At 70.2% G+C, this 49,104-nt stretch carries 43 protein-coding genes; 22 read left to right on the top strand and 21 right to left on the bottom strand.

Annotation, left to right across the window (positions count from 1 at the left end):
* Positions 1-250 precede the first annotated feature (250 nt).
* From IEY70_RS16555 to IEY70_RS16540, 4 genes are all read right to left on the bottom strand, one after another.
* Positions 251-1,234, bottom strand: coding sequence for an aldo/keto reductase (locus tag IEY70_RS16555; protein ID WP_189066138.1), 984 nt, complete (start codon positions 1,232-1,234; stop codon positions 251-253).
* Positions 1,231-2,037, bottom strand: a complete 807-nt coding sequence (locus tag IEY70_RS16550) for a hypothetical protein (RefSeq protein ID WP_189066137.1) — start codon at positions 2,035-2,037, stop codon at positions 1,231-1,233. Before IEY70_RS16550 ends, IEY70_RS16555 begins: the two co-directional genes overlap by 4 nt.
* Positions 2,038-2,065: 28 nt before the next feature.
* On the bottom strand, positions 2,066-2,449 hold the full coding sequence (locus tag IEY70_RS16545; RefSeq protein ID WP_189066136.1) for a RidA family protein: 384 nt from the start codon (positions 2,447-2,449) through the stop codon (positions 2,066-2,068).
* A 276-nt stretch (positions 2,450-2,725) separates the two neighbouring features.
* Positions 2,726-4,279: a hypothetical protein gene (locus tag IEY70_RS16540; protein WP_189066135.1), complete on the bottom strand. Its 1,554-nt coding sequence runs from the start codon at positions 4,277-4,279 to the stop codon at positions 2,726-2,728.
* A gap of 295 nt (positions 4,280-4,574) precedes the next feature.
* Between IEY70_RS16540 and paaA the strand changes: the two genes are divergently transcribed.
* The 5 genes from paaA (at position 4,575) to IEY70_RS16515 (ending at position 8,311) form a co-directional block, all read left to right on the top strand.
* Positions 4,575-5,564: a 1,2-phenylacetyl-CoA epoxidase subunit PaaA gene (paaA, locus tag IEY70_RS16535; protein ID WP_229777996.1), complete on the top strand. Its 990-nt coding sequence runs from the start codon at positions 4,575-4,577 to the stop codon at positions 5,562-5,564.
* 129 nt (positions 5,565-5,693) lie between these two features.
* Positions 5,694-6,284 (top strand): phenylacetic acid degradation protein, encoded by a 591-nt coding sequence (locus IEY70_RS16530; RefSeq protein ID WP_189066134.1) that lies wholly within the window; start codon positions 5,694-5,696, stop codon positions 6,282-6,284.
* Entirely contained in the window at positions 6,281-7,060 is a 780-nt protein-coding gene (gene paaC / locus IEY70_RS16525; protein WP_189066133.1) for a 1,2-phenylacetyl-CoA epoxidase subunit PaaC, read from the top strand. The genes IEY70_RS16530 and paaC overlap by 4 nt, the downstream gene beginning before the upstream one ends.
* Before the next feature lie 8 nt (positions 7,061-7,068).
* Positions 7,069-7,605 carry a 1,2-phenylacetyl-CoA epoxidase subunit PaaD gene (paaD, locus tag IEY70_RS16520; RefSeq protein ID WP_189066132.1) on the top strand — a complete coding sequence of 179 codons (537 nt, stop codon included), beginning with the start codon at positions 7,069-7,071 and terminating at the stop codon, positions 7,603-7,605.
* Between the two features lie 16 nt (positions 7,606-7,621).
* A complete protein-coding gene (locus tag IEY70_RS16515; protein WP_189066131.1) occupies positions 7,622-8,311 on the top strand; it encodes an alpha/beta fold hydrolase in 690 nt (229 codons plus the stop codon).
* A gap of 8 nt (positions 8,312-8,319) precedes the next feature.
* On the opposite strand, the gene map is transcribed toward IEY70_RS16515, so the two are convergent.
* Positions 8,320-9,063, bottom strand: a complete 744-nt coding sequence (gene map / locus IEY70_RS16510; protein ID WP_189066130.1) for a type I methionyl aminopeptidase — start codon at positions 9,061-9,063, stop codon at positions 8,320-8,322.
* A 172-nt stretch (positions 9,064-9,235) separates the two neighbouring features.
* Between map and paaZ the strand changes: the two genes are divergently transcribed.
* Together paaZ and IEY70_RS16500 are read left to right on the top strand one after the other, a co-directional pair.
* A complete protein-coding gene (paaZ, locus tag IEY70_RS16505; RefSeq protein ID WP_189066129.1) occupies positions 9,236-11,323 on the top strand; it encodes a phenylacetic acid degradation bifunctional protein PaaZ in 2,088 nt (695 codons plus the stop codon).
* A gap of 101 nt (positions 11,324-11,424) precedes the next feature.
* Entirely contained in the window at positions 11,425-12,369 is a 945-nt protein-coding gene (locus tag IEY70_RS16500) for an aldo/keto reductase family protein (RefSeq protein WP_189066128.1), read from the top strand.
* Positions 12,370-12,463: 94 nt separating this feature from the next.
* Here IEY70_RS16500 and IEY70_RS16495 read toward each other — a convergent pair whose 3' ends face one another.
* Positions 12,464-14,158, bottom strand: coding sequence for a GGDEF domain-containing protein (locus tag IEY70_RS16495; RefSeq protein WP_189066127.1), 1,695 nt, complete (start codon positions 14,156-14,158; stop codon positions 12,464-12,466).
* 302 nt (positions 14,159-14,460) lie between these two features.
* On the opposite strand from IEY70_RS16495, the gene IEY70_RS16490 reads away from it, so the two are divergent.
* Complete coding sequence (locus tag IEY70_RS16490) at positions 14,461-15,441, top strand: ABC transporter ATP-binding protein (protein ID WP_189066126.1); 981 nt, start codon at positions 14,461-14,463, stop codon at positions 15,439-15,441.
* Complete coding sequence (locus IEY70_RS16485; protein WP_189066125.1) at positions 15,434-16,306, top strand: ABC transporter permease subunit; 873 nt, start codon at positions 15,434-15,436, stop codon at positions 16,304-16,306. The genes IEY70_RS16490 and IEY70_RS16485 overlap by 8 nt, the downstream gene beginning before the upstream one ends.
* A gap of 217 nt (positions 16,307-16,523) precedes the next feature.
* Here IEY70_RS16485 and IEY70_RS16480 read toward each other — a convergent pair whose 3' ends face one another.
* The 3 genes from IEY70_RS16480 to IEY70_RS16470 all read right to left on the bottom strand — a co-directional run bounded on the left by IEY70_RS16480 (position 16,524) and on the right by IEY70_RS16470 (position 20,120).
* Positions 16,524-17,897 carry a Vgb family protein gene (locus tag IEY70_RS16480; RefSeq protein ID WP_189066124.1) on the bottom strand — a complete coding sequence of 458 codons (1,374 nt, stop codon included), beginning with the start codon at positions 17,895-17,897 and terminating at the stop codon, positions 16,524-16,526.
* Positions 17,898-17,961: 64 nt separating this feature from the next.
* Entirely contained in the window at positions 17,962-19,224 is a 1,263-nt protein-coding gene (locus IEY70_RS16475; protein WP_229777995.1) for a VWA domain-containing protein, read from the bottom strand.
* A complete protein-coding gene (locus IEY70_RS16470) occupies positions 19,221-20,120 on the bottom strand; it encodes an AAA family ATPase (protein WP_229777994.1) in 900 nt (299 codons plus the stop codon). Before IEY70_RS16470 ends, IEY70_RS16475 begins: the two co-directional genes overlap by 4 nt.
* Before the next feature lie 311 nt (positions 20,121-20,431).
* Here IEY70_RS16470 and IEY70_RS16465 point away from each other — a divergent pair, with 311 nt between their 5' ends.
* Both IEY70_RS16465 and IEY70_RS16460 read left to right on the top strand, forming a co-directional pair.
* Positions 20,432-20,767 (top strand): hypothetical protein, encoded by a 336-nt coding sequence (locus IEY70_RS16465; protein WP_189066122.1) that lies wholly within the window; start codon positions 20,432-20,434, stop codon positions 20,765-20,767.
* A gap of 228 nt (positions 20,768-20,995) precedes the next feature.
* On the top strand, positions 20,996-21,649 hold the full coding sequence (locus IEY70_RS16460) for a hypothetical protein (protein WP_189066121.1): 654 nt from the start codon (positions 20,996-20,998) through the stop codon (positions 21,647-21,649).
* A gap of 101 nt (positions 21,650-21,750) precedes the next feature.
* Here IEY70_RS16460 and IEY70_RS16455 read toward each other — a convergent pair whose 3' ends face one another.
* Positions 21,751-22,215 (bottom strand): SRPBCC family protein, encoded by a 465-nt coding sequence (locus tag IEY70_RS16455; RefSeq protein WP_189066120.1) that lies wholly within the window; start codon positions 22,213-22,215, stop codon positions 21,751-21,753.
* A 193-nt stretch (positions 22,216-22,408) separates the two neighbouring features.
* Here IEY70_RS16455 and IEY70_RS16450 point away from each other — a divergent pair, with 193 nt between their 5' ends.
* The gene (locus IEY70_RS16450) at positions 22,409-23,059 is read left to right on the top strand and encodes a nucleotidyltransferase family protein (protein ID WP_189066119.1); all 651 of its coding nucleotides are present in this window, start codon (positions 22,409-22,411) and stop codon (positions 23,057-23,059) included.
* Positions 23,060-23,093: 34 nt separating this feature from the next.
* On the top strand, positions 23,094-24,284 hold the full coding sequence (locus IEY70_RS16445) for a M24 family metallopeptidase (protein ID WP_189066118.1): 1,191 nt from the start codon (positions 23,094-23,096) through the stop codon (positions 24,282-24,284).
* A 25-nt stretch (positions 24,285-24,309) separates the two neighbouring features.
* Here the strand turns inward: IEY70_RS16445 and IEY70_RS16440 are convergent, their stop codons facing one another.
* Together IEY70_RS16440 and IEY70_RS16435 are read right to left on the bottom strand one after the other, a co-directional pair.
* Positions 24,310-25,119, bottom strand: coding sequence for a metallophosphoesterase (locus IEY70_RS16440; RefSeq protein WP_189066117.1), 810 nt, complete (start codon positions 25,117-25,119; stop codon positions 24,310-24,312).
* Complete coding sequence (locus IEY70_RS16435) at positions 25,116-25,445, bottom strand: hypothetical protein (protein ID WP_189066116.1); 330 nt, start codon at positions 25,443-25,445, stop codon at positions 25,116-25,118. Before IEY70_RS16435 ends, IEY70_RS16440 begins: the two co-directional genes overlap by 4 nt.
* 110 nt (positions 25,446-25,555) lie before the next feature.
* On the opposite strand from IEY70_RS16435, the gene IEY70_RS16430 reads away from it, so the two are divergent.
* The 3 genes from IEY70_RS16430 (at position 25,556) to IEY70_RS16420 (ending at position 33,183) form a co-directional block, all read left to right on the top strand.
* Positions 25,556-26,428: a metallophosphoesterase gene (locus IEY70_RS16430; RefSeq protein ID WP_189066115.1), complete on the top strand. Its 873-nt coding sequence runs from the start codon at positions 25,556-25,558 to the stop codon at positions 26,426-26,428.
* A gap of 374 nt (positions 26,429-26,802) precedes the next feature.
* Complete coding sequence (locus IEY70_RS16425) at positions 26,803-31,662, top strand: glutamate synthase-related protein (RefSeq protein ID WP_189066114.1); 4,860 nt, start codon at positions 26,803-26,805, stop codon at positions 31,660-31,662.
* Between the two features lie 57 nt (positions 31,663-31,719).
* A complete protein-coding gene (locus IEY70_RS16420; RefSeq protein WP_189066113.1) occupies positions 31,720-33,183 on the top strand; it encodes a glutamate synthase subunit beta in 1,464 nt (487 codons plus the stop codon).
* Between the two features lie 66 nt (positions 33,184-33,249).
* Here the strand turns inward: IEY70_RS16420 and IEY70_RS16415 are convergent, their stop codons facing one another.
* The 4 genes from IEY70_RS16415 to IEY70_RS16400 form a co-directional block, all read right to left on the bottom strand.
* A complete protein-coding gene (locus IEY70_RS16415) occupies positions 33,250-33,762 on the bottom strand; it encodes a hypothetical protein (protein WP_189066112.1) in 513 nt (170 codons plus the stop codon).
* A 22-nt stretch (positions 33,763-33,784) separates the two neighbouring features.
* Entirely contained in the window at positions 33,785-34,219 is a 435-nt protein-coding gene (locus IEY70_RS16410; RefSeq protein WP_189066111.1) for a YybH family protein, read from the bottom strand.
* A gap of 126 nt (positions 34,220-34,345) precedes the next feature.
* Positions 34,346-35,572: a serine hydroxymethyltransferase gene (gene glyA / locus IEY70_RS16405; protein WP_189066110.1), complete on the bottom strand. Its 1,227-nt coding sequence runs from the start codon at positions 35,570-35,572 to the stop codon at positions 34,346-34,348.
* A gap of 53 nt (positions 35,573-35,625) precedes the next feature.
* Positions 35,626-37,101, bottom strand: a complete 1,476-nt coding sequence (locus tag IEY70_RS16400; RefSeq protein WP_189066109.1) for a potassium/proton antiporter — start codon at positions 37,099-37,101, stop codon at positions 35,626-35,628.
* A gap of 360 nt (positions 37,102-37,461) precedes the next feature.
* Between IEY70_RS16400 and pheS the strand changes: the two genes are divergently transcribed.
* Together pheS and IEY70_RS16390 are read left to right on the top strand one after the other, a co-directional pair.
* The gene (gene pheS, locus IEY70_RS16395) at positions 37,462-38,481 is read left to right on the top strand and encodes a phenylalanine--tRNA ligase subunit alpha (protein WP_189066108.1); all 1,020 of its coding nucleotides are present in this window, start codon (positions 37,462-37,464) and stop codon (positions 38,479-38,481) included.
* Positions 38,478-38,879, top strand: a complete 402-nt coding sequence (locus IEY70_RS16390) for an NUDIX hydrolase (RefSeq protein ID WP_189066107.1) — start codon at positions 38,478-38,480, stop codon at positions 38,877-38,879. Before pheS ends, IEY70_RS16390 begins: the two co-directional genes overlap by 4 nt.
* Positions 38,880-39,061: 182 nt before the next feature.
* On the opposite strand, the gene IEY70_RS16385 is transcribed toward IEY70_RS16390, so the two are convergent.
* Complete coding sequence (locus tag IEY70_RS16385) at positions 39,062-39,418, bottom strand: endonuclease domain-containing protein (protein ID WP_268243925.1); 357 nt, start codon at positions 39,416-39,418, stop codon at positions 39,062-39,064.
* 82 nt (positions 39,419-39,500) lie between these two features.
* On the opposite strand from IEY70_RS16385, the gene IEY70_RS16380 reads away from it, so the two are divergent.
* Positions 39,501-41,957, top strand: coding sequence for a phenylalanine--tRNA ligase subunit beta (locus tag IEY70_RS16380; protein WP_189066106.1), 2,457 nt, complete (start codon positions 39,501-39,503; stop codon positions 41,955-41,957).
* A gap of 146 nt (positions 41,958-42,103) precedes the next feature.
* On the top strand, positions 42,104-42,766 hold the full coding sequence (locus IEY70_RS16375; RefSeq protein ID WP_189066105.1) for a hypothetical protein: 663 nt from the start codon (positions 42,104-42,106) through the stop codon (positions 42,764-42,766).
* 21 nt (positions 42,767-42,787) lie between these two features.
* Here the strand turns inward: IEY70_RS16375 and IEY70_RS16370 are convergent, their stop codons facing one another.
* A complete protein-coding gene (locus IEY70_RS16370; protein ID WP_189066104.1) occupies positions 42,788-43,762 on the bottom strand; it encodes an NUDIX domain-containing protein in 975 nt (324 codons plus the stop codon).
* Between the two features lie 64 nt (positions 43,763-43,826).
* Between IEY70_RS16370 and IEY70_RS16365 the strand changes: the two genes are divergently transcribed.
* Entirely contained in the window at positions 43,827-45,038 is a 1,212-nt protein-coding gene (locus IEY70_RS16365; protein ID WP_189066103.1) for a lipid-A-disaccharide synthase-related protein, read from the top strand.
* A gap of 26 nt (positions 45,039-45,064) precedes the next feature.
* On the opposite strand, the gene IEY70_RS16360 is transcribed toward IEY70_RS16365, so the two are convergent.
* From IEY70_RS16360 to IEY70_RS16350, 3 genes are all read right to left on the bottom strand, one after another.
* Positions 45,065-45,772: a creatininase family protein gene (locus IEY70_RS16360; protein ID WP_189066102.1), complete on the bottom strand. Its 708-nt coding sequence runs from the start codon at positions 45,770-45,772 to the stop codon at positions 45,065-45,067.
* A gap of 105 nt (positions 45,773-45,877) precedes the next feature.
* On the bottom strand, positions 45,878-47,131 hold the full coding sequence (locus tag IEY70_RS16355; RefSeq protein ID WP_189066101.1) for a hypothetical protein: 1,254 nt from the start codon (positions 47,129-47,131) through the stop codon (positions 45,878-45,880).
* Between the two features lie 87 nt (positions 47,132-47,218).
* A complete protein-coding gene (locus tag IEY70_RS16350) occupies positions 47,219-47,713 on the bottom strand; it encodes an NUDIX domain-containing protein (protein WP_189066100.1) in 495 nt (164 codons plus the stop codon).
* A 40-nt stretch (positions 47,714-47,753) separates the two neighbouring features.
* Between IEY70_RS16350 and IEY70_RS16345 the strand changes: the two genes are divergently transcribed.
* Complete coding sequence (locus tag IEY70_RS16345; RefSeq protein ID WP_189066099.1) at positions 47,754-49,016, top strand: aminotransferase class V-fold PLP-dependent enzyme; 1,263 nt, start codon at positions 47,754-47,756, stop codon at positions 49,014-49,016.
* Positions 49,017-49,104 lie beyond the last annotated feature (88 nt).

The raw sequence follows: 49,104 nt of genomic DNA, 5'->3' as shown, positions 1-49,104 counted from the left end.
AGGGGCGGTCAGAGGGATCTGTTTGATGCCGCAATTATAATCTATTTAATCGGAGTCCGTATCATACGGATTCCGTTTATTTCGTTGACAACCCGGAAGGGCGCCGGGTTGCCAACTCCACGTCCGGAACCCGCTTCGACTCCTACTCGCTCCGCTCGGATTGAACGGCTTTATAAGCCATTCAATCGGAGTCCGTATCGCATCCACCCGGACTGAACAGTTTCTGCCCACCATCCAGTCGGAGTCCGGATCAGTTCCAGGGCAGCGCGGCCCGCTCCTGCCAGTACGTGCGGGCGTCCACGGTCAGTTCCGGCAGGGCGTCCGCCGGGACCTGCACGCGCAGCGCCGCCAGATTCTGCGCCAGCTGATCGGTGTTGCCCGCGCCACTCAGGACCATGTCCGCCCACGGTTGCGCCAGCACAGCCGCCAGGGCCGCCGCGTCCGGTGTGACGCCCAGTTCCGCTGCCAGGGCCGCCAGCGGGGCGGGCACGTCCCCACGTCCGCTCAGGCCCCGCGCGCTCAGACGGCCGTTCGCCACGCCCTCCTTCACCACGGTCGCCCACCCGGCCGCGTGCGCGTCGGCCAGCGCCGCGCCCGCCGAGCGGTCCAGCAGGTTCCAGGTGGCCTGCACGGCACTCAGGGGATTCACGCCGTCCACCCGCACCTCCAGCGCCCGCCGGATCGTGTCCGCCTGCGCCGGGCCGCTGGTACTCAGGCCCACCCGCACGCCCCCCGCCGCCAGTTCCGCCAGTCGCGCCAGCACCGCCGGGTTGTCCAGCACGCCCGACTCCAGCGTCGCCGAGTGAATCAGGTACAGCGCCGGGGAGCCGCCCAGCGCCGCGAGCGTCTGCGGCCACTGCCGGTCCAGCGTGGCCCGGTCGTGCGTCTTGACCTCATGCACGGGCGCGTCCGGCTGCCAGTCCGCCACGTAGGTGTACCCCCACTTGCTGCCCAGCACGGCGTCCCGGTGCCCGCGCGCCTGCACCCACCCGCCCAGGAACTCCTCGGCCCGCCCGTAACTGCGCGCCGCGTCGAAATACCGCACGCCCGCCGCGTACGCCCCGTCCAGCACCGCCCACGCCTGCGCCTGCATGCCCCCCACCGACCGGTCCGGGAGGTCGCGCGCGTGCCCCAGGTTGATGTACCCGGGGCGGCCCAGCGCGGCCAGCCCCACCCCAAGGCGGGGTGACGCCGGATCGAACGGACGGACGGAACCAGACAGGGAAGAGGTCATGCCTGCATTGTCGCTGCCCGCAGCCCGGCCGCCAACGCTTCAGGGCAATGCAACGACTGCCCCGCCGCGAGGTCCAGCGTCCAGGCCACGGCGTTCGCGTACGCCACCTCCAGGCCGTCCAGGCTGGCCGTGACCCCTGCGTAACGAGCCAGGGTCGCGGCGTCCAGTTCCTGCTCGGCGCGGCGCGAGGCGTTCGCCCAGTGCGCGGTGCGGCCCGCGTGCAGCCGCGCCAGTCGCAGCAGGCCGCCCTGCACCCAGCCCAGCAGCTCGTGCGCCCGGATGCGCTCGCCGCGCGCCAACACGTTCAGCCCGAAGGCCAGCCAGTTCAGTAGCCGGTCCAGGGTGTCCTGCGCCTCGCCCGCCGGGTCCGTCCGGCGCGCCGCCAGGACCGCCAGGTGCCGTGCCAGTCGCCCGTCCGGGTCCTTGACCAGCATCCGTTCCGGGCGCACGTGCTGCGGCGTCCAGTCCTCCACTTCCGGCAGGCGTTCCTGCGCGGCCACATGCAGCTCCACGCGCCGCAGCCCCGGCAGGAGTACGGTGGGCGTCCCGAACTCGTTCACCACGAAGTGCTGCACGTCCAGCCGCGCCGACAGCCACGCCCGCACGTCGAACGCCGCGCCAGATGCCGGGTCGAGAAACGCCCAGTACTCCAGATCGCTGAACGCATCGGCGCTGCCCTGCGGCACGCTCCCATACGCCACGACATGCGAGAACCGCGCCTCCGCGACCAGCGCCGAGCGCAACCGCTCATCCAGGGCCAGCAGGTCGGCCAGTACAGGGGGAGAGGAGTGGGGGGCCGTCATGCCCCCCAGTCTGCCCCACGGGCGGGGATCACCCGCCGATGACGGCTTCGGCCTCGATCTCCACGAGGTGCAGCGGGTCGATCAGCGCGGCGACCTGCACCAGGGTCGTGGCGGGGCGGATGTCGCGGAACACCTCGCCGTGCGCGCGGGCGACCTCTTCCCAGCGACTGATGTCGGTCACGTAGATGCGGGTGCGGACCACGTCCGACAGTTTCGCCCCCGCTGTTTCCAGCGCGGTGCGGATGATGCCCAGCGCCGCGCGGGTCTGCTCGGCCGGGTCGCCCTCGCCGACGACCTCGCCGTTCACGGTGGCGGTCGTGCCGCTGACCTGCACGGTGTTCCCGACTTTCACGGCGCGCGAGTACCCGATCTGCGCTTCCCATGGGCTGCCACTGCTGATGTTCTGACGCATGCCCCAGCGTAGGGGGCCGGGTCGGGGGCGCGTGCCGTGGTCGTCTGATCCGGCGTGTGCCGCGCCGCGTGACAGGTGCCGTGACAGGTTCCGTGACAGGCGGCGGGGCGCTCCGGCAACCGGCGCCGCCCTGCCGCTGTTCATATGGATTGCCGTCTGTTTTGCCTTCCGCCCACGTGCCGGATTACCAGCTCCTCGTCCGGAGGGGCGCCTTCCTCCCACTCGCATCCGCTCGGATTGAATGGTCTTTGCACCCCATTCAAGTCGGAGTCCGTATCAGTCCTCGTACAGGTCGCCGGGGCGGGGGGTCAGGGTCCAGTCCGTGACCTGCCAGCCCTGCGGGCCGCGCGTCAGGTGAATGGTGGCGGTCTGGCGGGTGCCGCTGACGTACTCGCTGTCCTGGTCGGCGGCGACCATGCCGAACGTGACGGGCGCGGTGACGGTGGCGCGGTCCGGCGTGTCCTGGGGCATGTCGATGGCGCTGACCGTGAAGTTCCCCAGCGCGTACAGGCTGAAGTCGGCGGTCGTGGCGGCCACCCAGGGTTGCGCGCGGGTAACGGCGGCCTCGATGCGGCGCGTGAGTTCCTGCATCTGCGCGGGCGTGCGCGGCTGCTGCGGCTGCGCGTACTGCGAGGCGACCTGCCGGGCCACGTTGCTCAGGTCGCCCAGCAGGGTCGCGGCGACGCCCAGCGCGCCGGTCTGTTCGGTCAGGGCGGCGGGGGTCACGCGGTACGCGCGGTAGTGCACGCTGCCGCTGAGGGCGTCGAAGATCACGGCGTCGTCCTGCCCGCTGGCGCGGCGGACCGGGAACGCCGGGTACCACGCGGTGTCCACGTACCCGTCCAGGGCGCCAGCGGCGGAGGTCTTCACGGGCACCTGTTTCAGGGTGGGTCCGGCCTGAATGCCGCCACTGACGGGCCGGTACAGGCGCGTCTGGCCCTGCGTGCCGCGTGCCAGGAGCGCCAGGTACTCGGTGCGGCCGGGACCGCTGAACGACCCGCCGATCCCGATGGGCGTCGCGGCGGGGTCCGCTCCGGCGCGGGCGGGCCAGTCGCTCAGGCCGTAATCGCTCAGAGCGGCGCGCAGGTCCGGGTCGTAACTGCCCAGCCACGCGCGGAACGGTTGCGGCAGGGTGTTCAGGTACGGGCGGGCGGTGCCGGGCGCGGCGATCAGGCGGGCGGCGTACCCGGCGAGCAGGCCGCCGCTGTAGTCGGGTTGCTCCTGCGCGCGGACGCTGCCCAGGATGAACGGCCCGTACGCCCGCGAGTTGTTCACGTAGCGGGGCGGCCCGCCGGGCACGGGCAGGTACGAGTACACGACCGGCAGGGCCGGGCTTTCCGCGAAGCTCATGCCGTACGCGTACGCGAACCGCCAGTCCGCGCCGACGAGTTCCAGGGGGCCTTTGCCGTCCAGTTGCCGGACGTCCAGGCTGGCGCTGTGCGCGCTGAACACCCGCAGCAGTTGCCGGGGCGGGCTGCTCAGCGAGTACAGCGTGTGCGTGAAACAGCAGTGCGCGCCGCCGGAGAAGCCTGCCAGCATGACTTCCGGGATGCCGTCGCCGGTCACGTCCCGGCAGAAGTCCACGGCGACCATGGTGTCCTGGACCGTGGCGTGCGTCACGCCGCCGCGCGAGATGGTCACGCGGTCCAGGGGATCCCCGAAGCCGTTCTCGCGCAGGGTCAGGGTGTACGCCCCGCAGGTCTGCGAGGAGACCTTCACGGGCGTGGGCGAGGTCTGCGCGGCGGCGGGCGCGGCCAGCAGGCCCAGCAGCAGGCTCAGCAGCAGGATCGGGGCGGAGGCCAGCAGGAGCGGCGTGCGGGGTCGGGTCATGGGGAACCTCCGGGGGAAAGGGCGTGGATGTGCGTTCGCCTCATACGGACTCCGATTGAATGGCTTATAAAGCCGTTCAATTCGAGCGGAGCGAGTGGGAGCGAAACGGGTTCCGGACGTGGAGTTGGCAACCCGGTGCCGTCCCGGGTTGTTAACGAAACAAACGGAATCCGTATCACAGCATGCCCCATGTGGGCGTCCGGGTGAACGGGCCGCGCGGGTGCAACCCACCCCACACCCGACCTAACGCTCGTTAGGTACACTGGGGGCAAGTTCCAATCAGGAGGTTGCCCCCATGACCCACCCCACCCCCGCCCAGACCGGCCCGAACCCATCAGGAATGGGCCCCGGAGAAACGCCCGAGCAGCACGCGCACTTCGAGGCCCGCATCGCCCGCGGCGAGAAGATCGAGGCCGGCGACTGGATGCCCGCCGAGTACCGCCGCCAGCTCATCCGCATGATCAGCCAGCACGCCCACAGCGAGGTCGTCGGCATGCTCCCCGAAGGCGAATGGATCACCCGCGCCCCCAGCCTGAAACGCAAGACCATCCTCATGGCCAAGGTGCAGGACGAGGCCGGGCACGGCCAGTACCTCTACCACGCCGCCGAAACCCTCGGCGCCACCCGCGAGGACATGCTCCAGGCCCTCCTGAGCGGCAAGGCCAAATACAGCAGCATCTTCAACTACCCCACCTACACCTGGGCGGACGTCGGCATGATCGGCTGGCTCGTGGACGGCGCCGCCATCAAGAACCAGACCATGCTCGCCGGCTGCTCCTACGGCCCGTACAGCCGCGCCATGGTCCGCATCTGCTCCGAGGAAACCTTCCACCACAAACAGGGCAAGGAAATGATCGTCGCCTACGCCCAGGGAACCCCCGAACAGCGCGCCATGGCGCAGGAATCCCTGAACCGCTGGTGGTGGCCCGCCATGATGATGCTCGGCCCGCACGACGCCGACAGCCCCAACAGCGGCGTCCTCACGAAATGGGGCATCAAGCTCAAGAGCAACGACGAGGTCCGCCAGGAATTCATCAACGAACACGTCCCCGAACTCCTCGAAGCGGGCCTCACCATCCCCGACCCCGACCTCCACCAGGACGAACACGGCAACTGGCGCCACGGCCCCATCCACTGGGACGAATTCTGGGCCGTCATCCGCGGCGAACAGGGCCTCAACAGGGAACGCCTCGGCGCCCGCCAGCACGCCCACGACGACGGCGCCTGGGTCCGCGACGCCCTCCAGGCCTACACCGACCGGCAACGCGCGGTCGCGGCGGACTGAAGAACCCCTCAGTCAGCTTCGCTGACAGCTCCCCTCAAGGGGAGCCTTTAAGTCCCCTGCCTCCCCTCTAAGGGGAGGTGCCCCCGCAGGGGGCGGAGGGGTCGCCCCCCAGCTGCGAAAGGAAACCCAATGACTCAACCTCAATCCTCTTCTCCCGATACGCAGTGGCCGCGCTGGGAGGTGTTCAAGCAGGACGCCCCCGGCCGCCCGCATCAGGCGGTGGGGAGCGTGCACGCGGGTGATCCGCCGCATGCGCTGGTGACGGCGCGGAACGTGTTTGTGCGCCGCCCGGCCGCCGTGAGCCTGTGGTGCGTGCGCGAGGACGACATCCTGACCGCCACGCCCGAGGAACTGACCACCCACCCCGCGCTGCTGGACTCGCCCGGCGAGACCGGGACGTATCACGTGGGCGTGAAACGCACGAACAAACGCTCCATGACGTTCGTGGACCTCAGCGGGACCGTGCAGGCCAGCGGGAGCGGCGACGCGCTGCGGAAGGCGCAGATCATGCACCCCGACGTGCTCGCCTGGATGGTCTTCCCGGAGTCGGCGGTCGTCCGCACCGACGAGGACCCCGGCACCGTCGAGAGCTGGTTTGCCCCGGCGAAAGAGAAGACGTACAAGCAGCAGCAGTACTACGGCGTGATCGGCCGTCACGTCGGCGAACTGAAACGCGCCGGGCTGATGCCGGGCCGCGCCCCCAGCGAGGAAGGCGCATGACCACCACCCCCACCACCCTGACCGACCCGCAGGCGCAGGCGCTCCTGCTGAAACTCACGGTCCTCGCCGACGACGAGATCATCCTCGCCCACCGCGACGGCGAGTGGACCGGGCACGCCCCCATCCTCGAAGAGGACATCGCACTGGCGAACATCGCGCAGGACGAACTCGGGCACGCCGGACTGTACCTGAGCCTCGCGCAGACCCTCGGCGGCAGCGACCCCGATCAGGTGGCGTTCTGGCGCGGCCCGGACGACTACCGGAACACCCGCCTCGTGGAACTCCCGAAGGGCGACTGGGCCTTCACGATGGTCCGGCAGTTCCTGTACGACACCTCCGAGGCGCTGTGGCTGGAGGCCGCCACCCGCAGCACCTACGCCTCCCTCGCAGAGATCGCCGCGAAGGCCGTGCGCGAGGAGAAATTCCACGTGCAGCACACTGCCCTGTGGGTGGAACGCCTCGCCCTCGGCACGCCCGAGAGCGAACGCCGCACCCAGGCCGCCCTGACGGAACTGTGGCCGCACGCCGCGCAACTCTTCCAGCCAGTCGAGGGTGAAGCGGAACTGACCGCATCCGGCATCCTTCCCGACCTGAACGCCGTGCACGCCCGCTGGACCGACCTCATCACCTGGCACCTCGTGGACAAATGCGGCCTCACCCTCCCCGACGCCCCCACCACCCAACCCGGCCGCGACACGCACACCGAGCACCTCGCCCCCCTGCTGGAAGAAATGCAGAGCGTCGCCCGGCAACACCCCGACGCCGAGGTCTGGTGAACGGGCGGATGGCAGAAGGCGGAAGGCAGAAGGCAGAACGCCCTGCGCCATCGGCCATCAGCATTCAGCCATCTGCCGTCTGGGACGCGCTGGCCAGCGTCCCAGACCCCGAGATTCCCGTCGTGAGCATCACGGACATGGGCATGGTGCGGGACGTGACCGTGGGCGACGCGGGGGGCGTGACGGTGACGTTCACGCCCACGTTCAGCGGCTGTCCCGCACTGCACGTCATCCGGGACAGCATTGAGCAGGCGGTGCGCGACCTGGGCGTGACGGACGTCGAGGTGAAAAGCACCCTCACGCCCCCGTGGACGACCGACTGGATAGGTGACGACGCGCGGGAGCGGCTGCGGCAGTACGGCATCGCGCCCCCTGCCCCCACCGGGGAAGGGCAGCTGATTCAGCTGGACGTGGAACCCACCCGCTGCCCCCGCTGCGGCAGCCTGAACGTGAGGATGACCGCCTCGTTTGGCCCGACCCTCTGCAAACGCATGTACGTCTGCGACTCATGCCGGGAACCGTTTGAAGGCTTCAAGAGCGTATAGGCAGAGCATAGTGACGATGCAACGCACGCTGAGACTGCCCGCAGGGGAATTCCTGTACCGCGACACAGGCACGCCCGACAGGCCTACCGTGCTGGCCCTGCATGGCATGGGTCGGGACGGTTCGGACTGGGACGTGACCGCTCAGGCACTCGCCCCGCAGTTTCGTCTCGTGGCACTTGATCTGCGGGGGCACGGGCAGAGTGTCCGGACAGAGCAGTACAGCCTGGAGGCCATGCGGGACGACGTGGCGGCGTTCGTGGACGCCCTTCAGCTGAACGACTTCGTGCTGCTGGGCTTCTCGCTGGGGGGTGTGGTCGCCTACCTGTACGCGCAGGCGCACCCCGCGCGTGTCCGGCAGTTGGTCACGGTGGATACGCCGCTGCCGACCACCTGGGAGCAGCCCGCGCCGCCTGCCGAGGCTCCGGAGGGTGTCCGGCACGACTGGAACGCCACCATGCAGCTGTTCCCGGAGCTGCACGCCACGAACGCCCGTTGGTGGAATGACCTCGCGCAGATCGGGTGCCCGGCACTTCTCCTGCGAGGCGGGGAGACCAGCTGGATGCCCCAGGAACGCATCGAGGACACCGCCCGCCAGCTGCCCGACGCCCGCGTGGTCGAGATTCCAGGCGGCGGCCACCCCCTGCACCGCACCCAGTTTGCGGCGTTTACCAGCCACCTCACCCGCTTTCTTCGGGGGGAGGAGTGACCCTCACGTCACGCCGTCAATATCACCGGTTTCCCTTTCATGATCATGATGGTGTGTTCTACGTGGGCAGCGAGGCCGCCGTCGGTGGTGGCGAGGGTCCAGCCGTCGCGGCGGGTGCGGACGCGGGGGCTTCTGCCGGTGCTGATCATGGGTTCCACGGCGATCACGAGGCCCTCGTGCAGGGGTTTACGCAGCGCGGGGCGGTAGTAGTTGGGGACGTCGGGTTTCTCGTGGATGGCGCGGCCCACGCCGTGCCCCTGGAGTTCCGGCAGGAGCGTGAAGCCCCGGCGCTGCACCTCGGTCTGAATGGCGCGCCCGATGCCGTTCAGGGGTTGTCCGGCGCGGGCGGCGTTCAGGCCGCGCGCCAGGGCGGCCTCGGCGGCCTTGATGAGGCGGGCGGCGGTGGGGGAGACGGGCGGCACGGCGACCGTGATGGCGGCGTCCGCGACGAACCCGCCGACGTTCGGCGTGACGTCGATGCACACCACGTCCCCCGCCTGAAGCGGGCGGTTCGTGGGGAGTCCGTGGACGATGTCGTCGTTCACGCTGATGAACACGTTCACGGGCGCGCCGTACTCGGCACGTGGGGCAGAGAACGCGCCGAACCCCGCGAACACCTGCCCGGCCAGGGCGTCCAGTTCGGCGGGCGTCACGCCCGGTTCGACAGCGGCGCGCAGGGCGTCCAGGGTGCGGGCGACGACCTTCCCGGCGAGGGTCATGCCGTCCAGTTCATGCTGCGTGGTGATCGTCATGCGGCAGTGTAAGCGCCCGGTCGGGAACGGGAGTGTGACCCTCTCCTTTTCCCCTCCCCCTTGAGGGGGGCGGCCGGGAGGGGGTGCGCGCAGCGCCTGTTTCCCCGACTTCTATCTCAATTTCAGATCGAATCGTCTTTCTCTTCCAAGGAGCGTTTCTGTGACTCAATCAATGACTTCTGATCTTCTTCGTCCGGCGTCTTATGTGTCTGGTTCGTGGCATGCGAATGCGGATGGGCAGGTGCTGCTGGACGCGGTGTATGGGCGTCCGGTGGCGGTGATCTCGTCGGACGGCGTGGATTTCGGTGGGGCGCTGGCGTACGGGCGGAAAGCGGGCGCGGCGTTGCGGCGCATGACGTTCCATGAGCGGGCGCGTGCCTTGAAGGCGCTGGGGGCGTTCCTGATGGAGCGGAAGGAGGCGTATTACGCGCTGAGCACCCTGACGGGGGCGACGCGGCGGGATTCGTGGGTGGATATCGAAGGTGGGATCGGCACGCTGTTCAGTTACGCGAGTGCGGCGCGGCGGGAACTGCCGGACGAGCGCTTCTGGCCGGACGGGCGCGTGGAGCGGTTGGGGCGCGAGGGGACGTTCGTGGGTCGTCACCTGCTGGTGCCGCGTGAGGGCATAGCGGTGCAGATCAATGCGTTCAACTTCCCGGTGTGGGGGATGCTGGAGAAGTTCGCACCCGCGTTCATCGGGGGGATGCCGAGTCTGGTGAAGCCTGCGCCGCAGACGGCGTACCTGACGGAGCGGGTGGTGCGGGACATCGTGGCGTCGGGCCTGATTCCGGAGGGGTCGCTGCAACTGGTGACGGGGGAGCCGGGGTCGCTGCTGGATCACGTGGAGGAGCAGGATGTGGTGGCGTTCACGGGGTCGGCGGCGACGGCGGCGCGGTTGCGGGTGCATCCGGCGATCGTGGGGCGGTCGGTGCCGTTCAATGCGGAGGCGGACAGCCTGAACGCATCGGTGCTGGGCCTGTCGGTGAAGCCGGAGGACCCTGAATTTGCGCTGTTCGTGCGCGAGGTGGCGCGCGAGATGACCGGGAAGGCCGGGCAGAAGTGCACCGCGATCCGCCGGGCGCTGGTGCCCTCGCATCTGGTGGAGGCGGTGACGGAGGGTCTGCGCCGCGAGCTGGCGAAGGTGACGCTGGGTGACCCGGCGCGGGACGACGTGCGGATGGGCGCGCTGGTGAGCGTGGAGCAGCGCGAGCGGGTGCGTGAGACGCTGGAGAAGTTGCAGCAGGAGGCGCGCGTGGTGATCAGCGGCGAGGCGCAACTGCTGGGCGGCGACCGCGAGAAGGGCGCGTTCCTCGACCCGACGGTGTTGCTGTGCGAGACCCCCCTGACCGCGCGGGGGCCGCATGAGCTGGAGGCGTTCGGGCCGGTGGCGACGCTGTTGCCGTACGACTCGCTGGAGGACGCGATTCACCTGACGAAACTGGGCCGGGGGTCGCTGGCCGGGAGCATCGTGTCCCGTGACCGCGCCGAGGCGACGGAACTGGTGCTGGGCATGGCGAGTTCGCATGGCCGCCTGCTGGTCCTGAACCGTGACAACGCGAAGGAGAACACCGGGCACGGGTCGCCGCTGCCGCAGCTGAATCACGGCGGTCCGGGCCGCGCCGGGGGTGGCTCGGAACTGGGGGGCCTCTCGGCGGTGCGGCATCACATGAACCGCGTGGCGGTGCAGGCCGACCCGACCATCCTGACGAGCATCACGCGGGAGTTCGTTCCCGGCGCCGAGGTGCAGGAGGATGTCGTCCACCCGTTCCGCAAGTCCTTCGACCAGATTCAGGTGGGGGACAGCCTCCTCACGCACCGCCGGACCGTCACGGAGGCGGACATCGTGAACTTCGCAGGCCTGACCGGCGACCACTTTTACGCGCACGTGGACGAGATCGGCGCGCGGGAGGGCATCTTCGGGAAGCGCGTGGCGCACGGGTACTTCCTGATCTCGGCGGCGGCCGGGCAGTTCGTTTCGCCCGCGCCGGGGCCGGTGCTGGCGAACTACGGCCTGGAGAACCTGCGCTTCATCGAGCCTGTGGGGATCGGGGACACCATCCGCACGCGGCTGACCTGCAAACGCAAGATCCGCAAGGACCTGCGCCCCGGCGAGACCCGCCCGACCGGTGTGGTCGAGTGGCGCAGCGAGATCACCAACCAGGACGGCGCGCTGGTCGCCACGTACGACATCCTGACGCTGGTCGAGCGGGCGCGGGACAGCTTCGATCCGCAGTCGGAGACAGAGGCCGCGCCTGCCTGAACGCAGCCCGGACGCACAGGCGACCCGGAAGGTGATGAGCCTTTCTTTATGTTGACTTCACCTGACGGACGGCTCATGCTTTACCCGATAAAGTGTCCCGCATGGAATACCGGAACCTCGGCAAGAGCGGTCTGAAAGTCAGCGAAGTCGCCCTGGGCGGCTGGGAAACGTACGGCGTCGGCGTGAACGAGCAGCAGATGGTGCGCGACATCGTCACCGCCGCGTACGACGGCGGCGTGAACTTCTTCGATCAGGCCGACATCTACGCCAGGGGCCGCAGCGAGGAACTGATGGGCAACGTGCTGCGCGAACTGCCGCGCCACACGCTGGTCATCAGCTCCAAGGTGTACTGGCCCATGAGCGACGACGTGAACGACCGGGGCCTGAGCCGCAAGCACATCCTGCACAGCATCGACGGCAGCCTGAAACGCCTGGGCACCGACCACCTCGACGTGTACTTCGCTCACCGTTACGACCCCGACGTGCCCATGGAAGAGATCGTCATGGCCTTCGATCAGGTCATCCGTGACGGCAAGGCCCTGTACTGGGGGACCAGCATGTGGCCCGCCGCGCGCATCGCCCAGGCGGTCGAGTTCGCCCGCGCGAACGGCCTGCACGCGCCCATCACCGAGCAGCCCGAGTACTCCATGATCCGCCGCGACCGCGTCGAGAAGGAGATCCTGCCGTACACCGAGACGGCCGGCGTGGGCCTGGTCGTCTGGAGCCCGCTCGCCATGGGCCTGCTGACCGGCAAGTACGACGACGGCAAACCCGAGGGCGCCCGCCTGACCGAGAAGGAAAACTGGGGCAAGAACTTCCTGACCGACGAGAACATCCAGAAGGTCCGCGACCTGAAAGCCATCGCCGACGACCTGAACATCACCCGCGCGCAACTGGCCCTCGCATGGATCCTGCGTCAGAAAGGCGTGAGCAGCGTCATCACGGGCGCCACGAAAGTCCAGCAGATCGAGGACACCGTCAAGGCCGCCGGCGTGCGCCTGAGCAGCGACGTGATCGAACAGATCGAAACAATCCTGACCCGCTGATCGCGGCGTCTGTCCGCGCGGCCCCCTCCACCCCGGAGGCGGGCCGCCGGTTTTGCTCCCGCTCCCCGCGCCCTGGCTCCCAGCGGTGTCCGGATCAGTCGCTGGGTGGGTACACGCGGTTGCGGCCGGCGCGTTTGGCGCGGTACAGGTGCTCGTCGGCCTGCGAGAGCGCCTCGGGCAGGCGTTCGCCGGGTTCGACGGCGTACCCGACGCTGGCGGTCAGGTTCGTGCCGGGCAGCAGCGCAGTCCAGTCGTGGGCGGCCACGGCGCGGCGGCAGGCTTCGGCCAGCGCGTGGGCCTGCGCGGCGTCCGTGACGGGCGTGATCAGCACGAATTCCTCGCCGCCGTAACGGGCCAGGAGGGCGTGGGGCCAGCGGGTCAGCTGCGCCCGGAGTACCTGCGCGACGCCCTGCAACGCCCGGTCACCCCCGGCGTGGGAGTGCCGGTCGTTCACGCGTTTGAAGTGATCGATGTCCAGGAACAGGGCGGCCAGCAGGGCGTCGCCGTTTCCGGTCAGGGCGGGCAGGCCTTCTTCCAGGCCCCGGCGGTTGAGCAGGCCGGTCAGCGGGTCCTGGCGGGCCTGGGTTTCGGCGTGCCGCAGGCGGTCCTGCCAGGAACTGGCGTCCTGGCGGGCCTGTTGCAGGTCGTGGGCCAGGGACAGGTGGCGCTGGGCGGCTGTGTTCACGCGTTCCAGGGCGTCCTGGGTGTCCTGAAGGGCGTCCCGCAGGACCTGAAGCGCCTGCGGGTACTGCCCGGCGCGTTCGTGCAGGGCGGCCATGGCGCGCAGGATCACCTGCGTGTCCCGGTGGCGTTTCTGGCTGCGGACGATGCTCAGCGCGCGGTGGTAGTCGGCGAGGGCGGCGGCCGGGTCGCCCTGCGCCTCGTGCAGTTCCGCGAGGCACATGGGCACCTCGATGTACAGCTGCTGGTCGAGGTCGCTGTTCATGGCGGCGGCCCGGTCGGCGGCCTGCTGGGCGCCGCTCAGGTTGCCCAGCAGCAGGTGCAGGGCGCTCTCGTGCGCGTGACACAGCACCTCGGTGGTCAGGCTGGGGTGGGTGCGCAGGGACGCCGTGGCGGCGCGCAGGACCATCAGGCCCTGGCGGGCCGCCTGCTCCGCCGCTTCCGGGCGGCCCCGGTCGCGGGCGCGGCGGGCCAGCAGCACGTACGCGGCCGCGCGGTTCTCGTGCAGGTAGTTGTTCAGGTCATGGATGATGTCCGCGTCGCTGAGGGTATGAATGTGCTCTTCGAGCAGGTTCAGCTGGTGCAGGGCCTCGCCGGGGTCGCCCGCGCTGTTCGCCAGCCACCCCAGGTTCACGAGGGCGTTCCCGATGTCGCCCGGATCGCCTTCCTGCTGCGCAGTGCTCAGGGCTTCCTGCAGATCCTGCCGGGCGCTGTTCATGTCGCCGATCAGCATCTGCGTCAGGGCGCGCACGTTCACCACCGACGACCGCAGGTGACTCAGGCCGTGCTCGTGAATCAGTTCGGTGGCGCGCGCCACGCTCTCCTGCGAGCGGTCCGGCTGGTTCAGGTGCGCCGCCACGAACCCCAGGCCGACCAGGGCCAGGGTGGCTTCCTCGGGCGCGCCGGCCTGCATGGCCAGTTCCAGGGCCGCCTCGCCCAGTTGCTGCGCGGCGCGCATCGACGAGTCCCGCATGAAGCGCGCCATGCCGGTCAGCGCCTGCGCCCGCTCGCGGTCGTCGGCCGCCGATTGCCACTGCCTGAGCAGCTCCGGGGGGAGGTTCTCAGGCAGTCGCAGGGTCCCGGCGTCAAACGGGGCGGAGGCGGACATGACAGGCATTGTCCCTGATTCTGATGGGCGGCGCATCAAGATTCCGTGAAGTCCCTGTGGTCGCCCCCCCCGGCCGCCCCCCCCGCTGCGCGCAGTCGACCGGCTCTCATACGGATTCCGTTTATTTCGTTGACAGATCGGAACACCACCGATCTGTCAACTCCACGTCCGGAATCCGTTTTGCTCCTACTCGCTCCGCTCGGATTGAATGGCTTATAAAGCCATTCAATCGGAGTCCGTATCAGGGGCACGCCGCAGAACGTCCGCAGAAAGACTGACGATCCGGCGGGCGGCGCGCGCCTATGCTGAAACGTGTGAACGCCATCGAAACGCAGGAACTGCGCAAGGAGTACCGGGGCCGGGCCGTAGTGGAGAGCCTGACCCTGACCGTCCCGCCGGGCGAGGTGTTCGGGTTCCTCGGCCCGAACGGCGCCGGGAAAAGCACCACCGTGAAGATGCTGCTGGGCCTCGTGCACCCCACGGGCGGGCGCGTGCAGGTCCTGGGCGGCAGTCCGCACGACCCGGCCGTGCGCGCCCGCCTGGGCTTCCTGCCCGAACAGTTCCGCTTTCAGACCTGGATGACCGCCGAGGAATTCCTGCGGTTTCACGGGCGGCTGGCAGGCCTGAAGGCCGCCGAACTGAGCGCCCGCATCCCGCAGGTGCTGGAAACCGTCGGGCTGGGCGGGCGCGGCGGCGAGAACCTGGGCGGGTACTCCAAGGGCATGTTGCAGCGCGCCGGGCTGGCCGGAGCGATCCTGGCCCGCCCGGCGCTGGTGTTCCTGGATGAACCGACCAGCGCCCTGGACCCCATCGGGCGGGTCGAGGTGCGCGAGATCATCGAGCGGCTGCGCGGCGAGGGCACAGCCGTGTTCCTGAACTCTCACCTGCTGTCGGAAGTCGAGCAGGTCTGCGACCGCGTGGCGTTCGTGAAACAGGGCCGCGTGCTGCAGCAGGGCAGCATGCGCGAACTGATGGGCGGCGTCCTGCCGCTGGACGTGCGCGTGGACCACCTGCCGCCGGGCCTGCTGGACACCCTCTCGGGCCTGGGCGAACTGCGCCACACCGACACGAACACGCCGGGCCGCGCCGACGTGGAACTGTGGCTGGACCACGAGGACGCCATTCCCGCCGTCGCCAGTGCCATTCACGCCGCCGGGGCGCGCCTGTACGCCCTGAACCCGCGCCGCCCGGACCTGGAGACCATGTTCCTGGACCTGATCGAGGACACCCCGGACAGCAGCGCCCGCACCGCCCGCCTGGGCCAGGGGGCCGCCCATGCGTAACGCCCTGCTGATCGCGGAACTCTCGCTGCGCGAGGCGGTCCGTAAACGCCTCGTGAGCGTGCTGCTGCTGCTGACCGCGCTGTTCCTGGGCTTCTACCTGTACGGCATCGTGCGGCTGGAAGGCACCCTGGACGAGCGGTCCCTGGAGGCCGGACTGGACGGCCGCAGCCTGAACGGCGCGTCGAACCTGCCCGTCATCTACTCGGCCATGTTCGGCATGTACCTCGTGTACTTCCTGGGGTCCCTGATGGCCGTGCTGTCCACGGTGGGCGCCGTCAGCGGCGACATCGAGAACGGCGTCATGCAGAGCGTCATCGCCCGGCCCATCAGCCGCGCGCAACTGGTGCTGGGGCGCTGGCTGGGCTTCAGCGCCGTGAACCTCGGGTACGTGGCCCTGCTGAGCGCCGGACTGCTCGGCGGCGTGTACGCCATCACCGGCTACCTGCCGCCCGCCCCGCTCGCCGCGACCGGCCTGATCCTGCTGTCCACGCTGCTGCTGACCGGCCTGACCGTGCTGGGCAGCACGCTGTTCACCACGCTTGCCAACGGCATCGGCGTGTTCGTGCTGTACGGCGTGGGCTTCACGGGCGGCATCCTGGGGTCCATTGGCACGTTCGCGGACACGCCCACCCTGACCACCCTGGGCCGCGCCGCGAACGCCCTGATGCCCACCAACGCCCTGTGGCTGGGCGCCAGTTACCACCTGCAACCCGAGGTGGCCCTCCAGATCAGCGAGGCCTCACGCGGCGCGAACCCCTTCTTCGCCAACGCCCCCATCGCCGCCGGTCTGGTCGTCTGGGCCGTCGCCCTGACCGTCCTGGCCGTCCTGGGAGGCATGTACCGCTTCAGCCGCCGCGACCTGTAATACGGACTCCGATTGAATGGCTTATAAAGCCGTTCAATCCGAGCGGAGCGAGTAGGAGTCGAAGCGGGTTCCGGGCGTGGAGCTGGCAGATCGGTGGTGTTCCGATCTGTCAGCGAAACAGACGGAATCCGTACAAGGAGTTGATGGTTGAAAGGTGATGGTTGATGGAGGAAGTCGCTGCCCTCCATCAACCATCAACCTTTGACCATCAACGGTTTTAGCGGATCTGTCCGAGCTGGCCGCCCGTCTCGAACCAGAGGGTGCCGCTAGCCGCGACGGTCAGGGCGCGGGGGCCTCCGCCGGTCACGGCAGGCAGGTCGATGCTGACGGCGCGGGTGTCGCCCGGCCGGACGCGCAGCAGGTCGCCGCGCGCGGTGTCGGCCGCCCAGACGGTCCCGTCGGGGGCCACGGCGACCTCGCCCGCGCGGGCGTTCGTGCCGGTGGGCAGGGTCACGCTGCGCTGCTTGCCGCTGACCGGGTCGAGGTTCCAGAGGCTGCCGGTGCGGGATTCCGTGAACCACAGCGTGCCGTCCGGCGCGGCGTTCAGGTGGACGGGCACGCTCACGCCGGGCGTGCCGACCGGGAACGCGCGGGACTGCCCGCTGGCCGGGTTCAGTTGCACGACCGCCGGGGCGTCGCCGCGCCGCGTGAAGTACAGCAGGCCGTCCGCGCCCAGCGCGGCGCTGTCGGGCGCGCCGTCTGTGGGCACGCGGCTGACCGCGCCGCTCACCGGGTCCAGCAGCAGCACCTGCGGCTGCCCGTACGCCGTGAACGCCACGCGGCCGTCCGGGAGGGTCAGCAGGTTGTTCAGCGTCTCGACCGTGCCTGCCAGGAACCGCTGGGTGCGGCCGTCCGCGCCGCGCCGCAGCAGGAAACTGCCCTCGGCACTCACGCCGCGCACCGCTGCCCACACGTCTGTGCCGCTGACGGCGTGACTGGTGATGGTCTCGAAGCCCGTGACCGGGAACGCCACGGGCGTGAAGGTGGTGTCCGCCGCGTCGAAGCGCATCAGGCTGTGCCGCGAGGCCTCGTCGGCGCTGGCGGGCGCGCGCAGCAGCACCTGCTGGCCCTGCGTGCGGGCGGCGCTGGCGAAGTACGCCGCGCCCGCCGCGCCGCCCGCCGGGATGGGGTGCGCCGCGCTGCCCAGCACGGTCACGGTCAGGGTCTGCTGGCGCGTTCCGGCACTCACGGTCAGCTGCACCGACCCGCCCGAGGCGAGGGCCGCGCCGCCCAGCGTGACGGGCAGCAGGGTGTCGCTGCCACTGGCGACCGGGGTGCCCACACTCAGCTGCGCGCCCGCCTGCCCGGCCGCGAGGGCTGCGCCCACACCGGCCGGTGACACGCCACTGACGCGCAGGGTGCCGCTCTGCGCGAACGCCCCGGCGACCGGCACGCTCTCCACGCTGACGGCCAGCGCGCCCGGCGTGACGTTCCCGCCCGTGCCGGGGGTCACGCCGCCGGTCGAGGGCGCGCCCGTCCCGCCGCAGGAGGCCAGCAGCAGCGACGCCGCCAGCAGCAGCGCCGGGGTGCGCCAGCCGCGCGTGGCCCGGCGTGGGGAATCCGTGTGGTCAGCGGTGAGGGATCGCTTCATGGCACGATTTCAACACACGGCCCCTTGCGAGACCCTTACGGCGCGCTGGTCGGGGCGGCCCGCGTCAGCGGCGCGCGGTCTTCAGGCGGCGCGGCAGGGCGTGCAGGTCGGCCGCGCCGCCCACCGGCAGCAGCGCGTCCAGGAACGGCAGGGCCGCCATGATCGCCCGCTGCACCGGCTGGTAGCCCGGCAGGGCCGCCAGCGGCGAGAGCCACACCACCTGTCCTGCCTGCGCGCGCAGGTCCCGCAGCGCCCGGCTGACCAGCGCGGGCTCGCCGGTATCCAGCCCGTCACTGAGGATCAGGACCAGCGTGTCGCGGTTCACGCGGGCGCGTTCCTCGCGCGCCAGTCGCAGCAGGTTCTCGCCGATGCGGGTGCCGCCGCCCCAGGCTTCCCCCAGGTCCAGCAGGCTCAGCGGGGCGCCCGGCGCGGCGCGGCGCAGCGCGGGGGTCAGGCGGGTCAGGCCGGTACTGAACGCGTACACCTCCACCCGCCGCGAGCGCAGGTGCAGCGCCTGCGCAAAGCGCAGCAGCAGCGTGGCGTCAGTGCCCATCGAGCGGCTCCCGTCGATCACCAGCAGGAAGCGCGGCGCGCGGCGCGGGCGGCCCAGCCAGCGCAGCAGCGTGGCGTCCCCGGCGGTGCGGGCGGCGGCCCGCAGGGTGCGGCGGGCGTCCAGTTTCGGTCCCCGGTTGGCCTGCGGTTTCAGGCGGCGCGCGCGGCCCAGGTGCAGGGACCGCACCAGCGCCGACGCGGCCCGCAGCAGGTCCGGCAGGTCGTCGCCGCCCGCCTGCACGGCCTGTCCCGGCGCGGCGTTCGGGCTCAGGCGGGCGCGCAGGCTGGGCACGGCCGCGTCGTCCGGCGGGGCGGTATCGTCGCCGTCCAGCGGTTGCCCCGGCGCCTGACTGTCCGGCGCGTCCTCGTCCGGGTCCGGCGTGTCGTCCGGGGCGGGCGCGCGGGTGGGTTTAGGTGCGGGCCGCTGGCCCGGCTGCGGTGGGGGAGGCGGCCCGGCGTCGGTCTGCTCCTCGCCTCCCGGCGCTTTCGTTTCCGGCAGCAGGGGCGGCAGTTTCGGCTGCGCCGCGCCCTCCACCCGGAAGAAGGCGTTGAATTCCAGGTCGAACAGCCGCAACTGCTCGGGGCTGGCACTCAGGACCGCCCGCAGCGCCCCGCGCACCTCGCGCCGCTCCAGCACGTCCACCGCGCCCAGCGCGCGCAGCGCGTCGGCCGTCTCACCCGGCCCGATCAGGAAACCGTGCCGGTCGCGCAGCCGCGCCGTGAACGCCGACACCTGCGACGCCAGGTCCGGCGGGATGACCCCCAACCCGCTCACGCGCCCGACTGGTGGCCCGCCGCCGCCTGCGCCGCCAGCCCCTGCAACGTCGGCGCGGCCAGCAGCTGATCCTCCCGCAGTTTCAGGACCGCGCCCAGCGTCGCGCGGATGCCGGGGGCGTCCAGGTGATCGGCGTGCAGGCTGACCAGCGCCGCCGCCCAGTCCAGCGTTTCCGCCACGCCCGGCGGTTTGCCCAGCGGCAGCGCGCGCAGGGCGTGCACGGCGTTCGTGACCTGCTGCGCCAGCGTCTCGTTCACGCCGGGCAGGCGCGCGTGCACGATCGCCAGTTCCTGCGCGCGGCTGGGGTACTCGGTCCAGTGGTACAGGCAGCGGCGGCGCAGCGCATCACTCAGTTCCCGCGAGCGGTTACTGGTCAGGATCACGTGCGGGCGCGTGCGGGCCTCGATGGTTCCCAGTTCCGGCACGGTGATCTGCCACTCGGCCAGCAGTTCCAGCAGGAACGCCTCGAAGGCGTCGTCGGCGCGGTCCACCTCGTCGATCAGCAGCACGGGAGCCTGCTCCTCGCGGATCGCCTGCAGCAGCGGACGCGCCATCAGGAAGCGTTCGCTGTACAGGTCCTCGTCGGTCACGCCGCCCTGCCCGCCCAGCTCGGCGGCCCGCAGGTGCAGCAACTGGCGCGCGTAGTTCCACTCGTACAGCGCCGACTGCGCGTCCAGGCCCTCGTAGCATTGCAGGCGGATCAGGCGCGTGCCCAGCGTGGCGGCCAGCGTCTTGGCGGCCTCGGTCTTCCCGACCCCGGCCGGACCTTCCAGCAGCAGCGGCTTGCCGAGCGCCACGACCAGCCGCAGCGCGGTCGCCAGGGCGTCGTCGGCCACGTACCCGCGTGCCAGGAAAGCGGCTTGCAGGTCGGCGGGCGTGGGCAGCGCGGCGTTCACGCGACCCTCATGTCGGCGGGGGGGGTGAGGCGCGGCGTGAGCGTCTGATACGGACTCCGATTGAATGGCTTGATAAGCCATTCAATCCGAGCGGAGCGAGTAGGAGCAAAACGGATTCCGGACGTGGAGTTGACAGATCGGTGGTGTTCCGATCTGTCAACGAAATAAACGGAATCCGTATGACAGCAATTCTTACAAGACATGTTTCTCTCTCCTGGCGCGGCTCCATCCGGTTCGGGCCGCGATCTTAATGTTCGGGAGTGGCGGGGCCGGTGACGGGACGGTGAGAGTCCGGCGCGTAGGGTTCCAGCATGACCTTTCCCCTGCTGCTCTGCGCCCTGATCGCCCTGTTCTCCGGCCTGCACTTCGGGCGCCGCTTCGCGCAGGCGCACCGCAGCGGCGGGAACATCGTCCTGCCCGCCCTGGCGCACGGCGTGATCGCTGCGCCCCTGATGGTCCTGACCGTCCTGCTGGACCCCACCGAGGCCAGCATGCTGTGGATGGCCGTCGCCCTGACCGCCCTGATGAGCCTCGCCATGGGCGCCCTGCTGCCCGCTCCGGCCGCCGCCCGCGCCGAGCGCCGGAACGTCGCCCTGGCCCCCCAGCGCGTCCCCGAAACGCCCGCCCGTTCCTCCAGCGCCGCCTGAACAGCCACTGAAGGCCCCCCAGCGGGAAAGGTCAACCTGCGCGCCGCCCCCTCCGAAAGGAGCCGGGCGGCGCGCCCTCGTTGCGTCGGCCGCCCGGCACGCGAGCGGGCCGCGACACGTAAAGGGAACGGCACCCCCCGGCGGATGAAAGTCACGCGCGGCTGCGGCAGACTGGGCGCATTCACGGGCGCACGCCCACCCCACCCCCACCGCACTCCCGGAGGCCCCATGAGCCGCAGCAAGACTGGCCGCACACTGAACACCCTGATCCGCCTGGGCCGCGCCCTGACCGACACCGACCCCACCGAACGCGACCCCGTGAAGGCCGCCCGGCAGGCCGCCAGCAGCGCGCTGCGCGGCCCGGTCGACAGCGCCGCCGAACGCCTGCGCGCCGCCGGAACCGAGGCCCGCACCCGCCTGGGCGAACGCGCCGACGCCCGCCTGGAACGCCTGATCACCGAACGCCGCGCCGCGCAGGACACCCGCCCCGACCCGGAAGCGCTGGCCGTGCTGGCCCGCCGCCGCGCGGAACGCGAGGCCCGCGTGGCCCGCATCCGCAACCGCGAGCGCCTGCTGGCCCTGGCCCAGACGCCCGCGCAGCGGCAGGTGCTGAGCGCCGTGGTCGCCGTGACCCCCTGGGCGGGCGGCGCGCCGGACACCGAACTGCGTTACACCGCCCTGCTCGACCGCCTCGCGCCGCGCGGGGACGCCGCGACCGAGATGAGCGTGCACCGCGCCCTGTGGACCCTGGCCGAACAGCGCGTGCTGAGCGTCTCGCCGCACGGCCTGATCCGCGCCGAGCCGCTGCGCGCCCCGCTGGCCCTGCCCAGCAGCGAACGGGCCAGCAGTGAGCGGGCCAGCAGCGAACAGGACAGCGGCTAGCCCCGCCGCAGGCGCCTGCGTCACAGGACCCTGCGTCACAGAACCCTGCGTCACGGGGCGGCGGGTCACGGGGCTGTCCTGCACGGCTGCCAGACCGTCATTCAGGCCAGCGTGCTGCCGGACGCACCGACGTGCGCGCTCATGTTCTCGAAGGTCTTGGAGATCAGCTTCTGCGCCTGCGCGTCCAGCAGGCGGCCGCCGACCGTGGCGACCGGGCCGCGCATGGTGGCGTCACCGGTCCAGTCCAGGGTGGTCGTGCCGTTGCCGTTGTCCACGACGTTCGCCCCGGCAGTCAGGTCCACGACGCTGCCCAGCCCGCCGCCCTGCACCTTCACGTTCACGCGGTTCGCCGCCTCGTCGGGCAGCACCTCGATCTTGAACTTGAACTTGCCGCGCACCATGCCCACGCCCACCTGCACGGTGGCGTCCATGTGCGTCTGATCGTGCACCACGACTTCCTGCACGTCCGGCAGGCAGCGCGCCACGCGTTCCGGGTCCTGCACGAACGCCCACACGGCGGCGGGGGGGGCCTGCACCTGTTCCTGACCTGAGTAACTGAGTTTCATAGCGGACCTCCTGCGGCGCGCGGGCCACGGTGAATTAAGTGAGTGGCCCCATTGTAGGGCGGCGGGGGTTGAAGAAAGATTGGCCCTCCCCACCATCTGCCACCACTGCCATCTGCCGCCCCTACCATCCGCCGCCCCTGGCCTGCTGCCCCGTCAGGCCAGTGGCGGGTCCGGCCGGCACTACCATGCAGGTATGACTGCACCCTCTCACGCGCCACACGCGCACGGTCCTGTCGCGGGTGTGCTGCTGGCGGCCGGGCTGGGCACCCGCATGGGCGGCCCCAAACAGCTGGCCCTGCTGGCCGGGCGGCCGCTGGTGCGCCACGCGGCGCAGGCGCTGGCGGACGCCGGGCACGACACGCTGCTGTGCGCCGTCCCGCCCGGCGAGGTGGGCGACGGCATCCGGGCGGCGCTGCGGGACCTGCCGTTCGCGTTCGTGGTGAACCCGGCCCCGGCGCGCGGTCTGGGCAGTTCCTTCCGCGCGGCGGTGGGAGCGCTGCCGGGCGGGCTGGCCGCCGTGAACTTCGCGCTGGCCGACATGCCGCTGCTGGGGGCCGCGCAGCACGCCGCGCTGATCGCCGCCTTCCGCGAGACCGGCGCGCCCGTCGTGCTGGCCGGGTACAGCGCGCCCGGCGCAGAGCCGGTGCGTGCGCCGCCGCACCTGTTCCGCGCGGACCTGCTGGCGGCCGTGCGGGACGCCCCGGACGCCGATCACGGCCCCCGGCACCTGATCCGCGAGCACGCCGCGCAGGCCGTCACGCTGACCTTCCCGGCCGCGCTGCTGCTGGACGTGGACACCCCGGAAGCGCTGGCGCAGGCGCAGGGGCTGTTGCAGGAACCGTAGCGGCGGTCGGGGCACCGGCGGCGTATCCTGCCGTATGGCCCCCAACACGGCAGCGAACGCGCTTCAGGACGGCAAGCGGCGGCAGGCGCAGGCGCTGCTCCGGGACGGCGAGGTGTGGCTGATCGCCGCGCGCGAGTCCGGCGTGCGCCCGGAACCGGCCCTGACGCTCGTGGCGGGCGTGGACGTCACCTGGGACAGCCTCTTCCTGCTGACCCACACGGAGGCGGTGGCGATCGTGGGTCGCTTCGACGCGGACGCCGTGCCGCCCGGCTGGACCGTGCACGGCTACGACGCCGACCTGCGAGCACTGCTGCGCGCCGAGGTCAGACGGCTGGGCGCGCGGCGCGTGCTGCTGAACATCAGCGAGGACGACCCGCTGTGCGACGGCCTGACCTCGGGCCTGGAACGCCGGGTGCGTGGCTGGCTGACGCCGGGCGACGACCTGCCCGAGCTGGAGTGGGACAGCGCCGCGCCGCTGCTGGGGCAGCTCCGGTCCGTCAAGACGCCCGAGGAACACGCCGCGATCCGGGAGGCCGTCGAACTGGCCGAGGCGCACCTGCGCGAGATGGCGGCCGCCGCCCACCCCGGCTGGCGGGAGCGGGACGTCGCGGCCTTCCTGCACGGCCTGTGCCGCCGCGACGGCGCCGAGCCTTCCTGGGGCTGGAACGCCTGCCCGAACGTGCACATCGGCCCGGACAGCCGCCCCTCGCACGCGCCGCCCGGCGATCACGCCCTGCGGCCCGGCGACCTGCTGCACATCGACTACGGCGTGCGCCTGAGCCACGGGTACTGCTCGGACATCCAGCGCGTGTACCGCCTGCCCGACGGGAACCCGGTGCCGGACGCCGTGCAGGCCGCCTTCCGCGCCTGCTGGAACGCCATCCAGGCGGGCGCGGACGCCCTGCGCCCCGGCACGCCCGGCCACGCCGTGGACGCCGCCGCGCGCGCCGCGCTGGTCGCCGCCGGGTACCCCGAGTACCAGCACGCGCTGGGGCACGGGCTGGGCCGCGCCACGCACGACGGCGGCACCCTCCTCGGCCCGCGCTGGCCCCGCTACGGGCAGACCGTCGAGGGACCCGTGCGCGAGAACGAGGTGTACACCCTGGAACTGGGCGTCATGGTGCCCGGCCACGGCTTCATCGGCCTGGAGGAGGACGTGATCGTCCGTGACGGGCCGCCCACGTGGCTCTCGGCGCGGCAGGACGACCTGAAGATCCTGGGCTGACAGCCCCCGCAGACCGGGGTGGTGCTTACCGGGGTGGGGCGCCGGGCAGGTCGACCGGCGTGACGGGAATGGGCTCCCCGAACCGGGCGTACTTGCGGCCACGGGCGGGTTCGCCGCGCCCGCAGAACACCGTGACGTTCGGCAGGCCGTGCACGTTCACCTCGGCCACGGCGAGGCGGCCCGTGTCGTACGCGCCCAGGTCGATGTACAGGTGGCGGCCCATGCGTGACGGCGTGGGCACCGGCGTGTGCCCGTGCACGGAGTACATGACCCCGTCGGGCAGCGGGAACGGACCCTCGAACGGCCGCAGCCACAGCGCCGCCGACAGCGGGTTGGGGTGCTGCGGGTGCCGCACGGGCGGCGAGGCGTGCGCGATCATCACGCTGGGGTGCGCGGGCGCCTCGTCGTGGATGTCGCCGTCGGCGGTGACGTACACGACGCGCCGCAGGACGTTCAGGTACGCCTCCAGCAGCGGCGGGAATTTCTCCAGGGTCAGCCCGCCGAGTTCCTTGCGGACCGTCTCGCCCCCGGCGCGCATCCACCACTGGTAGCCTTCCATCGCGCGGCGGTAATCGCCCAGGTCGTGGGTGCCCTCGTACTGCCGGTACCATTTCACGCCTTCCTGCATCATGCGTTCGTGGTTGCCCATCAGCAGCGTGGCGCGCCCGGCGGCGTGCAGTTCCATCAGTTTCTCCACGACCGGCATGGAGCGCGGCCCGCGGTCGATGGCGTCGCCCAGCGACACGTAATGCGCGTCCGGGAAGCGTTCCAGGGTGGCGCGCAGCAGGTCCGGGCGGCCGTGCAGGTCGGGAATGATCAGCACCTGCCGGCTCATGGGCGCTCCCCGCTGCCCGGCTGGTCACTGCCCGGCCGGTCGCTGTCGGGCCGGTCGCTGTCGGGCCGGTCGCTGTCGGGTTCGTCGCTGAAGTCCAGCAGCGTCTGCTTGCTGCGTTCGCGCAGCAGGGCCGCGCCGTTCGGGTCGGGCGTGAACGTCACGTGCGCGCCGCTGACGTTCACGCGGTACGCCGCGCCGTCGGCCGCGCCGGGCAGCCACTCGGCCGGCAACTGGAAGGTGCGGCCGCGCAGGTCCTCCACGTCCGCCAGTCCGGCGTCCTCGTCCAGTACGTCTATGACCAGCAGATTCTCGGGCTCACCTTGCATCCCGCAAGTCTACCCCGCCGCCCGGAGAAGGTGCGGGTCGGCGGCGGGCCGCGCGGGTTGCATCTTCCGGGGGACGTTCCGGCCGGGTCGTGGGCGTTAGGCTGGAGCGCATGACCGTGACCCGACGTCTGTTCCTGCGCACCCTGGCCGGGGGGAGCGCGGCGGCGCTGGTGGCGGGCGGCGCGGGGGCGGCGCAGGCGTACCGTTTCGGCGTGACCCGCCATGAGCGCACGCTGCCGGGCCTGCGCGCCCCGCTGCGCGCCGCGTTCCTGACCGACCTGCACTACGGGCTGTTCATCGGGGCCGGAAGCGTGGCGGCCTGGGTGGACGCCACGAACGACCTGCGGCCGGACGTGGTGCTGCTGGGCGGCGATCAACTGGACGCCCGCATGGACGACCTGCCGGGGCCGCTGCTGCGGGAACTGGGGCGCCTGCGCGCACCCCTGGGCGTGCTGGGCGTGTGGGGCAACCACGATTACGGCAGTTTCGGGAGGTACGGCGGGCGGCACTACGGCGCGCCCCGCGCGGACTGGGCGGCCAAACGCGCGGAACTGACGGCGGCGTTCGCGGGGGCGGGCGTGACGATCCTGCGTGACGAGGGGCGCGCGGTGCGGGACGACCTGTGGGTGGGCGGCACGGACGACCTGTGGTTCGGCAAGCCGGACGTGACGGCGGCCCTGGAGGGCGCAGGGAACCGGGCGACGCTGCTGGTCACGCACAACCCGGACCTGCTGCCCGCGTTGCCGCGCCCGGCGGGGCTGGTGCTGTGCGGGCACACGCACGGCGGGCAGGTGAGGGTGCCGCTGTGGGGCGCGCCGATGGTGCCCAGTGCGTTCGGGCAGCGGTACGCGATGGGCTGGGTGCAGGGCGAGCACGTCACGCCCGCGTATGTCAGCCGGGGCCTGGGCCTGAGTGGCCTGCCGGTGCGGAACCTGTGCGAACCGGAAATCACGTTGCTGCAACTGAGCCCGGCCCTGGGCTGAGGCCGGGCGTGGGTCGGGTTCCCGGCGGTCATACGTGGGCGTGGCGCGGCTGACCGGGCGTCGGGTGGGGCGTGCCCCCGCCGTGTGAAGGGTGAGGCTCTGGCGGGGCCTGGGGCCGCCCTTGTATGGAAGCACTTCATTCCTTGCGCTGCCCCGGACGCTGCTGACATCCCAGATTGCGCCGGAATGCCATTCTGATTGAATTTATTGCGTGGGCAGGGGCTGCGCGGGCGGGCTGCCGGAGAAATAGTGCGCGAAAGATTGGACCCGTTATAAACAACGGCCCTGCATAGACATGCATCTCTCTGTATGGTGGATTCTAGCAGCCTGCACCCTGCGGGCGAGCGAGTCACGTGCGAGATGGGAGCGTCAACATGAACGAAACGAACAACCGGGTGACTCCGGCTGCAGCGCCGCACACCCCCAACGAACCGGGCCGGACCGCAGACGGTCTGCATGCGCCCTCCGCCGCCGAACAGCGCGGCGCACGCGAACAGGGCCTGTACAGCGCCGCCGAGCACGACGCCTGCGGCGTGGGCTTCGTCGCGCACATCAAGGGCCACCGCAACCACGCCATCGTGCAGCAGGGCCTGAAGATCCTCGAGAACCTCGACCACCGCGGCGCGGTCGGCGCCGACCCCCTGATGGGCGACGGCGCGGGCCTGCTGATCCAGATTCCCGACGAGTTCTACCGCGCCGAGTTCGCGCAGCAGGGCGTGACCCTGCCCCCGCCCGGCGATTACGGCGTCGGCATGATCTTCCTGCCCAAGGAGATCGCCTCGCGCCGCGCCTGCGAGCAGGAACTCGAACGCGCCATCACCGCCGAGGGACAGGTCGTGCTCGGCTGGCGCGACGTGCCGGTCAACCGCGAGATGCCCATGAGCCCCACCGTCCGCGAGAAGGAACCCGTCATCCGGCAGGTGTTCATCGGCGCCGGACCCGACACCCTGGTCCCCGACGCGCTGGAACGCAAGCTGTACGTCATCCGCCGCCGGGCCAGCAACGCCATCCGCGCGCTGAACTTCACGCACGGCGCCGAGTACTACGTGCCCAGCATGTCCTGCCGCACGGTCATCTACAAGGGACTGCTGCTCGCCACGCAGGTCGGCGAGTACTACCTGGACCTTCAGGACGAACGCGTGACCTCCGCGCTGGCCCTGGTGCACCAGCGTTTCTCCACGAACACCTTCCCCGAGTGGCCGCTGGCGCACCCGTACCGCATGGTCGCGCACAACGGCGAGATCAACACCGTCAAGGGGAACTTCAACTGGATGCGCGCCCGCGAGGGCATCATGCAGAGCCCCGTGCTGGGCGACGACCTGAAGAAGCTCTACCCGATCTCCTTCGAGGGCGAGAGCGACACCGCCACCTTCGACAACGCGCTGGAACTCCTGACGCTGGCCGGGTACCCCATGGCGCACGCCGCCATGATGATGATCCCCGAGGCCTGGGAGCAGAACGCGAACCTGCCGCCCAGCCGCCGCGCGTTCTACGAGTACCACGCCAGCATGATGGAACCCTGGGACGGCCCGGCCGCGATGGTCTTCACGGACGGCCGTCAGGTCGGCGCGACCCTGGACCGCAACGGCCTGCGCCCCGCCCGCTACGTGCAGACCCGCGACGACCTGGTGATCCTGGCGTCCGAATCCGGCGTGCTGCCCGTCCCGGAAAGCAAGATCGTCAAGAAGTGGCGCCTGCAACCGGGCCGCATGTTCCTGATCGACTTCGAGCAGGGCCGCATCATCGAGGACGACGAACTGAAAAACCAGTTCGCGTCCGCCAAACCGTACGCGCAGTGGGTGGAGAACACCCGCTTCCGCCTGGACGACAGCGAGGAGACCGGCACCGTCGCGCAGTTCCGCGAGCCGCTGCTGGAACGCCAGCAGGCCTTCGGGTACACCCAGGAGGACCTGAAGTTCCTGATGGGCCCCATGGCCCTGAGCGGCGAGGAAGGCATCGGCTCCATGGGCAACGACAGCCCGCTGGCCGTGCTGTCCGGCAAGAACAAGCCGCTGTACTCGTACTTCAAGCAGCTGTTCGCGCAGGTCACGAACCCGCCCATCGACCCGATCCGCGAGTCGGTCGTCATGAGCCTCGTGTCGTTCGTGGGGCCGCGCCCGAACCTGCTGGACATCAACGCGGTCAACCCGCAACTGCGCCTGGAAGTCGAGCAGCCCATCCTGGACTTCGACGACATGGCCCGCGTGCGCTCCATCGAGGAGTACACGCGCGGCAAGTTCAAGGCCTACGAACTCGACATCACCTACCCCGCCGAGTGGGGCGCGCGCGGCGTCGAGGCGAAACTGGCGACCATCAACGCCTGGGCCGTGGACGCCATCGAGAGCGGCCACAACATCATCATCATCAGTGACCGCCGCGTGGACCGCGAACGCGTCGCCATTCCCAGCCTGCTGGCCCTCAGCAGCGTCCACCATCACCTCGTGAAGGCGGGCCTGCGCATGAAGGTCGGTCTGGTCGTCGAGACCGGCGACGCCCGCGAGGTGCATCACTTCGCCGCGCTCGCCGGGTACGGTGCCGAGGCCATCCACCCGTACCTCGCGCTGGAAACGCTGATCAACCTGCACACCGACGTGCCCGGCATGCCCGCCCTGAGCGGCATCGACGCGCACACCGCCATCTACAACTACGTCAAGGCGATCGGCAAGGGCCTGAGCAAGATCATGTCCAAGATGGGCGTCAGCACGTACATGAGTTACTGCGGCGCGCAGCTGTTCGAGGCGATCGGCCTGAAGAGCGACTTCGTGCAGAAGTACTTCTACGGCACGCCCACCCAGGTCGGCGGGATCGGCATCTTCGAGGTGGCGGAAGAAGCCCTGCGCAACCACCGCGCGGCGTTCAGCGACGATCCCGTGCTGGCGCAGAACCTCGACGCGGGCGGCGAGTACGCGTGGCGCGTGCGCGGCGAGGAGCACATGTGGACGCCGGACTCGATCGCCAAGTTGCAGCACTCGGTGCGCAGCGGCAACTACGCCACGTTCGAGGAGTACGCCCGGATCATCAACGACCAGAGCAAGCGCCACATGACCCTGCGCGGCCTGTTCGAGTTCAAGACCGAGGGCCTCACGCCCATTCCCATCGAGGAAGTGGAGAGCGCCAGCGAGATCGTCAAACGCTTCGCCACGGGCGCCATGAGCCTCGGCTCGATCAGCACCGAGGCGCACACCACCCTGGCCGTCGCCATGAACCGCATCGGCGGCAAGAGCAACACCGGGGAAGGCGGCGAGGACCCCGCCCGCTACGAACGCGAGATGCGCGGCGAGACCATCGGTGAGGGCCACACCCTCGCCAGCATCCTCGGCGTCAGTGCCAATGGGGAGCGGCGCGTGGAAGTGGACTACCCGCTGGAACCCGGCGACAGTCTGCGCAGCAAGATCAAGCAGGTCGCCTCGGGCCGTTTCGGCGTCACCACCGGCTACCTGACCAGCGCCGACCAGATCCAGATCAAGATGGCGCAGGGCGCCAAGCCCGGCGAGGGCGGCCAGCTGCCCGGCGGGAAGGTCAGCGAGTACATCGGGTTCCTGCGGCACTCCGTGCCCGGCGTGGGCCTGATCAGCCCGCCCCCGCACCACGACATCTACTCCATCGAGGACCTCGCGCAGCTCATCCACGACCTGAAGAACGTGAACGCCCGCGCGGACATCAGCGTGAAACTCGTCTCGGAAGTCGGCGTGGGCACCATCGCGGCGGGCGTGGCGAAGGCCAAGGCCGACCACATCGTGATCGCCGGGCACGACGGCGGCACCGGGGCCAGCCCCTGGAGCTCCATCAAGCACGCCGGGAGCCCCTGGGAACTGGGCCTCGCGGAGACGCAGCAGACCCTGGTCCTGAACCGCCTGCGTGACCGCGTGCGCGTCCAGACCGACGGGCAACTCAAGACCGGCCGCGACGTGGTCATCGCCGCCATGCTCGGCGCCGACGAGTTCGGCTTCGCCACCGCGCCACTCGTCGCGCAGGGCTGCATCATGATGCGCAAGTGCCACCTGAACACCTGCCCCGTCGGTGTCGCCACGCAGGACCCGGTGCTGCGCGCCCGCTTCCAGGGCAAACCCGAGCACGTCATCAACTTCTTCTTCTTCATCGCCGAGGAAGTCCGCGCCATCATGGCCAGCCTGGGCATCCGCACCCTGAACGAACTGATCGGCCGCAGCGACCTGCTCGACACCCGCAAGGGCATCGAACACTGGAAAGCGCAGGGCCTGGACTTCAGCCGCGTGTTCTACCGCCCGGAACTGCCCGAGGAGGTCGGCACCCGCCACCTGCACACCCAGGACCACGGCCTGGACCGCGCGCTCGACCTGCAACTGATCGACAAGTGCCGCCCCGCCTTCGACACCGGCGTGAAAGTGCACTTCCTTCAGGACGTGCGCAACGTGAACCGCACCGTCGGCGCGATGCTGTCCGGCGAACTGATCCGCCGCCACCCGCAGGGCCTGCCCGACAACACCGTGTTCATCCAGATGGAAGGCACGGGCGGCCAGAGCTTCGGCGCGTTCCTGGCGCCCGGCATCACCCTGTACCTGATCGGCGACGCGAACGACTACACCGGCAAGGGCCTGTCCGGCGGCCGCGTGGTCGTGCGCCCCAGCATCGAATTCCGCGGCCGGGCCGAGGAGAACATCATTGTCGGGAACACCGTCCTGTACGGCGCGACCAGCGGCGAGGCCTTCTTCCGGGGCGTGGCGGGCGAACGCTTCGCCGTGCGCCTGAGCGGCGCGCAGGCCGTCGTGGAAGGCACGGGCGACCACGGCTGCGAGTACATGACCGGCGGGACCGCCGTCGTGCTCGGCCAGACCGGCCGGAACTTCGCGGCGGGCATGAGCGGCGGCGTGGCGTACGTGTACGACGTGGACGGCAAGTTCGCGCAGCGCTGCAACACCAGCATGGTCGACCTGCTGCCCCTGGAATCCGAGGCCGAGCAACTGGCCCACACGCCCGCCAGCGGCCTGCACATGGGCCGGAGCGACGAGGCGAACCTGCGCTCCCTGCTGGAAAGCCACCACAAGTGGACCGGCTCGCAGCGCGCCAGCGAACTCCTCGACGACTGGGACAGCGCCCTGAAACGCTTCGTCAAGGTCTTCCCGAAAGAGTACCAGCGCGCCCTGCGGGAACGCACCGACAGCGACGCCGGCACCGTGCACGCCGCCGACACCACCAGCATGCAGACCGCGCAGCCCGCCAACGCGGTCGCCGCGCAGGGCACCCTGACCAAGTAACCTCCGGCGCGGCCCGCCCCACACCCGGACGGGCCGCCCGCACACACGGAGCACACCATGAGCAAGATCACCGGCTTCCTCGACCAACCGCGCATCAAGGACCAGTACGCGCCCGTCGACGCGCGCCTCAAGCACTATCACGAGTTCCTGATCCCGCTCGACAGTGGCGCCGCGAAACTCCAGGCGACCCGCTGCATGGACTGCGGCATTCCGTTCTGCAACAACGGCTGCCCCGTCGGGAACATCATCCCGGACTTCAACAACCTCGTGTACCAGGACGACTGGCGCAGCGCGCTGGACACCCTGCACTCCACGAACAACTTCCCCGAGTTCACGGGCCGCATCTGCCCCGCGCCCTGCGAGGCCGCCTGCACCCTGAACATCGGCGGCGACGCCGTGGGCATCAAGAGCATCGAGCTGAGCATCATCGAACGCGGCTGGCAGGAAGGCTGGGTCACCCCGCAACCCCCCGCCGTCAAGACTGGGAAGAGGGTCGCCGTGATCGGTTCCGGCCCCGCCGGGCTGGCCGCCGCGCAGCAGCTCGCGCGCGCCGGGCACGACGTGACCGTGTTCGAGAAGAACGACCGCGTGGGCGGCCTGATGCGCTACGGCATTCCCGACTTCAAGATGGACAAGCACCACATCGACCGCCGCGTCGAACAGATGGAAGCCGAAGGCGTCACCTTCCGCACCGGCACCCTGGTCGGCGCGTGGCCCGAAGGCAGCCGCGTCACGAACCTCAGCAAGAAGACCGTCACTCCCGACGAACTGAAAGCCGAATTCGACGCCGTGCTCCTCGCGGGCGGCGCCGAGCAGCCCCGCGACCTGCCCGCGCCCGGCCGCGAACTGGACGGCATTCACTTTGCCATGGAGTTCCTGCCGCAGCAGAACCGCGTGAACGCCGGTGACAAGCTGAAAAAGCAGTTGCGCGCCGACGGGAAGCACGTCATCGTGATCGGCGGCGGCGACACCGGCAGCGACTGCGTCGGCACCAGCAACCGCCACGGGGCCGCCAGCGTCACCCAGTTCGAGGTCATGCCCCAGCCCCCGGAAAAAGAGAACAAACCCCTCGTGTGGCCCTACTGGCCCATGAAACTCCGCACCAGCACCAGCCACGAGGAAGGCGCCGTGCGTGAATTCGCCATCGCCACCAAGGAATTCATCGGCAAGGGCGGCAAGGTCACGGGCGTCAAGACCGTCCGCATGGAACTGATTGACGGCAAACTCACCGAAGTCGAAGGCAGCGAGGAAATCCACAAGGCCGACCTCGTCCTGCTCGCCATGGGCTTCGTCAGCCCCGTCGGCAGCGTCATCGACGCCTTCGGCATCGACAAGGACGCCCGCGGCAACGCCCACGCCCACACCGACGAGGGCGGCTACCACACCAACGTCGAGGGCGTGTTCGCCGCCGGAGACATGCGCCGCGGCCAGAGCCTCGTCGTGTGGGCCATCCGCGAGGGCCGCCAGGCCGCCCGCGCCATCGACCAGCACCTCATGGGCACATCGGTCCTGCCCCGCTAACCCCCACCGAACCGCTGAAGGCCGGGCCACCCAGCAGGGGAGAGGCGCGGCCTTCTACTGTTGAGTTCAGAGAATGTAGCCGGGGATAGACACCTCACCACACGACATGCACAACCCGTCTTCCTGCCAGTCCAGCAGGACGTTTCCCAGTCGCGCCTGACCCTGTGCCACAGCCACGGCCCCCAGCAGTACGGCCAGCGACGATTCATCCCGTTCCTCTTTCTGCGCCAGTGCAGCCAGGGCGATGCGCAGCAGACGATCCTCGCTGTGTCCGATCTGCTCGGTCAGCCATGGGGGAGGCTGTGGATTTCGTTCAGCATGACGCAGGGCCAGGATCAGCGCGCTCAGGGCAATCCATTCGACTTGATCCTGTGCAGTGGCGTTCTCCGCTGCGTCCAGCAGATAGGGGAGGCTGGCGTAGGAACCCAGATCAACGTCCCCCTGGTGATGCAGGGCGTCCCAGAGTTCAGGTGTGGGGGCGCCGGACAGGTCACGCAGCAGTTCTGGGAAGTTTTCTGGTGTGCGGTATCCGCCGCGCAGTGCGGCCCAGCGGGGATCGTGCAGCTCAAGGCGATTCACGATCTCAGTGTAGGTGCCCTGTTCACGCTGGTCGGTGGAGGTTGACCTTGCCGCTGCTGAATTCGGCGGGGGCGCTGCTGTGTTCGTGGAGGATCAGCCAGCGGTCGCCGCTGCGGGTCAGGGTGAGGGTGATGCGGTTGTTCATGGCGCGCAGGCGTTCGCCAGTGGCGCTGAGGCCCGTGTAGGTGGCGAAGGCGTGCACGAGGGCCAGTTCCGGCGTGACGGTGCTGCGGATGTCGTCGAAGGTGACCTGCACCCGTTCGTCGCCGAGGCTGGCGAACCAGCCCTCGACCATGCCGCGCCACTGCTGCTGGCCGTCGTAGAGCCAGTGTTCCCACATGTCGTACACGGTGACGTGGGGGTGGTACAGGGCGAGCAGAGCTTCGGCGTCGCGGGCGTGCACGGCGTCGGCGTAGGCACTGAGGATGTGGGTGGGGTCACCAGGGTTGGGAGGCATGAATTACAGTACACCACCACTCTGCCTTCAGGCAATAATTCCAGCCCTATCTGTACCGAGCGTAATTGGTGGGGAATTGAATGGGGAGCGGGCACTGCGGCCACGCTCCCCACCGACAGTCTGCGTTCAGGGAATCGGGAAGCCACCGGCGAAGGCGTGCACTTCTTCCTTCACGTCCTCGCCTTTCAGGGCGCGGTCGATCAGGTCGGCGACCTTCAGCATGTCGCTTTCCACCATGCCGCGCGTGGTGACGGCGGGCGTGCCGATGCGGATGCCGCCGCCGTGCATGATCTTCTCGGTGTCGTACGGCAGGGTGCTCTTGCTGATCGTGATGTGGTTCGCGTCCAGCAGGCGCGTGGCCTTGGTGCCGTTCAGGCCCTGGGGGCGCAGGTCCAGCACGAACAGGTGGTTGTCGGTCCCGCCGGACACCACGCGGTAGCCTTTGTCCTGGAAGGCCTGCGCGAGCGCCTGCGCGTTGCGGATGATCTGCGCGGCGTACTCCTTGAACTCCGGCTGGAGGGCCTCGCCGAACGCGACGGCTTTCGCGGCGATCACGTGCTCCAGCGGGCCACCCTGGTAACCGGGGAACACGGCCCGGTCGATCTTCGCGCCGAGTTCCGGGTCGTTGCTCAGGATGATCCCGCCGCGCGGCCCGCGCAGGGTCTTGTGGGTGGTGCTGGCGACCACGTGCGCGTGCGGCAGCGCGTTCGGGTGCACGCCCGCCGCGACCAGTCCCGCGATGTGCGCGATGTCCGCGAACAGGATCGCGCCGACCTCATCGGCGATCTCGCGGAACGCCGCGAAGTCGATGGTGCGGCTGTACGCACTGGCTCCCGCAATGATCATCTTCGGTTTGTGCTCGTGCGCCAGACGGCGAACTTCGTCCATGTCGATCAGTTCGGTTTCGGGGTTCACCTTGTACCCCACGATCTGGTAGCGCAGCCCGGAGAAGTTCACGGGGTTCCCGTGCGTCAGGTGCCCGCCGTGACTCAGGTCCATGCCCAGCACCACGGAACCCGGCTCGATCAGCGCGTTGTACACCGCGAGGTTCGCACTTGACCCACTGTGCGGCTGCACGTTCGCCCACGCCGCGCCGAACAGTTCCTTCAGGCGATCGATGGCCAGCTGCTCGATGCGGTCCACGACCTCGCACCCGCCGTACCAGCGCTTGCCGGGGTACCCCTCGGCATACTTGTTGGTCACGATGCTGCCCTGCGCCTCACGCACCGCCGCCGACGTGAAGTTCTCGGAGGCAATCAACTCCAGGCCGCGCTGCTGACGCTCGGCCTCCTGGGTGATCAGGTCGAAGAGTGCCGTGTCACGGGCGGCAGATTTCTCGGCGGTGGTCGTCATGACCCCACGGTAACACCGCCGTACTGGCCCGGTGTCCCCCGTGTCTTTGCAGGTCAGACAACCGCCCCGGCCGGAAGGTGCAGTTTGCTTTCCACCTCCCGCAGTTCACGCTCGCCCGCCAGGACCAGCACACTGTCACCGCCGGTCAGTTCGGTCGCGCCCTTCGGAATCAGGAACTCACCGCCCCGGTGAATCAGGATCACCAGCGCCTCGGGCGGCAGGCGCAGGTCCATGATGCGTTGCCCGTCGGCGGCGCTGCCGGGCCGGACCTCCACCTCGACCATCTCGTTCTTGTTATGCCCGGTCGGCGTGTACGAGATCGGGTACTGCGTGACGGTCGGCAACGCCTCCCGCACCCGCAGGAACCGCGCCACCAGCGTCAGGGTCGTGCCCTGCAGCAGCACGCTGGTCAGCACGATGAAGAACACGATATTGAACAGCGTGCCCGCCCGCTCGGCGCCCGCCAGCAGCGGAAACGTCGCCAGCACGATCGGCACCGCGCCGCGCAGCCCCACCCACGCCACCATGCTCTTCTCGTTCAGCGGCATCTTCGCGCGCGCCAGACTGACGTACACGCTCAGGGGCCGCGCCAGGAACACCAGCACCAGCGCGCACGCCAGCGCCAGCCCCGCCGTGGGCAGCAACTCGCGCGGATTGACCAGCAACCCCAGCGTGAGGAACATCGCCACCTGCATCAACCACGACAGCCCGTCATGGAACGACAGCAGGCTGCGCTTGTGAATGAACTCCGCGTTCCCCACGATCACGCCCGCAATGTAGATCGCCAGGAACCCGCTGCCACCCGCGACCGCCGTACCCGCAAAGATCGTCAGGGCCAGCGCCAGCGAAAGCACCGAGTACAGACCCTCGAACTGCAACTGCAGGCGGTTCAGGATCCACAGCGCCGCGCGGCCCAGCACCACCCCGAACAGCGCCCCGATCAGCATCTGCTTGAAGAACAACGGCACGATCCCCAGCACGCCCAGACCCGGATTCGCCATGAGTTCCAGAATCCCGACCGTCAGGAAGACCGCCATCGGGTCGTTCCCGCCCGACTCGAACTCCAGCAGCGGCGCCACATCCCCCTTCAGGCCCAGTTGCCGCTCCTTCAGGACACTGAACACCGCGCTGGCGTCCGTGCTGCTGACAATCGCGCCCAGCAGCCACGCCGACAGCCACGGAAACCCGAACGCGAAATGCACGAACGCCGCCATTACACCCGCCGTGATCAGCACCCCCACCGTCGCCAGACTCAGGCCCCGGCGCACCACGGGACGCGTGTGCGCCCAGTTGGTTCCCAACCCCCCCTGAAACAGGATGAAGCACAGCGCCAGCGTCCCCAGCGCCTGCGCGAACCGGTAATCCTGAAACTGAATGCCCAGCCCGTCCGACCCGGCCAGCATGCCCACCCCCAGGAACAGCAGCAGGCCCGGAATGCCCAGCCGCCCCCCCAGCCGACTGACCAGCAGGCTGACCAGCAGCATCACGCCAACGGCCAGCAGGTACACCTCGGTCGGTATCTCAGCCATGCACACCCCACCGCGACCGGCGGGCCGCGCCCCACACCCTGAACCTCACATTGAACCTCGACGCCATCATGCCCACATGGTGGCACGCGTCCAGACGCACAAAAAAGGACCGGGACCCCCCTCGCGGCCCCCCGGGCAGGAACATGAAGGCCCGCTGAAGCTGCGGCCCGGTCCGGGTGCCCCGCCCGCCCAAACCTGCTACCCTGAACCCCATGACGCCCCGGCCCGGTACACTTTCGCCGTTTACCTGCTCCGGGGTCACGCTCGCCTGAACCTCAGGCCGCAGCGAGTCACCCCGCCCACCCCCGTGAGGCGGGGCTTTTTTATTGCCAGACCGTTCATTCCCACACCGGAGGACCCATGCAACAAGAAGCCATCCAGGCCATCCAGGCGGCCACCACCCTCGACGAACTCCAGACCGTCAAGACCAGATACGTCGGCAAGAGCGGCCTTGTCACCCGCGAACTCGGCACCCTCGGAAAACTCCCCCCCGAAGAACGCAAGGCACGCGGCGCCGAGATCAACGCCGTCCGTCAGGCCATCCAGGACGCCCTCGACACCCGCGAAACCACCCTGAAACGCGAAGCCCTCGACGCCCAGCTGGCCAGCGAGGCCATCGACGTCACCCTCCCCGGCCTCCCCCTGCCCAGTGGCGGCCTGCACCCCATCAACCGCGTCTACGACGACCTCACCGGCATCTACGAACGCCTCGGGTACACCGTCGTCGAAGGCCCCGAAGTCGAAGACGAACACCACAACTTCGAAGCCCTCAACGTCCCCTGGTACCACCCCGCCCGCGACCTCCAGGACACCTTCTGGCTCGAAGACGGCCGCCTGCTGCGCACCCACACCAGCCCCATGCAGATCCGCTACATGGTCGACCACGAACCCGACCTCAAGATCGTCGTGCGCGGCAAGGTCTACCGCTACGAAGCCACCGACGCCACCCACGAAAGCATGTTCCACCAGCTCGAAGGCCTCGTCGTCGGCGACCACATCAACATGGCCGACCTGAAAGGCACCATCGCCGAAATGGCCCGCGGCCTCTACGGGCCCCGCGCCAAAGTCCGCTTCCAGCCCAGCTACTACCCCTTCGTCGAACCCGGCGCGGACTTCGCCGTGTACTGGGACAACCCCCGCGGCGAAAGCAAATGGCTCGAACTCGGCGGATGCGGCATGGTCCACCCCAACGTCTTCAAAGCCGTCGACGACCTCCGCGAAGCCCAGGGCAAGGAGCGCGTGTACGAAGGCAAGACCGGCTTCGCATTCGGCCTCGGCCCGGAACGCATCGCCATGCTCAAGTACAAAATCCCCGACATCCGCTACTTCTACGCCAACGACCCGAGAGTCATCGGGCAGTTCCGGGGAGAACTGGAGTGAGAGCCCGCGCCGTCGCCATCATCCTGAACGACAGCGCCGAAGTGCTCCTCATGCTCCGCCGCAAGCAGGGCCGCGCGTACGCCACGCTGCCCGGCGGCGGCATCGAGCCCGGCGAGACGCCCGCGCAGGCCTGCATCCGCGAGGTGCTGGAGGAAGTGAACCTGACCGTCACGGTCGGCCCGCCCCTCCTCGTGCTGGAGAACATCGGCAACCTGGAGCACTACTTCCGGGCGCACGTGCAGTCCGGCGAGATGCGCCTCGGCGACGGCCCCGAAGCGATCCGCAGCAGCGACGAGAACTGGTACTCGCCGCAGTGGGTGCCCCTCACAGACCTGGAAAGCGTGAACCTCGTGCCCGAGCAGGCGCGGGAACTGGTGCGCGAGGTGGCCGCGCAATGAACTGCCCGCTCTTCCTCTCCCCCTTGAGGGGGGAGATGTCCCGTAGGGACAGAGGGGGTGAAACGAACCGGCACCCAGGCGCGGTAAATCGTCCACGGTCTCGTCGTGATGCCGGTTCGGTTCACCCCCTCCCTAGCCCTCCCCCCTCTGCTTCGCAGCTTTTCAAGTCAAGGGGGAGGGGGCTAAAGGTCCTTTCTGGCTTCCAGGACTTGTTGGATTCGTTCGAGGACACCGGGGAGGTTGCGGCGTACTTCGTTGTTCCAGAAGCGCAGGGTGTGGAAGCCGTGGTCGAGCATGTCGGCGTCTCGTTCCCGGTCCGCGTCGCTGTTCAGGTGTTGGCTGCCGTCGAGTTCGATGACGAGGGTGCGTTCGTAGCAGACGAAGTCCGCGACGTACCGTCCCATGGGTTCCTGTCTGCGGAAGGTGACGCCGAGTTGTCTGCGGCGCAGGTGCTGCCACAACAGGATTTCTTCGGGGGTCATGCGTCTGCGCAGCATGCGGGCTACGTCGGTGGATGGACTGTGTCGTTCAGGCGGCACGTCTCAGCGTAAATGTTTACCCCTCTCCCCCTTCAGGGGGGAGATGTCGCCGGAGGCGACAGAGGGGGAGGAGAGGTACTCAATGAAAATTCCGTATTCGTGGTTGAAGGAACTGGTGCCGGGTCTGCCGGTGGTGTCGGAGCTGGAGCCGATTTTCGCGCAGCTGGGTCTGCCGTTGGAGGGCGTGGAGGAGGTCGCGGCGCCGCCTGCGGGGGTGCTGCTGGTGGCGGTGAAGGCGGCCGAGGCGATGCCGGGCACGCAGCTGACGCGCCTGACGCTGGATGTCGGTGAGCACGGCGAGCGGGTCATCGCGTCGGGTGCGGGGAACGCCGTGGGGCTGCCCGCGGGGACGATGCTGGCGCTGGTGTCGCCGGGCACGGAGCTGGGCGGCATGACGTATGGCGTGCGGGCGTTGCAGGGCGTGGAGTCGTGGGGCATGGCGGCCAGCGCGAAGGAGCTGGGCCTGGGTGAGAGCAGCGCGGGCTTGATGCTGTTCCCGGCGAACACCGCGAAACCGGGGACGCCGATGCGCGAGCTGTGGGCGGCGGATCACGTGCTGGACGTGGAGGTCACGCCGAACCGCGCGGACGTGCTGAGTGCGCTGGGGCTGGCGCGGGATCTGGCGGCGTTCCTGAAGCTGGAGCTGGTGCAGCCCCCGGCCGGGCCGCAGGCGGTGGGGGAGGGCGAGATCCGCGTGTCCCTGCCGGAGAAGGGCATCCGCATCGAGCGGGACCCGACGCAGAAGCTGCGCTTCGGCTGTGACCGCTTCGTGGCCCGCACCGTCAGTGGCCTGCGCAACGGTCCGGCTCCGCTGTGGATGCAGCGCCGCGTGACCCTGGCGGGCATGCGCTCCATCGACCTGATCGTGGATACCAGCAATTACGTGATGCTGGAACTGGGTCAGCCGACGGCGCTGTACGACCGCCGGGACGTGCACGGCGATCAGATCCTCGTGGCGTTCGGGCTGCGGCAGGGCGAGCAGGTGCGCGACCTGATGGGGAACGAGCATGAGGTCGGCCCGGAGGATCTGCTGATCCTCGACGGCGCGCAGCCCGAGGTGTCCACCGTCGCGGAGGCCTTCGAGACCGCTGGGCAGCCCAAACCGGGCGACACGGTGCTGGGCATCGCGGGCATCATGGGCGGCGATCACGGGCACGTGCGCGCCGACACGACGGACGTGGTGGTGGAGGTCGCGCACTTCGATCCGGTGCTGCTGCGCCGCACGAGCACCCGCCTGGGCCTGAAGACCGACGCCGTGTACCGCTACGAGCGCGGCGTGGACCCCCTGCTGCCCGAACGCGCGGCGGCCCGACTGGTGGGCCTGCTGGGCGACGCGGGCGGGCAGGTGCACCCCGGCGCGACCGTCGTGGGCGACCCCGAGATTCCGGGCCGGATCGAGGCGACGGGCGAGCAGATCCGCGCGCTGCTGGGCATGCCCGTGGACACCGAGGAGATGCGCGGCATCCTCAGCCGCCTCGGGTGCGTCGTGGAGGGTGAGGGGGACGCCCTGAGCGTCGTGCCGCCCTCATGGCGGGTGGACATGGCGATCTGGCAGGACCTCGCCGAGGAGGTCGCGCGCCTGCACGGGTTCGTGCACCTCCCCGAGAGCCTCCCCACCCTGCGCGTGCACGGCAGCAACGTCGGCGCGGAGAAGGAGGGCGTGGCCCGCGCGACGCTGCGCCGCACCCTGGCCGGACTGGGCGCGCAGGAGGTCGTCACGTACACCTTCACCAGCGACGAGGAAGCCCAGAAGGCCCGCACCGAGCGGCCCGGCGTGCGCCTGCGCAACCCCCTGACCGCCGACCGCACCGGGCTGCGCACCGCGCTGTACCCCAGCCTCGTGAAGGCCGCGCAGGCCCACGCGAAGGGCGACCGCGTGCTGATCTTCGAGATGGGCCGCATCTTCCCCGCCAGCGGCGAGACGGAACGGGTGGGCCTGCTGATGCGCGGCCCGCTGGCGCCCCGCACCGATCAGGCGGGCGTCGCCGGGGACTTCCGCGCGTTCAAGGGCCTCGTCGAATCCCTGGCGGGCACCCTGGGCGCCAGCTTCGAACTGCGTCAGCTGCGCGGCGACGCCGTCCCCAGCGCCCTGCACCCCGGCATCGCGGGTGAGGTCGTCTGGAACGGCCAGAGCGTCGGCTGGCTCGGCGCGCTGCACCCCGAAATCGCCCAGGCGTTCGGCCTGAAAGGCGACACCTTCCTCATGGAAGCCGCGCTGCCCCTCCCGGCTCGCGAATGGGCGTTCCGCGACCCCAGCCGCGCCCCCGCCGCGTGGCGTGACCTCGCCGTCATCACCCCCACCGGTGTCAGCTACGGCGAGATCGCCGCCCTGCTGCGCGAACACGGCGGCACGCTGCTCGAAAGCGTGGAACCCTTCGACGTGTTCACCGGCGAGCAGATCGGCGCGGGCAACCGCTCCGTCGCCGTACGCCTCGTCTTCCGCGGCGACAGGACCCTCACCGACGCCGAGGTGGACCCCGTCATGGACGCCCTCATGAACGCGGTGCGCGCGCAGGGCTGGAGCATCCGCGAGAAGTAACCCCTCTGCGGGGCAGCTCTTCGAGTCCGCCCCTCTGGGGCACCTCCCCTCAAAGGGGAGGCAGAAAGAGGCCAGGGCCATGTGCTCTGGCCTCCTTCCCATGCAGGTGCAGCAGCGGGACCGCGTGGGGGCGGGTAGGCTCGGGCATGACTTCCGAGACGGTAATGGTAGACGTGCGCGGCTTCCGGGGCGACGCGCTGCCCTGCGTGGTGAACCGCCACCCGCCGGGCGAGGCGGTGGGGGCGGCGCTGCTGCTGCCGGGGCTGGGGTACGGGGCGCGGCAGCCGGGCCTGCTGTACCCGGCGCTCCTGCTGGATGAACTGGGGTTCGACACGCTGGCGCTCGACACCCGCTGGAACGTCCCGGCATTCATGGACGCCCCGCCGGAGGAGCAATTGGCCTGGCTGCGGGAGGACGTGCGGGCCGCCTGCCACGCGATCCTGCCGGAACCGGGGGGTGCTTGTGTGGTGGCGAAATCCATCGGGACACTGGGCCTGACCCTGCTGCTGCACGGGGGAGAGGTGCCGCCCGGCGCGCGGCTGGTGTGGCTCACGCCGCTGCTGGAACGCCCGGAGGTCCGCGCGGCCATCGCGGCGCACGCGGCGACCTCGCTGGTCGTGATCGGCACTCAGGACGGCCACTACCGCCCCGAGTGGATCACGGAACTGACCGGCGCGGGTGTGCGGGTGCTCGTGCTGGACGGCGTGAATCACGGCCTTCAGGTCGAGGGGGACGTGGTCGGCACGCTGGGCGCGCTGCACGCCCTCATGCGGGAATTCCGCGTGTTCCTGACCGGGCAGGCGGGGTGAGGGGCCGCCCGCTGAGTCGGGTCAGCCGTGCGTGCGCCACCAGCGGAGGTTGGCGCGGATCAGTTCGCCGCTCAGGTCCTCTTCGGGGGGGAGGTCGTCGGGGCTGAACCAGCTGACGTCCAGCACCTCGCCCTCCTGGGGGGTGAGGGTTCCGGTGACGCCGTGGGCGCGGTACAGGACGGAGACGTTGTCGATGACGTGCCCGTTGGGGTACGTGAAGCGGTACTCGGGTCCGGCGAATAGGTGCAGCGGCTCCAGGTGGGTGGCGTGCAGGCCAGTCTCCTCGAACAGTTCGCGGGCGGCGGTCCCCGCGAAGGTCTCGCCGGGTTCCAGGCTGCCGCCGGGCAGCGTCCACAGGCGGGTGTGCCCGTGTCGCAGCAGCAGGAGGCGACCCTGGTCGTCGGTGACGAGGACGTTCGAGCCGGGCGCGAACCAGGGGCGCGGGCCGATCACGCGCCGTAAGTCCATCAGGAAGTTCCCGATCGGTGGCGCGGGCGGGGTGGGGGCCAGGGGCAGGGGTGGGAGGCCCGCGCGGGCGCGCAGGACGTTCATGCTGGCGCGGTTGGCGTTGTTGCTGAGGTCCGGCAGGGCGTCCAGCGGGAACCACCGCAGGTCCAGCGTCTCGCCGCTGTCGTCCGGCGCGGCCCGTTCCAGCGCGGCGGCGGGGAGCGTGCCGTGTGCGCGCATCCCGATGATGTAGATCTCGTGCCCGTTCGGGTAGCGGTGGAACAGCTCCGGGCCGTCCTGCAATCCCTCGGGCAGTGGCAGGAGGGTCAGGTTCGGGCAGTCCAGCCCCGTCTCCTCGAACAGTTCGCGGCGGGCGCCGGTCAGGAAGTCCTCGCCGGGTTCCAGCGCGCCGCCCGGTTCGCCCCACAGGCCATCATCACCGCGGCGTTGCAGCAGCACCCGCCCGTGCTCGTCCTGGATCAGGACACCGGCCGACGCGGCCATCAGGGGGCGGTTGCCCCACACCTCTCGAAGTTGCATCAGGGTCATAGACCGCCTCACCCTACTGCACCTCACGCTGACCGGATGGGAGCGCTGCGCTAGCCTGCGGACCGTGACTCCTCCTGTACCGGCTGCGGACGCCACTCTGATCGTATCGAACGGCCACGCCGAAGACCTGATCGGCGCGGCGCTGGCCCGCGAGTTGCTGGCTGCGCGGCCAGAGCCACTGCTGGCACTGCCGCTGGTGGGGGCGGGGCGGGCGTATGGCAACGTGGCCGCAGTGCAAGGACCGCTCCTGAACCTGCCCTCGGGCGGCTTTCCCTTCGGCAGCCTGAACAACCTGCGCGCCGACCTGCGCGCCGGGCTTCTGACCACCTCGCTGCGGCAGTGGTGGGCAGCCCGCTCCCTGGGTCCGCAGGTCAACCGGGTGGTGGTGGTGGGCGACACCTACGCGCTGCTGGTGGGCACGCTGGCAGCGCGCGCGGTTGCCGGGCCACGGGGCCCGCGCCTGCCCCTGACGCACCTTCAGCCACTGGTCTCCACGCACTATGCCCGTGGCATGGGAGTGCGGTCACACCTGCGGGAACTGAACGCGCTGGGTGCCAACCTGTTCATGCCCTGGGAGGTGGCGCTGGCCCGCCGGGCCCGCCGCGTCTACACGCGGGACGCTCCTTCGGCTGCGTCTCTGGCCCGCCGCGGCGTCAATGCCTCGTACCGGGGCAGTTTTGCTATGGACATCCTGCCAGCGCCAGAGCGGGACCTCCCGGAACTGCCCACCGGACGGCCAGTGCTGGCACTCGTGCCGGGCCAGCGGGGCGACGCCGACTTCTCCCTGCCGCTCATGCTGGAGGCAGCGGCCCACCTGCCTGAGTGGCAGGCCGCCGTGGCGTTTGCGAACGACTGGGCAGCGTTGCCGGTGCCTGCTGGCTGGCAGCTCACGGGCGCCGGAGACCAGACCCGCTGGCTTCAGCGTGGCGACGTGCGTGTGCTGGTGCTGCGCGGCGCCTTCGCCGCAGTCGCGCGCCGCGCGACGATGGCGCTGGGCACGGCCGGAACAGCGTCCGAGCAGCTGGCGGGCCTGGGCGTGCCGGTCATCGGGTTTCCGACTCCTGGCCCGCAGTACGTGGCGGGGTTCGCGCGCCGGCAGGCTCGCCTGCTGGGCCGGGCCCTGACGGTCACTCCGGCTGATCCCTGTGAGGTCGTGCGGGCGGTGAGGACACTGTTCGACCACCCGCAGCGTCTGAAGGCAGCTCAGGCAGACGGTCGGGAGCGGATCGGCCCGCCCGGCGCCCTGCGCGCCATCGCGGCTGAGTTGGACGGGTAGGCGCGGGGGACCCCTGCCCGGTCCTGCTACGGGTGCGCCCAGCCTGCTTCCAGCAGCGCGCGCGTTTCCGCGACGGCCTCCTGCCAGATGCGCTGCATTTCCCGGTCCGGGCGGCGGTGCAGCCCGCCGTAATTCCCGTCGCCCAGCCGCTCCCGCACCAGCGTGGGCGGCAGTTGCCGCAGGGCCGCCACGTCCACCATGGGTTTGCGTTCCTCGGGGGCCGCTACGCCCTCCAGGCGCGTCCAGGGGAAGTTCTCCATCCAGCTGGCGTGACTGGCCAGTTCATCTGTGGCCTGCACGGCCGCCCAGGTGCGCGGCGCGTTCCACCAGTTATGCCACTGCACCCGCGCGTCCGGATGCCGCGCCAGCCACTCCCCCAGCCACCCCTGTCCCGGCGAGTTCCCGCCGTGCCCGTTCACGATCAGGATCCGCCGGAACCCCTGGGCGTGCAGGCCCGACAGCAGGTCGTCCAGCAACGCCAGGTACGTGCTCACGCGCAGGCTGACGGTGCCGGGGTACGCCGTGAACGATGGTGTCACGCCGTACGGCAGCGCCGGGAACACCGGCACGCCCAGTCCCTCGGCGGCCTCGGCGGCTACGCGCGCGGCGAGGCGGGTGTCGGTCGCCAGACTCAGGGTCGCGTGCTGCTCGGTGCAGCCCAGCGGCAGCACGCAGCGGTCCTCGGCTCGCAGCGTCTGCGCCACCATGCCCCAGTTCATGTCCTCGATCTGCATGAATCACGCTACCGCACCGCCCACGCTGGCGCGGCCGCACACCGCGCAACCCGCAAAGGCGCAGGCCAGGGCACCCGCCCCGGCCTGCGCCCTGTCCGCGTGCGCTCAGCGGCGCGGGTTGGCGAGTTCCTGCAGGTCCTTCTCGGCGGTGCGGAAGTCCGCTTCGACCAGTTTGCCGCTCTTGACGTAGCGGAACTTCACCTGATCGCCCGGCTGCAGGTCCATGTCGTTCCCGTCGGCCAGCGGGCCGAAGGCGGTCACGACGGCCTTGCCGTTGAAGGTCAGGGCGGCGTTCACAGTCCCGCCGATCCGGTCCAGGGCGTTGGGGGCGCTCATGGCCTTCTCGCTGAATTCCAGGTTGCTCAGGTCACGCAGGTACACGTTCAGTTCGGTCTTGTGGCTGGGGATATCCAGCGTGCCGGTCAGGTCGGCGCGGGTGGGCGTGAACGTGAACGCGTCGCCGCAGCGGTCGCTGGTGGTGCCGGTCACGTTCAGTTTCATGCTGGCGTCCACCTTCTGTTTGGTCGTCGCGTACTGCGCCGAGCCGCTGAGCAGCACGTCCTTCTCGGTCCAGGCGTACGTCAGGTCCAGTTTGGCGGGGGCGTTCGTCTCGCGGCCCGCCCAGCCGCTCATGGTCAGCGCGGTGGGGCCGGCGTTGTTCAGGCAGTCGCCGGGTGTCATGTTGAACTTCAGGCCCGCCACGGTCTTCCCGGCGATGGTGACGCTGCCGGTCGCGTTGGTCGGCACTTCCTGCTGACGGGGGAGGACCTGCCCGGTGCTGTAGTCGTACGCGTACCCGTTGTTCACCCACACGGTCGCGGCGCCGCCGACCTTCCAGCTTGCTTCGATGCGCACGCCGGATTGCTCGTCGATCTCCACGTAGCCGTCTCTGGGCAGCTCGGAGTACTGGTAGCCGCCGTCGCGGGTGTACGTGCGCGTGCCGGTAGCCAGGGCCTCCTTCACGGTCGTCACGGATTGCGTGGTCACGCGTCCATTCCCGCCGATGCCCTGCACGAAGTTCTTGCCGAACGACGCCGCGCCGCTCAGGTCCAGGCTGTTCAGGCCGCCGGACAGAGGCATGGGCGCGCCGCCCATGTTGAACAGGCCCAGCAGGGCTTTCAGATCCGGGTCCAGGTCCGGGTTGTTCGGGTCGGTCATGGCGGCCATCTGCTTGGCGGCGCTCTGGGCGGTGCCCATCACGTCCTGCACCTCCAGGCTCTGGCCCACGACGGGCGCGGCGGGTTCGGTCTTGGCCGGGTCAACCGGGGCCGGATTGGTGGGTTGCGTGGGCGTGGTGGTACGGTCGCAGGAGGCGAGCAGCAGGGCGCCGACGGTCAGCAGGGCAAGGGAACGTTTCACACCCTCAGCTTAGGGAACCTTCAGAAAGCTGTCGTGCGGACATGACGCACCTGCCTCCGCCCCCCCCGGCTGGGGTGCCCTGGCCATTCAGGGCAGGTCGCTCAGGCCACGCTCGCGGCGCAGCAGGTTCAGGCTGGCGACATTGATCGCGCCGCTCAGCGGGGGCAGGTCGCTCAGCGGGAACCAGCCCAGGGCCAGCGTCTCACCGCTGTCGTCGGGCGCGGCGAGGTCCAGCGCGGCGGCGCTGAGGGTGCCGCGCGTGCGCAGTCCCACCTGATACTGGTCGCCGCGCGGCGTGCTGATGCGGAAGGCGGGACCGTCGATCAGGGCGTCCGGCAGCGGCATCAGGTGCAGGTCCGGGCAGATCAGGCCGGTCTCCTCGAACAGTTCGCGTTGCGCGGCCTGCAGGAAACTCTCGCCGGGGTTCAGGTGCCCGCCGGGCGTGCCCCACAGGCCGTCGTCGCCGCGCCGTTGCAGCAGCACGCGCCCCTGCTCGTCCTGCACGAGGACGCTGACGCCGACCGACAGCGTGGCGGGCGGCCGGGCCGGAAGGAAGCTGAAGGGGTCGGGTGGGCCGGACATGCCCGGCACCCTAGCGCGGCGCGCGGCGTAGCGTGAAGGCATGACCGACACGCCCCGCCCGGACGCCCACCCCGCCGAACCCTGGAGTTACGAGACGACCGCCGTGCAGAGCAGCATTCCGCGCGGGCTGGGGCAGACCATCGGCTTCCCGATCCACGCGGCCGCCGCGTTCCAGTTCGACACGCTGGAAGAGGCGCAACAGGAATTCCAGCAGAACACCGGCCTCAGTTACGCCCGCCTTCAGAACCCGACCGTGCGGGCGCTCGAGGACCGCCTGACCACCCTGGAGGGCGGCGCGGCCACCGTTGCGGTCGCGAGCGGGCAGGCGGCCACCCTGACCGCGATCCTCAGCGTGTGTCGCGCGGGCGATCACGTGGTGTCGGCCAGCAGCCTGTTCGGCGGGACGACCGGGATGCTGAGCAACATCCTGCCGCTGATGGGCATCACGGCCACGCTGGTCGACAACACCCCGGACGCCGTGCGGGCCGCCATGCAGCCCAACACCCGCCTCGTGTGGGCCGAGATGATCAGCAACCCCGCCGGGGACATCGCGGACATCCGCGCCTTCGCGGACATCGCGCACGAGCACGGCGCGCTGCTGGCCATCGACAACACCTGCGGCGGCGTGGGCTTCCTGTGCCGCCCGCTCGCGCACGGCGCGGACATCGTCAGTCAGTCCCTGACCAAGTGGGCGGGCGGGCACGGCAGCGTGCTGGGCGGCGCGGTCACGGTCGGCACCGGGCACGACCTGACCCGCAATCCCATCTTTGCGGACGGCGGCGAGCAGAGCATCCTGAACGTGCGCGGCGACGCGGCCCTCGCGTGGCGGCAACGCTGGTTCGGCGCGCACCAGCTCGGCATGACCCTGGCCCCGCACAGCGCGTTCCTGATCGCGCAGGGCCTGGAGACCCTCGCCCTGCGCCTGGAGCGCGAGAGTGCCACCGCACTCGCCCTGGCTCAGTGGCTCGAAGCTCACCCGCGCGTCGGGAAGGTCAGTTACCCCGGGCTGAGCAGCCACCCGCACCACCACCTCGCGCAGACGTACCTGCGGGTCGGGCAGGGCGCCGTCCTGACCTTCGAGGTACCCGACCCCGGCGTGTTCCTGAGCCGCGTGCGGGTGCTGCGCATCGCCCCGAACCTCGGGGACGTCCGCACCCTGGTCGTGCACCCCTGGACGACCACGCACGGCCGCGTGCCCGAACCCGCCCGGTACGCCGCCGGAGTCACGCCCACCACCATCCGCATGAGCGTGGGCGTCGAGGCCCTCTCCGACCTGAAAGCAGACATCGAACAGGCGCTGTAACGCTGACGGTCAAAGGTCGATGGTCTGACATCTTTCAGTTTTAGAAAAGGACGTCCAGCACGGCTTCTGACCTCAGAATGAGGATGTG

This window comes from Deinococcus seoulensis, assembly GCF_014648115.1.
Taxonomy (GTDB): Bacteria; Deinococcota; Deinococci; order Deinococcales; family Deinococcaceae; genus Deinococcus; species Deinococcus seoulensis.
This window is presented reverse-complemented; position numbering and strand designations above follow the sequence as displayed.

Coding starts and splice junctions, on each gene's coding strand:
- IEY70_RS16555 (WP_189066138.1), bottom strand. CDS start 1,234: ATGACCTCTTCCCTGTCTGGTTCCGTCCGTCCGTTCGATCCGGCGTCA.
- IEY70_RS16550 (WP_189066137.1), bottom strand. CDS start 2,037: ATGACGGCCCCCCACTCCTCTCCCCCTGTACTGGCCGACCTGCTGGCC.
- IEY70_RS16545 (WP_189066136.1), bottom strand. CDS start 2,449: ATGCGTCAGAACATCAGCAGTGGCAGCCCATGGGAAGCGCAGATCGGG.
- IEY70_RS16540 (WP_189066135.1), bottom strand. CDS start 4,279: ATGACCCGACCCCGCACGCCGCTCCTGCTGGCCTCCGCCCCGATCCTG.
- paaA (WP_229777996.1), top strand. CDS start 4,575: ATGACCCACCCCACCCCCGCCCAGACCGGCCCGAACCCATCAGGAATG.
- IEY70_RS16530 (WP_189066134.1), top strand. CDS start 5,694: ATGACTCAACCTCAATCCTCTTCTCCCGATACGCAGTGGCCGCGCTGG.
- paaC (WP_189066133.1), top strand. CDS start 6,281: ATGACCACCACCCCCACCACCCTGACCGACCCGCAGGCGCAGGCGCTC.
- paaD (WP_189066132.1), top strand. CDS start 7,069: ATGGCAGAAGGCGGAAGGCAGAAGGCAGAACGCCCTGCGCCATCGGCC.
- IEY70_RS16515 (WP_189066131.1), top strand. CDS start 7,622: ATGCAACGCACGCTGAGACTGCCCGCAGGGGAATTCCTGTACCGCGAC.
- map (WP_189066130.1), bottom strand. CDS start 9,063: ATGACGATCACCACGCAGCATGAACTGGACGGCATGACCCTCGCCGGG.
- paaZ (WP_189066129.1), top strand. CDS start 9,236: ATGACTTCTGATCTTCTTCGTCCGGCGTCTTATGTGTCTGGTTCGTGG.
- IEY70_RS16500 (WP_189066128.1), top strand. CDS start 11,425: ATGGAATACCGGAACCTCGGCAAGAGCGGTCTGAAAGTCAGCGAAGTC.
- IEY70_RS16495 (WP_189066127.1), bottom strand. CDS start 14,158: ATGTCCGCCTCCGCCCCGTTTGACGCCGGGACCCTGCGACTGCCTGAG.
- IEY70_RS16490 (WP_189066126.1), top strand. CDS start 14,461: ATGCTGAAACGTGTGAACGCCATCGAAACGCAGGAACTGCGCAAGGAG.
- IEY70_RS16485 (WP_189066125.1), top strand. CDS start 15,434: ATGCGTAACGCCCTGCTGATCGCGGAACTCTCGCTGCGCGAGGCGGTC.
- IEY70_RS16480 (WP_189066124.1), bottom strand. CDS start 17,897: ATGAAGCGATCCCTCACCGCTGACCACACGGATTCCCCACGCCGGGCC.
- IEY70_RS16465 (WP_189066122.1), top strand. CDS start 20,432: ATGACCTTTCCCCTGCTGCTCTGCGCCCTGATCGCCCTGTTCTCCGGC.
- IEY70_RS16460 (WP_189066121.1), top strand. CDS start 20,996: ATGAGCCGCAGCAAGACTGGCCGCACACTGAACACCCTGATCCGCCTG.
- IEY70_RS16455 (WP_189066120.1), bottom strand. CDS start 22,215: ATGAAACTCAGTTACTCAGGTCAGGAACAGGTGCAGGCCCCCCCCGCC.
- IEY70_RS16450 (WP_189066119.1), top strand. CDS start 22,409: ATGACTGCACCCTCTCACGCGCCACACGCGCACGGTCCTGTCGCGGGT.
- IEY70_RS16445 (WP_189066118.1), top strand. CDS start 23,094: ATGGCCCCCAACACGGCAGCGAACGCGCTTCAGGACGGCAAGCGGCGG.
- IEY70_RS16440 (WP_189066117.1), bottom strand. CDS start 25,119: ATGAGCCGGCAGGTGCTGATCATTCCCGACCTGCACGGCCGCCCGGAC.
- IEY70_RS16435 (WP_189066116.1), bottom strand. CDS start 25,445: ATGCAAGGTGAGCCCGAGAATCTGCTGGTCATAGACGTACTGGACGAG.
- IEY70_RS16430 (WP_189066115.1), top strand. CDS start 25,556: ATGACCGTGACCCGACGTCTGTTCCTGCGCACCCTGGCCGGGGGGAGC.
- IEY70_RS16425 (WP_189066114.1), top strand. CDS start 26,803: ATGAACGAAACGAACAACCGGGTGACTCCGGCTGCAGCGCCGCACACC.
- IEY70_RS16420 (WP_189066113.1), top strand. CDS start 31,720: ATGAGCAAGATCACCGGCTTCCTCGACCAACCGCGCATCAAGGACCAG.
- IEY70_RS16410 (WP_189066111.1), bottom strand. CDS start 34,219: ATGCCTCCCAACCCTGGTGACCCCACCCACATCCTCAGTGCCTACGCC.
- glyA (WP_189066110.1), bottom strand. CDS start 35,572: ATGACGACCACCGCCGAGAAATCTGCCGCCCGTGACACGGCACTCTTC.
- IEY70_RS16400 (WP_189066109.1), bottom strand. CDS start 37,101: ATGGCTGAGATACCGACCGAGGTGTACCTGCTGGCCGTTGGCGTGATG.
- pheS (WP_189066108.1), top strand. CDS start 37,462: ATGCAACAAGAAGCCATCCAGGCCATCCAGGCGGCCACCACCCTCGAC.
- IEY70_RS16380 (WP_189066106.1), top strand. CDS start 39,501: ATGAAAATTCCGTATTCGTGGTTGAAGGAACTGGTGCCGGGTCTGCCG.
- IEY70_RS16375 (WP_189066105.1), top strand. CDS start 42,104: ATGACTTCCGAGACGGTAATGGTAGACGTGCGCGGCTTCCGGGGCGAC.
- IEY70_RS16370 (WP_189066104.1), bottom strand. CDS start 43,762: ATGACCCTGATGCAACTTCGAGAGGTGTGGGGCAACCGCCCCCTGATG.
- IEY70_RS16360 (WP_189066102.1), bottom strand. CDS start 45,772: ATGCAGATCGAGGACATGAACTGGGGCATGGTGGCGCAGACGCTGCGA.
- IEY70_RS16350 (WP_189066100.1), bottom strand. CDS start 47,713: ATGTCCGGCCCACCCGACCCCTTCAGCTTCCTTCCGGCCCGGCCGCCC.
- IEY70_RS16345 (WP_189066099.1), top strand. CDS start 47,754: ATGACCGACACGCCCCGCCCGGACGCCCACCCCGCCGAACCCTGGAGT.